This is a genomic window from Aeromonas salmonicida subsp. salmonicida (genome assembly GCF_001643305.1).
GTDB lineage: Bacteria > Pseudomonadota > Gammaproteobacteria > Enterobacterales > Aeromonadaceae > Aeromonas > Aeromonas salmonicida.
The window spans coordinates 57,672-114,948 of record NZ_LSGW01000044.1 but is presented as its reverse complement, the minus strand read 5'-3'; the positions used below and the strand labels follow the sequence as shown (position 1 = coordinate 114,948).

Below are 57,277 nucleotides of genomic sequence, written 5' to 3'. Positions count from 1 at the left end.
GCGACCACGGTTGTTCAGCGAGATACGTCGTACTTCGCCATCCGCTTCACCGGACACCAGGACTTCCAGTGTGGTGGTCAGGCGGTCGTGATGATGAATGAACTGTGCCCGATCCTCTGCAAAAACAACTTCCCCCTTGTGGTCGGAATTGCCCAGCGGGTGTGCACAAGGAGACCAGGTCTCACCACTGTGGACATCGTGCAAAAAGAGGAAAGAACCCCAGTGGTCCCGAGTGGCGTCCTCATACCAGCGGGTGATGGCAATGTTGCCCCAACGGCTATAGCCTGCCCCCGCACTGGTGAGCATGACGTTGTAGCGACCGTTGGAGAGCAGGTGGGTCACGGGGGCACCCAGGGTCGATGAGGACAAGCGGCGTACTGATCGCACGTCCTGTATGGTTCTGATCCGCGATGCCTTTATCTCGGCGGCGCGGGGTCTGACAATGGGCATGTCCTGCGGGATCCGCTCTTGCAGCAGTAGTTCACAAGCCTGAATGATGGGCTCTTCATGGAATCTGGCGCGCATCAGCCCCTGATGCAGGGCATTGGCGAGGGCGACGATGGTCATCCCCTGATGATGGGCCATGAAGTTGTGCACTATGGCCACATCCTGGTTATCGGGCAAACGGGACGGGGTAAAGTCCAGCGCCTCGTAAAAGCCGTAACGCCCACCGCCACCCATGGCAGCCAGCCGTTGATAGTTTTTCAAGGCAGCGCCCGGGTTGACCATGGCGGCCAAACCTGTGGCATAGGGTGCTATCACCCGGTTTTCGGCCAGTCCGCGCTTGAGGGCCAGCTGGGGAATGCCGAAGTTGGAGTATTGATAGGTGAACTCCATGTCCCGGGCGTTGAACGCCGACTCCGATATGCCCCATGGAATGCCCAGCGAGTGGCCATAGCTTATCTGCAAGTCGACGATCAGGCGGTTGGTACACTCCAGCTGAGAGCCGATAGGAGCCCGCATGACAAGGGAGGGCATCAGATACTCGAACATGGAGCCGGACCAGGAGATCAGGGCCGCGGCCTGACCCAGCGGGGTAGCAGAGCGACCCAGCTTGAACCAGTGCTTGGTCACGACATCGCCTTTGGCGATGGCGAACAGGCTGGCAAGCCTTGCCTCCGAGGCGAGCAGATCATAACAACTGTTGTCGAGCCGGTTGTCGGAGAGGGAATACCCGATGGAGAGCAGCTGGCGCTCCGGATCCAGCAAGAATGCGAAGTCCATTCCCATGGCCAGGGTGCGTGCGCGTTCGGCCAGTGCCTGCAGCCGTGGCGCAAGCGTATCGGGGAGGCTGGCGTTATCCTGGCGATGTTCGGCCACCGTCTGCCTGAGCGCCTCTGACCAGAAGATGACCTCGGCCCCCTCTTTGGGATACGCTTGCAGATCAATACGGTGGGCTGTCTCGACGCCTTGCTGCGCAAGCCGTTCGAGCTCAGCTAGCTGGCTTGTTACGGGCTGCTCGCCATAGAGCTGGCTGCAGATTGCTTTCAGGCAGGCCGTGAGCGCGTTCACCGGCTCGCTGTTTTTCACCGGGTAGGCTTGCAGGGCCTGAAGCATCAGCAGATAGGTGTCTTGCAAGCCGCTGCGTATCGAGGTGTTGTCGGCGGCTTGTTGCCAGTTTTCGCAGGTGCTCGCGACCACCAGCAGATGGCCAGCAAGATTGCCACTGTCAACGGAAGAGACATAGGCCGGCTCCAGGGTGAGCAGGCGCCGGGTATCATACCAGTTGAAGAAGTGGCCCTTGAAGCGCGGCAAGTGTTGCATCACCTCCAGGGTGGCTTCCAGCCGTTTGATGACGGCCTCGCGCCCGGCCCAGCCAAAGTCATTGGCAGCCAGGGTCGAGAGCAAATAGAGCCCCATGTTGGTGGGCGAGGTTCGATGGGCAATGACCTCTGTCGGAACCTCCTGAAAGTTGTCAGGTGGCAGCTGGTTGTCGAGATCGGTCACAAAGGTCTCGAAATAGCGCCATGTCTTGCGGGCAATCAGCCGCAGCTCTACCGCTTCCCTGGCACTGCAGGTCATCTGTTTGCTCAGATAACGGGGCCGGCTGGTCCAGTACGCCACCAGGGGGGCCAGCAGCCAGAGGGTGCCAAAAGGCAGTACCAGCGGCCAGGCGGTGGGGGCACTGAACAGCGTCATGGCGCACACTCCCATTCCCAGAACCGCACCGCTCATCATCATTTGGTAAAAGCCCAGGCAGGCCAGTCGCGGTGCGCCCGAGGTTTGAGCCGTGGTGGTCCACTCCAGCAGGTGGCGATGTGACAGGGATAACCGGAACAGAGTACGGACTATGGCATCTGTCATGCGCCAGGTCTGGTCGGCCAGAAAGGTGAGGCTGAGCAGGGTTTGCATGACGGCACGCTGCAGGCTATTGCCAATCCTGCCCACATAATGGCGCCATAAAATATCCTGTTTGCGGGGGAGTATGGTGAAGATGAGGGGCAAAAATATCGGAAGAGCAAGACAGGCAAGCAGCATCAGATCCGCCGCCACCGCCGTGCCCAACGGCAGTTGCCAGGATGCGAGAAAAGCCAGCAGGGCACTCGGTGCCAGCAGTGAACGGCAGAGGTTATCAAACATTTTCCAACGCCCTACCAGGGGCAGTGAATGCTGGCCATGTTTGCGCTGACAGATCCAGGCGAGCAGTTGCCAGTCGCCGCGTGTCCAGCGATGCTGCCGTTTGGCACTGACGTCATACCGCGATGGAAACTCTTCGACAACTTCAATATCTGAGGCCAACCCTGCGCGGGCAAAGATGCCCTCAAACAGGTCGTGGCTCAGGTGACTATTTTCCGGCACCCGCCCTTCCAGCGCGGCGGTAAAAGCATCGACGTCGTAGATGCCCTTGCCGGTGAAAGAGCCCTCCCCGAACAGATCCTGATAGATGTCCGAAACGGTGGCTGCATAGGGATCCATGCCGCCAGGCCCTGAGTAGAGCCGTTGGTAATAAGAGCCATCCTGACCCAGTGGAAGAGAAGGTGTGACGCGGGGCTGGAGAATGCCATAGCCATGGGTGACGCGCTGCTGCTTGGCATCAAAATGCGCGCAGTTGAGGGGATGCGCCATCTTGGCAATCAGGCGACTTGCGGTATCCCGCGGCAATCGGGTATCTGCATCCAGCGTGATGACATAGCGCACATTTTGGGGGACGGCAGGGGGCTGACCATCGATCACCATAAAACTGGTGTCCGTTGCCCCTCGCAGCAAACGGTTCAGCTCATAGAGCTTGCCACGCTTGCGCTCCCAGCCCATCCAGCACTCCTCGCCCGGGTTGAACTGGCGGTGGCGATGGAGCAGCAGGAAGCGATCCCCTGACGGCCCGGGGCCATATTTGCCGTTCAAGCGGGCGATGGCCTGACTGGCTTCGCTCAGCAGGGCCGCATCTTCGGGCATGTGTTCCTGGGCGGCATCCATCCCGTCGGAGAGCAGGGCAAAGCTGAGATCGCCACTGATCCCTGACAGGTGATGGATCTCCAGCTGCTCGACTTGTGCCAGCAGATCGGAGTGAGAGGTCAGCAGGGTGGGGATGACCACCATGGTGCGCAGGGATGAGGGAATGCCGTGAGTGAGATCCATGGCCGGCAGAGGCATGGGCACCAGATAAAAGCTGATGAGATAGTTGACCAGCGAGATGGCTGCCGCCTTGACCGGCAAGAAGGCAAACAGGATGAAGAGCGGCATCCAGAGGGACCATGGCTCACCGGGCTGTGCGAGCTGCTGGTAGGTGAATGTCAGCAAAAGCAGCGTCAGCAGGGTAATGATGCCGACATAGCCGCCGATCCCGAGTCGGGAATGAAACCGGTGAAGTCGAAGGCGTAAGGGGGGGCGAAAACCCAGATCGGTTTCCAGGGCGAGTCGGCCCTCGGCCATCAGGTGATAACCGGGATCCTGCACCCTGAGTTTCATGTCGTCTGGCAGGGTGTCGACATCTTGTCGGGTCGCCGACAGGACCCGCGCCGTGACATCCAGCTCATCGTGGGGGGAAGAGCGGGCCAGCAGCTCGATTGCCCGGCGATAGAGATTGCGGGTGGGAAAGTCCATCTCGGCGAAGTGGGTACTGGCTCGTAACTGCTGATCCACCAGACTCATCTTTTCAAATTGCTCGCTCCAATCGATGTTCGAGATGAATCGCATGCTGGTGATGATGTTGCGAATGGTGACGTTGGAGGCCCCCTGCCGCTGCTGTGCATGCTGGACCACTTCATCGATGGACCCCCCCTGCAGCGTCAGGCGCGCTTCCAGCCAGCCGAGTGCCGGTGTGATATCGGGATCCTGGTCACGCAGCTGTTTGACGAGTTGAGCGGCAAAAATCTCGGACAGTGGGCCTGTGGCACGGGAGGCAATGTCTTCGTTCAGCGCAGACAAGGCGCACCCTGAGGCGAGCAGGCGCGAGCAAAGGAGATCTGCATCGGCTCTGGCCTGGCGGGCCAGCGTGATCTGCTCAACCAGACGCCGCAAGTTTTCAATGAGCACGATCCTGAGGGTGATGGGGACAGCCCATAACTCACCAATGGTCAGCGGTTGCACACGCTGATAGGCCAGGATGAAACGGCTCAAGATCTCGGGGTCGAAGTGGCTGTCGTTGTGTGCAATGAAAGCCCAGGCGATGCCAAAGACTCTGGGATAACCGGCAAAGGGGCCTTCGGCCAGCTTTGGCAACTGACGGTAGTAGCTGGTGGGCAGGCTGCTGCGGATCTCGTAGATCTGGGCTTCGACCAGGTGATAGTTGTCGAGGAACCACTCGGCCGCATGGGTCAGATCGTGCCCCAGTTCGAGTTCAGCCGCATTTGCCTGATGGGCTGATGACAAGACGGCCTCGTTTTCTTTCAGGCGCAGATGCAATGATTGCACCGCCGCCGGTCTGGCGGTGACTGACTGGGCTTCTGCCAGCGTCATGGCGTGGGATTCCAGCCGCTCTATGCCGAACAACTCTTCACGAACGGGCTCCTTGTCCTGCCAAGGGTCATTGGTTGGCTTGAAGCCAAATAACCTAGCGCACCAACCATTCATGGATATCTCCCTGCTTGTTGTTACCGGACCCGGGTCCGCGTTCGTGGAACATCAATCCATCGTTGGATATGGGTAATGTCTCTCTGTTGTCGGCGGCTCGGTTGGAGCCATCGACATGCATGACTGATGAAGGGGCTAGCCTTGCCTGTCGCGCGACAGCAGACAGGCAAGGGCCCAGGTGTTGGGTAGCTAATGAACTGTTCAATGGAAGAACGGGGAAAGGTGAGTCCTGGCGGTTCTTCAAAGGCAGGTATAAATGACCTGCCGCCGGGTCTGACAGCCGTGGTGAACAAGCACCTTGTTTCACGTGAGTGCAGTCGCTGCACTGACACTATGGGGGCGCGGGGGAGTGCCGTCTGTTCGCTAACGTACGTGTTCGGGTGAGTCTTTCTGGCAAGGTTGTACCATCCAGCCGCAGGGAATGAGCGATTCGCTTGGGTTCAATTGCAAGGCGCCACCAGGCTGTCACTGACAGCGTGGTGGTCTATTGGTGGAACGCAGATGAAGGTGTGCGGGGGCTGGCGCTATGCCGATGCGATGTCGGTGTGTCTATCATGCCGGCTCGGGATCAGCCCTATCAGGTGCTGCAGGCTCTTTTGACGGGGATGGCGGCGGGTGGCGAGGCTGATGCGGGTGGTGAGCGGTTCATCGGCGATGGGGTGATAGCTGACGCCGTGGGGATGCAGCTCGCTCACAGATCGCGGGATGATGGCAACCCCGAAACCGGCCTGCACCATGCCGACGGTGGAGATCACCTGCGGGCTCTGGCTGCCGAGACGGGGACTGAAACCGGCCCGCTGGCAGCGTTGGGTGATGGCATCGTGCAGGCCCGGCCCCAGTTCGCGCGGGAACAGGATGAAGGGATCCTGCGCCAGGGCCTCGATGGCGATGGCGCCCGTGCTTGCCAGCGGGTGGTGCGGGGGGAGGGCGATCAGCATCTCCTCCTCATCGATGAGATGGTGAGTCAGCGCCGAGCTGCTGCTGCACGGCAGGCGCAGTATGGCGGCATCCAGCTCCTCGCTCATCAGGTCGCGCACCAGATTGGGCATGCTGTTCTCGATGGGATGCAGGCTCACCTCTGGCCAGGCCTGGCGAAAGTCGTGGATGAGCCGCAGCACGCTCGGGTGCAGCACAGTGGAGCCGGCAAAGCCCAGGCGCAGGGAGCCAAGCTGACCGCGGGCGATGCGCTGGGCCTTCTGCATGGCCTGCTCGGTTTGCGACAGTATGCCTTTGGCATCCTGATAGAGGCTCAGCCCCGCCTCGGTCAGCTCCACACTGCGGGTCAGCCGGTGAAACAGTGGCGTGCCCACCTCCTGTTCAAATTTGCGGATCTGCTGGCTGAGGGGCGGCTGGGCCATGCCCAGCGTCTCGGCCGCCTTGGTAAAGCTCTGCTTCTCTGCCACGGCTACCAGGTAGCGCAGGTAACGAAATTCCATATCTGGTACGTCTCGAAGCTGATGGGTTTGGATATTGGTATCAAAGTGTGATCTTGGTCACTATTGAATCCTGATTTGCCAACCTAACAGGATTGGAGGTTAAATCCAAATGGAAACCCATACACAGTGTGACTGTGCCATCGAGATCAGCCAGCAGTTTGCTCGCTGGCAAGCCCGTCAGGGTGGTGGCGAGGTCTATCAGAGCTCCTTGATGAGCGCCCTGCTGGCCGGCGTCTATGAGGGCGAGACCACCATGGCCGATCTGCTGCGCCACGGCGACTTTGGTCTTGGCACCTTCAACCGCCTCGACGGCGAGCTGATTGCGTTCGAGCGCCAGATCCATCAACTCAAGGCCGATGGCTCGGCCCGTCCGGCCCAGGCCGGGCAGAAAACCCCGTTTGCGGTGATGACTCACTTTCGACCCTGTCTGGAGCGCCGCTTCGATCACCCCCTCAGCCGCGACGAGATCCATCAGTGGATCGATCAGCTGGTAGGCACCGACAACGTCTTCGTCGCTTTTCGCCTCGATGGTCTGTTTGAGCAGGCGCAGGTACGCACAGTGCCCTGCCAGACTCCGCCCTACAAGCCCATGCTGGAGGCCATAGAGGCACAGCCTTTGTTCTCGTTCAGCCAGCGGCGCGGCACCCTGGTGGGCTTTCGCTGCCCGCCCTTCGTGCAGGGGATCAATGTGGCCGGCTATCACGAACATTTCATCACCGAAGATCGCAAGGGCGGTGGTCACATCCTCGATTACGCCATGGGCCACGGCCAGCTGCAGTTGTCTGTGGTTCAGCATCTCAACATAGAGCTGCCGCGCAACCCTGCCTTTCAACAGGCTGACCTCAATCCCGCCGATCTGGACCGCGCCATCCGCGCCGCCGAAGGCTAAGCCCTTCGCTTACAAGGAGTTATTCTCATGGAAAATCAACACTGGGGCTGTGGGGCCGAACTGGTCGTACGCCATCTGGAGGCGCAGGGCGTCAAGCAGGTATTCGGTATTCCGGGGGCCAAGATCGACCGGGTATTTGATGCCCTGGAAGATTCCCCCATCGACACCATAGTGGTGCGTCACGAGGCGAACGCCGCCTTCATGGCCGCCGCCGTGGGCCGTCTGACCGGCAAGGCCGGGGTGGCGCTGGTGACCTCGGGCCCTGGTTGCGCCAACCTGATCACAGGCCTCGCGACCGCCACCTCGGAAGGGGATGCCATGGTAGCGCTGGGGGGCGCGGTGCGACGTGCCGATGGCCTCAAGCTCACTCACCAGAGCCTGGACACCGTCAGCCTGTGCCGTCCCGTCACCAAGTTCAGCGCCCAGGTGGGAACCGGATCCGCTCTTTCAGAGGTGATGGCCAATGCCTTTCGGTCCGCCGAACTGGGTCGTCCCGGCGCGGCCTTCGTCAGCCTGCCCATGGACATCATCAACGAGCCGACCGATGGCGCCATCCTGGTGCCCAGAGCCATACCCGAACCGGGCGCCGCCGATGAGGCAGGCATAGACAGGGCGCTGAGCCTGCTGGCGCAGGCCCGCAAGCCGGTGGTGCTGCTCGGCCTGTTGGCCAGCCGGCCCGAGAATTCCCTCGCGGTGCGCGCTTTTCTCGACAAAAGCCGGTTGCCGGTGACGGGCACCTATCAGGCGGCTGGCGTGGTGGATACCCACCATTTCGATGACTTCGCCGGTCGGGTCGGGCTGTTCAACAACCAGCCGGGGGACAGGTTGCTGCAGGATGCGGATCTGGTGATCTGCATAGGTTACAGCCCCATCGAATATGACCCTGTTCTGTGGAATGGCACGGGTGAGCGGCAATTGCTGCACATTGATGCCCTGCCGGCGGAGATCGACAGCAGCTACTGCCCGGCGGTTGAGCTGGTGGGCTCCATCAGTGCCAATCTGTATTGCTTGACCAAGATGCTGCACAAGCCGCTGGCACGGGACCCCGCTATCGCGGCCTACGGGCCCAGCGTCACCAGCTGACCCAGCATGCCCAGCATCTGGGGGGCATGCCCATCCATCCGCTGCGCATCGTCAAGGAGCTGCAGGACATCATAGGGCAGGACATGACACTGTGCGTGGACATGGGCAGCTTCCACATCTGGATTGCCCGCTACCTCTACAGCTTCCGGGCGCGTCAGGTGCTTATCTCCAACGGTCAGCAGACAATGGGGGTAGCGCTGCCCTGGGCCATAGGTGCCGCCATGGTGCGGCCGGGGGAGAAGATCATCTCTGTCTCCGGCGATGGCAGCTTCATGCAGTCGAGCATGGAGCTGGAGACGGCGGTGCGGCTCAAATCCAACATAGTGCACATCATCTGGGTCGATAACGGCTACAACATGGTGGCGATGCAGGAGGAGAAAAAGTACCGCCGCAGCTCGGGGGTGAGCTTCGGGCCCATCAACTTCAAGGCCTATGCCGAGTCCTTCGGGGCGGCCGGTTTTGCGGTCACCAGTGCCGAAGACTTGCGGCCGACCCTGCGCGCCGCCATGGCGGTCGTTGGGCCTGCCGTAGTGGCCATACCGGTGGATTACAGTGACAACCATCTGCTGATGGAGCAGCTCAGGCCAGAGTTGTTGAGCTAGCGATCAAGGGGGCAGCCCGAGTTGCGCCCGGCCAATAGCAGAGCGCCCCTTGCCAATCGGCAAGGGGCGCTCTGTTGTGACCAGGAGTGATCCCCGATGGCCAAACCCGTTATGGCGTGATCGAGGGGGGGAGCACCATGGGGCCGGCGACCGTGAGGGCAGTGTCGTCCCCGCGCAGCACCCGCACGATTTCGAGGGCAAATTCGATGGCAGAGCCCGGCCCCTGGCTGGTGATCAGGCGATGAGCATCATCCGTCACGACCCGCGCCGTGCTGAGCTGGCTGGTGGGCAGTTGGGCCTGCAAGCCCGGGTGGCAGGTCACGCTGGCATCTCCCAGCAGATCATGATGCTGCAGTACCACCACGGGGGCGGCGCACATAGCCGCCCGCCAGCGGCCGAGCGCCGCCTGTTCCCTGAGCAGATCGATGGCGAGCGGCGTATCGCGGATTGCCTCGCTGCCGGGCAAGCCGCCCGGCACGACGATGGCTTCGAAGTCACGGCTGGTCAGCTCGTCGATATGATAGTCAGCGACCAGCTGTACCCCGCGGGAGGCGCGGATCTGGCGCAGACCCGCCGGACAGCAGGAGGCCAGCAGCACCTCGATGCGGGCGCGCACCAGGGTGTCGACGATGGCGACGGTTTCGATCTCTTCAGACCCCGGTGCTACCAATACCAGTACTGTCATGCTGCGCTCCTTGGTTACCGGCCACCTCGCCGGGCTCAGCTCTTCTCTTTGATGGCCTGATAGAGGCCCTGATTGACCGGCACCGCTATGCCGTGTTTGGCAGCGCAGGCCAGCAGGAAGCCGGTGATGGCCTCGATCTCTGTCTCGCGCCCCTGCTCCATATCCTGATGCATGGAGGAGTAGTTGTCGGCGGTCAACTCGACCACCGTCATGGCGCGGCGCAGCAGCTCATCGCTGCTGGTGGGCTGGCCTTCGGCCTGCATGACGTCGGCCACTTCCACGCAGATCTGTTGCAGGGCATCGGCGAAGCGAGGGCCGGCCAGCTCGCCATTTTTGAGCTTATAGAGCGCCGTCAGTGGATTGATGGCGCAGTTGATGGCGAGTTTTTGCCACTGGCGAGCCAGGATCTGCTCATCCCAACCGGCCTGACCGAGGGCGGCGGTGAGATCCTCTGCCAGGGAGGCATGAGCCCTGGCCGCTTCATTGACCGGGCCGAGCCAGGTCTCGCCCTTGCCGGTGTGGCGGAACACGAAGTGACCGCTCTGCATGGCGCCGTGGCTGGTGACGCCCGCAATGACAGGATTATGCGGAAACAGCTGCACCACCTGCTCGGCAATGCCCATGCCATTGTGCAGCAGCACTATGGGCACACCCGCCGCCAGCTTGCCTGCCAAGGGGGTCAAGGCCGACACGACTTGACCTGCCTTGGTCATCACCAGCAGGCGCTTGATCTGACCGGGCTGCTCGACGAAGCCGCGCTCGATGGCGATCAGCTGGGTCTGGCCTTCCAGCGAGGTGAAGTCGATCCCGGGGTGCAGGGTCGAACGGTGGCGATCGCGCAGCAAGACGCGGGTCGATTGGCCGCTTTGAGTCAGCAGGGAGGCGAAAACGCCACCCAGGGCGCCGCAGCCCAGCAGTGACCATTGGGGGGAGGAGGGCAGTCGGGAACTCTGTAATCCGCTTGGCATGGAGAGACTCAATCAAGGTAGGGTTGCATTCCGATCAACCATTTACCGGGGATAAGTGAAATGTCGCTTGGCGGACACTAACGGGTCTCGCCATTCCTGTGCGCAGGGGATTCTAGCAGAGCAACCCCATCGAAATCAGCAAATTTGCCGGTTTTCTGGTAGATTTGCGCCCTTATAGCGCAACATGAGGAGCCCTGACATGCCGTCATTCGATATTGTCTCTGAAGTCAAAATGAACGAGGTGTTGAACGCCGTCGATAACGCCAATCGTGAACTGGCGACCCGTTTCGATTTTCGTGGTGTTGAAGCCAGCTTCGAGCTGAACAAGGAAGAAGTAAAGCTGGAGGCCGATGCCGACTTCCAGCTCAAGCAGATGGTCGAGATCCTGCGCGCAGCCCTGCTCAAGCGCAACATCGAGAACAGCTCAATGGACGTGGGTGACAGCGTTCACTCAGGCAAGCGTTTCCACCTGAACGTCAAGTTCAAGCAGGGGATCGAGAAAGAGATCGCCAAGAAGCTGGTGAAGTTGATCAAGGATTCCAAGATCAAGGTGCAGGTCGCCATTCAGGGTGATGAAGTGCGGGTCACCGGCAAGAAGCGTGACGATCTGCAGGAAGCCATGGCGCTGGTACGTGGTGCCGAGCTGGGTCAGCCGATGCAGTTCCAGAATTTCCGCGATTGATGACGGGCGGGGAGGGTTCGGCCCTCTCCCTTGTTCGATTGCACATAGTGCGATAGCAAAAGGCTCGATGACAGAGCCATAAAAAAACCGGAGCAGCTGCTCCGGTTTTTTGTGTCCACATTACCCGTTCGATTAGAACTTGTAGGTAACGGAGAAGTAGTGGCCGAAACCAGTAGATTTGGTCAGGTCACTGTTGTTGAGGCCATAGATTTCGTTGAAGTATTTCAGACCGTAACCAACAGCGTAACGGTCGGAGTGCCAGTAGATACCGTGGAAAGTACCCAGTCCATTGGATGAATAGAAATCATCACCATGGGTATCGCGGTCAAACAGATAATCCAGATAACCTTGGTAAGATACGAAGCTACCGTTGGAGAAGGTGTAGAAAGGTTTGAACCAGTTCATGGAGAACTGATAACCGTTCCAGTCACCATCTTCAGCTGCGAAACCACTTTCGGTTGCATGGCGAGCATACAGGTTCATGCCAACTTTACCGAACCAAGGCACCTGTACATCAGTACCCAGACCGATCATGTTCTCCATCATGGAGTCATCAACGTTGTTCAGGGTAGCAATGTAGAGCTCTTGTACTGGACCGAAGGAGAGATCTTTACCGGTCAGGGCATCCAGAGAGAGACGCGGAGCGAACTTCATAAAAATATTACCCTTGTCATGCTTATCGCTGTGACGAGAGTTGAAAATATCGAATACGTCAACATAACCATAGAGATCAAACATACCAGAACGACCACCAAACTCCATTTCCAGATAGGTATCGTTGTAGTTACCATCTTCGGTGAAAGTTGGACGTTGGTCGATGGTATGCATGACGTTGAACTGCATCCACTTGTAATCATTTTTGTGGATGTCACCGCTGTAGTCAGCAGCGAAGGCCGGAGTAGCGGCAGCAGCCAGCAGACCGGCAGCGATCAGAGTCTTGGTAAATTTGGCCATTTTATTGGTCTCTTGTGCGTTAGTTGAGGTTTTCCGTAGCCTGCCCACAAGGAGCGGGAGGGATTCTAGCCAAATAAGTTCATCGGAGAAACAAGCACCGGGGAACTTTATTCGGAAGTGTGAATCTAATCACCCCCAATTTCACGCAAACGCTTGCTATTTGTCCGCTTCCGAGAGCAATGTCCTTCCTCGTCTGGCAACCATGACGATCAGGATCAAGACGGGAATGCCGAGCAGGCTGGTGCCGATAAAGAAGGTGCTGTAGCCAAACTGTTCGACGAAGTGGCCGGAAAAACCTGCCAGCAGCTTGGGCATCAGCAGCATGACGGAGCTGAACAGGGCGTATTGGGTGGCGGAGAAGGCCACGTTGGTCAGGCTCGACAAATAGGTCACGAAGGCGGCAGTTGCTATGCCGGCGCTCAGGTTGTCGACCGAGATGATCAGGGTCAGCAGCTGCAGGTTGTGACCCACTTCGTTGAGCAGGGCAAACAACAGGTTGGTGCTGGCGGTGAGCAGGGCGCCGAGGAACAGGATCCGCAAGGTACCAAAGCGCATTACCAATATGCCCCCTAGGGCCGCACCCACCAGCGTCATGATGACGCCGTACACCTTGGTGATGGTGGCCACTTCTGTCTTGCTGAACTGCATGTCCACGTAGAAGCTGTTGGACATCACGCCCATCACCACGTCCGAGATGCGATAGCAGGCGATGAGCCCGAGGATCAGCATGGCCGATCCACCATAACGGCGGAAGAAATCGGCAAACGGACACCAGATGGCCTCATAGATCCAGGCACCGACCCCGGCCAGCGAGGTTGGCCAGCCATGGGAGAGCAGCAGCGCCTTGCGCGCCTCCTGCTGTTCGTTCTGACCGGCGAGATCGATATCCGGCTCATGGCAGATCAGTGTGGTGATGACGCCAAGAGACATGAGTCCCGCCATCAGCAGATAGGTGAGTCGCCAGCCGTTGTAGTCATAGCCGGTGTTGCTGCCAAGCCAGGCTGCCAGCGCCAGTGCCCCCGCACCCGCCATGATCATCGCCAGTCGATAACCTGTCATATAGGAGGCGGCCATGGCTGCCTGTAGCCGCTCCGGCGCCGACTCGATGCGATAGGCGTCGATGACGATGTCCTGAGTGGCGGAGGCGAACGCCACCAACAGGGCGAACAGGGCCAGTTGGGCCAGTTGGGTCTTGGGATCGCAGAAGGCCATGCTCACCAGTGACGCGGCAATCAGTATCTGGGAGAGCAGCATCCAGCTGCGACGTCGCCCCAGCCAGTGGGAGAGCAGTGGCAGGGGCAGTCGATCGACCAGCGGTGACCACAGCCACTTGAAGCCATAAGCCAGTGCTACCCAGCTCATGTAACCTATGTCGGTCAGGCTGACATCGGCCTCGCGCAGCCAGAACGACAGGGTGCCAAACACCAGCAGCAGCGGCAGACCGGAAGAGAAGCCCATGGCAAACAGGATGAGGACCCGAGACTCAAGATAGACGGCGAGCGAGTCTCGCCAGCTCGGTGTGCGGACAGTGTTCAAATACCTGACTCCTCTGGGAAAATTGCGCCATTTTGTCAGGTTCGGGGGGGATAGCCAAGGCAAGCCGAGCAGAGCGGACCAGGATTCAGGGGCGGGAACCCATGCAGTGGCGGGGGCAGGGGCCTTCCATGGTCAGATAATTGGCACACGCCATCAGCTGCATGCGCAGCCAGACATCGGCGATGATCTGCTGCTCATCCCACTGATGCAGGCTATGCAGCAGGAACCAGAAGACACCCTCCTGATCGGTGGCGGCTTGGGTGTTATAGGGATCGTGGGGCAAATCTTGCCAGTGGGAGAGGAGCTGCCAGCTCAAGTCTTCCAACTGCTGATAAGGGATTTCTCGTGCCAGAAAGTGACGAACCGCCCGAGCCAGCGGGACTGCGTGTTGGGTTAAGTACTGGTGGTAGATCACCGGAACCTCCTTCTCCTCGGGTGGGCCATGCCCCGGGAAACGGGGCAGGGCCAGAGTATAGAAAGGTGCGCCGGTGACCCGGGCAAAGACGCAGCGGAATGTGATCCGGCTCGCGTTATTTCTCCGCCAGCAACACCACCTTCTTCAGGATGATGGGGCTGGTGGGTACGTCGTTGGCGCGCAGAATGGAGCTGTAACCCGTCTGCACCTGGGCCAGCTTGTCCAGCACCTCCATACCCTGCACGACCTGGCCGAATACGGTATAACCGGCGCCTGCATTGGCGTTGAGGTTATTGTTGTCGGTCAGGTTGAAGTAGAACTGGCGAGTGGCGCTGTCCACGGCCTGGGTGCGGGCCATGGCGATGCTGCCGCGTTTGTTGGGCAGGCCGCCCTTGGACTCGTTGACCACGGGATCGAAGGTCGGCAGTTGCTGGAACTGCTGGTTGTAGCCGCCCCCCTGCACCACGAAATCCTGGATCACCCGGTGGAACAGGCTGCCGTCATAACTGCCGTCCGCCACGTAGCGCAGGAAGTTCTTCACCGTCTGCGGCGCCTGTTTGGATGCCAGCTCCACCACTATATTGCCGTGGTTGGTCTCCATCCTGACCTTGGGGCCGGCAAACGCCAGCGGGGCGATCAGCATGGCCAGTAACCAGAGTTTCTTCATTGTTTAGCTCTCCTTTCTCAGCTCGGCTGACCTTTGAGGTAACCACGCAGAGCGTCATCCGCCATGATCTGTTGCAGCAGGCTGCCCAATTGCTGGTTCAGGATGGATTCCAGTTCGGCCATGCTCGGCTCCCCCGGACCTTCCTTGCTGGAAGACATGTTGAACTGCTTGGTCAGCTTGCTGCCCTGGAAGTCGGCAATCACCTGCAGGCTGACGCGGGACTTGGTGACATAGGTGAAGGTCTTCTCTTCCACCGTGACGGCGGCGCTGGAGATGGCCAGGGTCAGGTTGGTGGTACCGCTGTTGCCCACTTCCAGTCCCTGACTGCGCAGCCCTTCGGCCAGTTTTTCGGCCAGCAGGTTGTTGAGCGGCTGTTCGCTGTTGACCAGCACGGCTGCCTTCTCTTTCTTCTTGATGGAGAAGACGTAGGCGGCTTCACGTTTGTCGACCCCTTCCAGGGTGATGCGGTTGCCCGAGTAGTACTGCTGATTGGAAGGAATCACCTGCGGGTTGAGCAGAGCGGTTTCCGGCCAGTGAGTCGCACAACCACCCAGCATCAGGGCGGCCAGCAGCAAGAGTGACTTTTTCATCATGGGTTTCCTTTAGCTTTCTGTTTAGCGTTTGATGGCTTTCAAAATAACGAATTTGCTGTTCGACGCAACGACTTGTGCATTGGCAAACAGGCGCTTGAGTTTGTTGTGATAATCCAGGTGACGGTTGCCTACTATCCAGAGTTCGCCCCCCTGGGGCAACACCCGGTGAGCATCGCTGAACATCTGCCAGGCGATATGATCGGTGATCGCCTGCAACTGATGGAAGGGCGGGTTGCAGAGGATCCGATCCGCCGCTCCTACTGCCACGTCATCGAGACAGTTGTTGACCATGAAGCGGGCACGGGGCAGGGCATCCGGCAGATTGTGTTCGACGTTGAGCCGCGCCGAGGCGACCGCCATATGGGATTCGTCGATGAAGGTCACCTCCACCTCGGGATCCTTCGCCAGCAGTGCCAGCCCCAGCACACCGTTGCCGCAACCGAGATCGATCACCTTGCGCGCACTGTGGACAGGCAAATTGTCCAGCATGAAGCGGGCACCTATATCCAGGCTGGTGCGGGAAAACACGTTGGCATGGTTGTGGATGAGCATGCCGGTGCCCTCCAGCGGCCAGACCGTCGGATAGGGGTTGGCCAGTTCCGGCTGCATCGCTTGCGGCTCACAATGGATCAGGCGCGCCTTCTTCCAGGCCAGCGAGGTGCGGGTTGGCCCCAGGTATTTTTCAAACAATGCCAGGGTCGAGCTGTGAATGTCCTTGGCCTTGCCGGCGGCAATGACACGAGTAGCCGGTGTGACCACCGCACGCAATGCCAGCAGTTGCTGTTCCAGCAGCGCCTGATACTTGGATACCTTGATTACTACCAGTGCCGGGGCCAAGGGCAGTGGCGCGAGCGCATCCTGCAATCTGATGGCGTGAGGATCCAGTTCGTTCTCTGCGAGGTTGGCAAGGGTCGCCCGCTCGCTGATATAGGAGTCGCTGACACAGACAGGGGCGTGAGGATGCAGGAACGCCGCCAGTGCGCCGAAGCCGTCATTCATGATGATGACGGGGCCGGCTTGTTCGAGTGGCGTCTCAGCCAAGGTATTGATCAGATACTCGTCTGCCGCATCCCAGGCTTGCAACGGATCCTGGCTCTGGCGTGGGTAGCGATACAGGGTCAGACGACAATGAGCCGTGTCGAGAAGGGTTTGCATAAGCGAGAGTCCAACGTGATTCATAAAACAGGCGCCGACGGGGCGCAAAGTGGCGCTATTCTAGCGGGGGCGGAGAATTTCACCAGTCCGGCAGCTGTGTGGGCGGGGCAAATTTGCGACCATTTTCCCACGCGGGGCAATTTCGTCATACCGCCAACTCTGGCTACAATGGCCGGACATCTATTTTGGGAGTGATGCTCGTGACCATGCAACAACAGATCGAGGCCAAGCTGGCCGCTGCCTTGTCCCCCACTCATCTGGAGGTCGTCAACGAAAGCTATATGCACAGGGTGGCACCGGGTTCCGAGAGCCACTTCAAGGTGGTGGTGGTGAGCCCGCATTTCGACGGTCACCGGTTGCTGGCCCGTCATCGTCAGGTCAATGCCGTGCTGGCCGACGAGCTGGCTGGCGCCATTCATGCACTGGCGTTGCATACCTATACGGAGCAGGAGTGGTTGCAAAGAGAACAGGCACCAAAGACGCCGAGCTGTGTCAGCAAAAATGGGCTGACCTAACATTATTGATCAATCAGTTACTTAATCCGCGACCAGTTAACAATTAACAAACGTTTTTGGGCTGCGTCTTGTGTCCGGAAGCTGGGCGCTATTCCCCTGCCCAGATATCAAATTTTCTAATCCATTTTTGAACATAAAAACCATTACCCATTTTGGGGTATTAATGGCTAACTCAACGCAGAGCCTGAGGTTTAGCGAAAAAAACGGTGCGATTAAATTTCGATGATTTTGTGATAGAGCGGGGATTTTCCCCATTTTGCATAGAAGCTGACTTGCCATAAGTGCTAAACTCAAGCGCTTTTGAATGACCCTGTATGTTGCTGATTTGTTTGTCGCTTCGACATTATCCTGCAACATGAACGGGCTCATTCAACAACTCGTCGTGATGTATTTCTCGGCGCTAACCAACCTGTCTTCCCTTAACGGTAGTGCAAGTGAGTATGATTACAATTAAAAGAGGACTGGACATCCCCGTGCTGGGTGCTCCGGAGCAAGTAATCTACGATGGCCCGGCCATCACCCGTGTTGCTACACTCGGCGAAGAGTTCGTGGGGATGCGTCCTACTATGCTTGTCAAAGTAGGTGATCGCGTCATTAAAGGTCAGGAGCTCTTCGAAGATAAGAAGAACCCTGGCGTTAAATTCACGGCCCCTGCCACCGGTGTGGTTTCAGAGATCAACCGGGGTGCCAAGCGCATTCTGCAATCCGTTGTCATCGATATCGATGGGTCCGACGAGCAGGTGACCTTTGAACACTTTGCGTCTGCCGAGCTGGCACAGCTCGCGCGCAGCAAGGTGCAGGAGATCCTGGTCGCATCAGGGCAATGGACTGCGTTGCGTACTCGCCCGTTCAGCAAGGTGCCGGCCGTGGAGTCTTCTCCCCGTGCCATTTTCGTCACCGCCATGGACACCAACCCGCTGGCTGCCAATGCCGAGCTCATCATCAAGGAACAGTCACAGGCTTTCCTCGATGGTCTGGCCGTATTGACGCGCCTGACTGATGGCGCCGTCTACGTCTGTAAAGGCGAGGCCAGCCTGCCGCACGCTTCTCTGGCGCAAGTCAAAGAAGAAGTGTTCGTCGGTCCGCATCCTGCCGGTCTGCCAGGCACCCATATCCATTTCCTGGATCCGGTCAGTGCCAAGAAGGTGCAGTGGTACATCAACTATCAGGATGTCATCGCGTACGGCAAGCTGTTCACCACTGGTCAGATCTTCACCGATAAGGTGATCGCCCTGGCTGGCCCGAACGTATTGAAGCCTCGCCTGCTGCGTACCCGTATGGGTGCCTGTATCAGCCAGTTGACCAACAACGAGCTGCGGGCGGATGAAAACCGCGTCATCTCCGGTTCCCTGCTCAGTGGTGCCAAGGTTGAAGGGGTCCATGACTACCTGGGTCGTTACCACAATCAGGTGAGCGTGCTGAGTGAAGGCCGTGAGAAAGAGTTTCTGGGATGGGTCAACCCCAGCGCCAGCAAGTTCTCCATCACCCGTACCACCCTCTCGCATTTGGTGAAGCGCAAGCTCATCAACTTCACTACCACCACCAACGGTAGTGATCGCTCCATGGTGCCTATCGGCAACTATGAGCGTGTGATGCCGCTCGACATCCTGCCGACCCTGCTGTTGCGGGATCTGGTCTCCGGTGACATCGACAACGCGCAAGCGCTCGGTTGTCTGGAGCTGGATGAGGAAGATTTGGCGCTCTGTACCTTCGTCTGCCCCGGCAAGACAGAGTACGGCCCGATCTTGCGTGAGTGCCTGACCAAGATAGAACTGGAAGGTTAAGCGATGAGTTTCAAGCAACTTCTTGAAAATATGGAACATCACTTCGAGCCGGGTGGCAAGTACGCCAAGTACTATGCCCTGTTCGAGGCGGCGTATACCCTGTTTTATACCCCCGGGTCCGTGACCCGCAACGCTGCCCACGTCCGTGATGCGATCGATCTGAAGCGCATGATGATCATGGTGTGGCTGGCCGTGTTCCCGGCCATGTTCTGGGGCATGTTCAACGTCGGCAATCAGGCGATCGCCGCTATTGCCCATCTGGGTACCGTTGCCGGTGCTGATACCTGGCAATATGCGCTGGCGCAATTGCTGGGTGCCTCGCTGGATCCAGCGGTTGCCGGTATAGGCAGCAAGATGCTGATCGGTGCAACCCACTTCCTGCCAATTTACCTGACCGTGTTCCTGGTCGGTGGTTTCTGGGAAGTGCTGTTTGCCATGGTGCGCAAGCACGAGATCAACGAAGGCTTCTTCGTGACCTCCATCCTGTTTGCGCTGATCGTGCCGCCCGCGCTGCCCCTATGGCAAGCCGCGCTGGGCATCACCTTCGGTGTGGTACTGGCCAAGGAAGTGTTCGGTGGTACCGGCAAGAACTTCCTGAACCCGGCCCTGGCGGGTCGTGCGTTCCTGTTCTTCGCCTACCCGGGCCAGATCTCCGGTGATGCTGTCTGGGTTGCCGTTGATGGCTACTCGGGCGCGACCGCGCTGAGCCAGTGGGCCCAGGGCGGCCAGATGGCGCTGATCAACGGTGCAACCGGCCAGACCATCAGCTGGATGGATGCTTTCCTTGGTAACCTGCCGGGTTCCATCGGTGAAGTATCCACCCTGATGATCCTTATCGGTGCAGCCATGATCGTCTACATGCGGATCGCCTCCTGGCGCATCATCGCAGGCGTGATGATCGGCATGGTCGCCACTTCCCTGCTGTTCAACGTCATCGGTTCCGATACCAACCCCATGTTCAACATGCCGTGGCACTGGCATCTGGTGCTGGGCGGCTTCGCCTTTGGTATGGCCTTCATGGCGACCGATCCGGTCTCCGCTGCCTTTACCAACAAGGGCAAGTGGTGGTATGGCGCCCTGATCGGCGTCATGGTTGTGCTGATACGTGTCGTGAACCCGGCGTTCCCGGAAGGCATGATGTTGGCCATTCTATTTGCCAACCTGTTTGCCCCCTTGTTTGACCATTTCGTGGCGCAGGCGAACATCAAGCGGAGGATCGCTCGTGGCGTTTAATAAAGACTCTACTGTCGGCACCCTCACCATAGTGACCGGTCTGTGTCTGGTGTGTTCCATCGTGGTCTCAGTGGTTGCTGTGGGTCTGCGTCCGGCTCAGATGGAAAACAAGGCGCTGGACAAGCAAAGCAATATTCTGTCCGTTGCCGGTGTCGATGTCAGCTCGGTGGCCAAGCGTGATCTGGCCCAACTGTACGGTGACAAGATTGAAGCGCGTCTGGTTGACCTGACTACCGGTGAATTCGTTGACGGCGATGCCGACAACTTCGACACCAAGCTGGCAGCAAAAGATCCGGCCAAGAACATTCGTCTGGCACCTGCCGACGACAAGGCTGGTTTGCGTCAAATCTCCAGACTGATCCCGGTGTTCTTCGCCAAGGATGCCGAAGGCAAGGTCGACAACATTATCCTGCCGATTTACGGCCAGGGTCTGTGGTCTACCATGTATGCCTTCGTTGCCGTGGCGGCTGATGGGGAAACCATCAAGGGCATTACCTACTATGACCACGGTGAAACCCCGGGTCTGGGCGGCGAGATCGAGAACCCGGCCTGGCAAGGCCTGTTCAAGGACAAGAAGCTGTTCGATCAGGACGGCATGCCAGCCTTGCGAGTCATCAAGGGCCATGCCCCTGAAGGTTCCGTGCATGAGATCGACGGCCTGTCTGGCGCGACTCTGACCGGTAACGGTGTACAGCACACGTTCGACTTCTGGATGGGACCCAAGGGCTTTGGTCCTTTCCTGGCCAAGATTCGTGCAGGAGAAATCAACAATGGCTGACAAGAGCGAAATGAAGAAGTTGCTGTTGACGCCTGTGCTCGGCAACAACCCCATCGCCTTGCAGGTGCTGGGTGTCTGTTCCGCGCTGGCCGTTACCAGCCAGATGAAGACGGCATTCGTGATGACGCTGGCCGTGACCGCGGTGACCGCCTTCTCCAACCTGTTCATCTCCCTGATCCGCAACCAGATCCCGAACAGCGTACGGATCATCGCCCAGATGGCGGTGATTGCCTCGCTGGTTATCGTAGTTGACCAGGTGCTCAAGGCATATGCCTATGAGATCTCCAAGCAACTGTCGGTGTTCGTGGGCCTCATCATCACCAACTGCATCGTGATGGGTCGTGCCGAAGCCTATGCCATGAAGAGCGCCCCGCTGCCCTCCTTCTTGGATGGTATCGGCAACGGTCTGGGCTACGGCGCCGTGCTGCTGACCGTAGCCACAGTGCGTGAAATCCTGGGCTCCGGCACTTGGTTCGGTATCGAGCTGCTGCCGCTGGTGAACAATGGTGGCTGGTATGTGCCTAACGGCCTGCTGCTGCTGCCGCCGAGTGCGTTCTTCATCATTGGTCTGATCATCTGGGGCGTTCGCACCAGGGATCCCAAGCAGGTGGAGGCGAAGGATTAAGGTATGGAACACTATCTGAGTCTGTTGATTCGTTCGATTTTCATCGAAAACCTGGCCCTCTCCTTCTTCCTGGGGATGTGTACCTTCCTGGCTGTGTCCAAGAAGGTCAAGACCGCCATGGGTCTGGGGATTGCTGTTATCGTGGTTCAGACCGTTGCCGTTCCGGCCAACAACCTGATCTACAACTACGTCCTCAAGGATGGCGTGCTGGTCTCCGGCCTGGATCTGAGCTTCCTGAGCTTCATCACCTTTATCGGTGTGATTGCAGCCCTGGTGCAGATCCTGGAAATGGCGCTGGACAAGTACTTCCCTGCGCTTTACAACGCGCTCGGTATCTTCCTGCCGCTCATCACAGTGAACTGCGCCATCTTCGGTGGCGTCTCCTTCATGGTGCAGCGTGACTACAACTTCGTGGAGTCTGTGGTCTATGGCGTGGGTTCGGGTGCTGGCTGGATGCTTGCCATCGTGGCGATGGCGGGGATCCGCGAGAAGATGAAGTACTCCGACGTGCCGCAAGGTCTGCGTGGACTGGGCATCACCTTCATCACCGCGGGACTCATGGCGCTGGGCTTTATGTCCTTCTCTGGTATTTCCCTGTAATCGGAAAAGGAATAATAGATGGAAATTATTCTGGGTGTGGTCATGTTCACCGTGATCCTGCTGGCTTTGGTGGCAGTCATTCTGTTCGCCAAGTCCAAGCTGGTGACCGCAGGTGACGTGACAATCAGCATCAACGGCGACCCGGCCAAGGCTGTCACCAGCCCGGCGGGTGGCAAGCTGCTCGGCGTTCTGGCCGGCAGTGGCATCTTCGTCTCCTCCGCCTGTGGTGGCGGTGGCTCCTGTGGTCAGTGCAAGGTGCGTGTAAAAGCTGGCGGCGGTGATATTCTGCCGACCGAGCTGGATCACATCAGCAAGGGTGAAGCCCGTCATGGGGAGCGTCTGGCCTGTCAGGTCACAGTGCGTTCCGACATGGATATCGAGCTGCCGGAAGAGATCTTCGGGGTGAAGAAGTGGGACTGTACTGTTATCTCCAACGATAACAAGGCCACCTTCATCAAGGAGCTCAAGCTGCAGATCCCCGATGGCGAGAGCGTCCCGTTCCGCGCCGGTGGTTATATCCAGATCGAAGCCCCTGCTCACCATGTGCAGTACAAGAACTTCGATATTCCCGAGGAGTATCGCGGGGATTGGGATCGCTTCAAGATCTTCGAACTGGAGTCCAAGGTCAACGAGCCGATCATTCGTGCTTATTCCATGGCCAACTATCCGGAAGAGTTCGGCATCATAATGCTGAACGTGCGGATCGCGACCCCGCCACCCAGCAACTGGACTGCGCCTCCCGGCCAGATGTCCTCCTATATCTTCAGCCTCAAGGCTGGCGACAAGGTGACCATCTCGGGTCCGTTTGGTGAGTTCTTCGCCAAAGACACCAATGCTGAAATGGTGTTCGTCGGTGGTGGGGCGGGTATGGCGCCGATGCGCTCCCATATTTTCGACCAGCTGCGTCGTCTGAAGACCCATCGCAAGATGAGCTTCTGGTACGGTGCCCGTTCCAAGCGCGAGATGTTCTATGTCGAAGACTTCGACATGCTGGCGGCCGAGAATGACAACTTCCAGTGGCACGTCGCCCTGTCTGATCCGCAACCGGAAGACAACTGGGATGGCTACACCGGCTTCATCCACAACGTCTTGTTCGAGAACTATCTCAAGAACCACGAGGCGCCGGAAGATTGCGAGTTCTACATGTGTGGACCTCCCGTCATGAATGCTGCCGTCATCAACATGCTGAAAAACCTCGGTGTTGAAGACGAAAACATCCTGCTGGATGACTTTGGTGGTTAATCAATGCACAGTGTTGTAAAGACCTGGCTAGCCTTAGGGCTAGCCTTTTTCTTGACGGGGTGCGGTCAGGAAACGGTCCAATCCAAGCCGGAGATCCACATCACCGGCAGCACCATGGGTACCTACTATTCCATCAAGGTGGCGGATAACGTCATCACGGATCCGGCCAAATTCCAGGCCGAGGTCGACGTCCTGCTGGAGCGGGTCAACGACCAGATGTCGACCTATCGTCCCGATTCCGAGTTGTCCCGTTTCAACCAGCACAGAAGCTCGACCCCTGTGGTGGTCTCTCGCGATACCGCCCGGGTGGTGACTGAATCCCTGCATCTGGGCCGTGAGAGCCGGGGGGCGCTTGACGTTACCGTTGGCCCCTTGGTCAATCTGTGGGGCTTCGGACCGGATGCGCGTCCGACCAGGATCCCGTCCGAGGAGCTGATCACCCAGACCCGTCAGAAGACAGGTCTGGGCAATTTGCATGTGATCACCTCCGCTGATGCCGATACGTTGCAAAAAGATATTCCGGACCTCTACGTGGATCTCTCCGCCATTGCCAAGGGCTTTGGGGTGGACAAGGTGGCCGAGTATCTGGAGTCCATGGGGTCTCGCAACTATCTGGTGGAGATCGGTGGCGAGCTGCGGATCAATGGCGTCAACGGCAAGGGGCACCCCTGGCGTGTGGCCATCGAGAAGCCGACCGCCAATGCCGGCTCGGTGCAGGAAGTGATAGTGCCGGGGGACAACGGGGTTGCCACTTCAGGCGAGTACCGCAATTACTACGAAATGGATGGCCAGCGTTTCTCCCACACTATCGATCCCATGACGGGCAAACCTATCCAGCATCGCATGGTGTCGGTGACCGTCATTCACCCTTCCTGCATGACCGCAGACGGGTTGGCGACCGTGTTCATGGTGCTCGGGCCCGAGAAGAGCCTGGCGTATGCCAAGGAGCGCGGACTGGCGATCTTCGTGATCACCAAGACGGCCGATGGTTTTGACGAAGCCTATTCAGATGCGTTCAAACAGTACCTGGTTAGAAAGTAAGGGGCACCAGCATGCAGATTTTTCTGATCACCTTCGGGGTATTTCTGGTCGTTGTAGTGGCCATGGCCATAGGTTATATCTTCCAGAAGAAGACCATTTCCGGCTCCTGTGGCGGACTGGGCACTATAGGTATCGAAAAGGAGTGCGATTGCCCGGAACCCTGTGACAACCGCAAGAAGAAGATGGCCAAGGAAGAGGCCCGTCGCAAGATGCTGACCGATAACCGGATCATCTGAGCGGGCTAGGGTTTTCGAGTTGTACTCGGGCCAAGGCTGAATGGCAGGCGGGCTGGCCTTGGGGTCAGCCCGCCTTTTCTTTGGCGGGAGGGGGATTCAGTAGTCGTATTGATGACAGGCTTTCTTTTTGAACTCGGCCTTCCAGCGCGCCAGTTCCTCCCGTGTTCCCAGCTCATCCCCTTGTTTGATGGCCTTCTCCAGTGTCTCGATGCGATCATGCAGCCAGCTGCATTCGGCGGTCGGGTGGTCCTTGGTACCGCCAAGCTGCGGCAGCAGACAGAGTCCCAGTCCTACTCCCAGCCAAAGTGCTCTCATTCCCTTCCTCCTTGTCATTTGTTGTGAGTGGTGTCTTAAGAGTCTATGCCTGTTCGGTGTTTCATGCCGATGGCAGAAACGGGCGCGCTGGGTTAGCATGGGTGAGTTAACTGTTTATTCGTACAGTGGTATGCGCAAAATCATTCACATCGACATGGACTGCTTTTATGCGGCGGTAGAGATGCGGGACAACCCGGCTCTGCGGGACGTACCGTTGGCGATAGGGGGCTCCTCCGATCGGCGGGGGGTAATCTCGACCTGCAACTATGTGGCGCGCCGTTTCGGGGTGCGCTCCGCCATGCCGAGTGGCCTGGCCAAGAAGCTCTGCCCGCCGTTCGTACTCATACCGGGACGAATGGCGGTCTACAAGGAGACCTCCCGTCAGCTGCGCGCCATCTTCCTGCGTTACACCGAGCTGGTGGAGCCGCTTTCGCTGGACGAAGCCTACCTCGATGTCACCGACAGTAATTGCTGTGGTGGCAGTGCCACCCTGATGGCGGCCGAGATCCGCCAGGCCATAGTGACCGAACTGGGGTTGACCGCTTCGGCCGGGGTGGCACCGAACAAATTTCTGGCCAAACTCGCGTCGGAGCAGCGCAAACCCGACGGCCTGTTCGTGATCCGGCCAGAGGAAGTGGATGAGTTCGTGCGCCAGCTGCCGTTGGCCAAGTTGCCGGGGATCGGACGCAAGACGGCCGAGCGGCTGGAGTCCCTGGGACTCTATTCGTGTGAGGATGCAAGAGTGCTCAGCAGTGATGAGCTGATCGCCCGGTTTGGCAAGTTGGGGGAGATGCTGACTGGCCGGATCTGGGGCCGTGATGATCAGCCGGTGCAGGCGCAGCGGATCCGTAAAACCATTGGCGTGGAGACCACGCTGGCCAGCGATGTGCTGGATGAAGCCGCCTGCTGGCAGGTACTGAGCCAGCTTATTCCCGAGCTGGAGCGTCGTTTTGCCGCTGGCTATGCCAGGGAGCAGTTGATGGGGCAGGGGATCAAGCTCAAGTTCGCCGATTTTCAGCAGACCACCGTCTATCGCCGTGGCGGCTATCAGCCCGAGCTGTTTCACGATCTGCTCCATGAGGGGCTGCTGCGGGCGCAGGGTAAACCCATTCGACTGCTCGGGCTGGTTGTGGGCCTGCCTCGTGACGGGGAAGTTAACCAGCTGAGCCTGGATTTTGCTTGATTAGGTTAAGTTTTTGTATCCAAAACCGATACACTGATCACATCTGTATGAGCTAGGAATGGTGGCATGAGTTCTCTTTCTGTTCAGGGGCGGATCACCCTGATCGCCGGTTGTTGTTTATTGGCCAGTGCTGGTGCCCTGGTTGCCTCTTCTCTTTATAGCGCCGCCCGGATGCAGGATCAGGTGCTGACCTCCACCACTGAGGAGGCGCAACGCTCGGCCGAAAACTGGATGAAGGCGATGGGATCCGAGCAGGCGGCCAAGGTTACCAGCTATCTGGATGAGGCCTATTTTCGTACCACTCTGCTGGCTCAGAGCATATTGTTCCAGCGCAAGAATGCGGCCGACAACTTTGGCTCTTCCGAGGCGCTGCGTGGTGCCGTCAATCAGCAACTGCACGATGCGGCGGCGGCTTCCGCCAACCTGCTTGGTGTCTATGCGGTGTTCGAGCCCGATCAGCTGGATGGGGAGGACAGCAACTACCACGGTTCCAGCGAGCTGGGTGCCAATGACAAGGGGCGCTTCTCCACTTACTGGGCCCGGGTCGACGGCAAGATAGAAGCTGAGGTGCAAGACGAATCCGTGCTGGCGGACGAGAGCCCCACGGCAGCAGGTGGCGTCGAGAACGACTGGTATCGTTGCAGCATTCGCAGCAAGGCGCTCTGCCTGCTCGAGCCCTACCTCGATGATGTGGGGTCGCAGAAGGTACTGATGACCTCGGTGACAGTCCCTCTGCTGGAGCAGGAGACCTTGCTCGGCATGGTCGGGGTCGATATCTCGCTGGCGACCCTGCAAAGTCTGGTCAAGGAGATGGATCAGGCGCTGTACGACGGACAGGGCAAGGTATTGCTGGTCAGTCACGAAGGGCGAGCCGCCGGGGTGGATGGGTTTGACGTCACTCTGGGCAGCCCGTTGGGGCAGCAATATCAGGCACTGGCTGGCGATCTGAAAGGCTGGATCGGCCAGGGGCAGACAATGACACGCTGGAGTCCTGACGGGACTCTGCTGCAAACCTTCGTGCCGGTCAGCATGCGCGGCACCGAGCACAAATGGGGCATCTATATCGAGCTTCCCCGCACCGTTGTGCTGGCCTCGGCCCGCCAGCTGCAAGATGAACTCTCCAACCAGGCCAATGGCAGCGTGGTCACTCAACTGGTGATTGGCGGCGTGATTTCGGTAGTTGCCTTGCTCTGCATCTGGTTGATGGCTCGTCAGATAGTCGCCCCCATTCGCGCCGTGGTGGCTCGCCTCAAGGACATAGCCACGGGGGAGGGAGACCTGACCCAGCGGATTGACCTGCATCGCGATGACGAGATTGGCGAGTTGGCCAAGTGGTTCAACAGCTTCCTCAACAAGTTGCAATCCACCATCAGTCAGGTGATCGATACCGTTGCGGGCACCCGCGCCAGTGCGGAGCAGGCGGCTCAGGTTGCCGAGCGCACCAGTGCCGGCATGCAGGCCCAGTACCAGGAGGTGGATCTGGTGGCGACTGCATTCGAGGAGCTCAGTGCCACTGCCTTGCAGGTGGCGGGCAACGCCAACTCGGCGGTGGCGGCGGCCAACCAGGCAGATACCTCGGCGCAGGAGGGCAAGTATGTGGTGGCCGATACCCAGGAGGCCATGCGCAAGTTGATGGCGGTGATCAGCGATGCCAAACCTGTGGTGGAGCGACTCGCCGCCAACAGCGACAACATCAACGACATACTGGTGGTGATCCAGGGGATCGCCGAGCAGACCAACCTGCTGGCGCTGAACGCCGCCATCGAGGCGGCGCGGGCCGGTGAACAGGGCCGTGGCTTCGCCGTGGTGGCTGACGAGGTGCGCAATCTGGCGGGGCGTACCCAGAATGCCATCGTCGAGATCCAGACTCTCATAGGGCAGCTTCAGTCCGGTACCGAGGCCGTGGTCAAGGCGATCATGACGGGTCACAGCCAGGCGGATGTGACGCTGACAAAAGTGGATCTGTCGGTCAGCGTGCTGGAGCAGATCATCCATGCGGTGGCGACCATTCATCAGATGAACGAGCAGATTGCCAGGGCGGCGCAGGAGCAGAGCGGGGTGGCGGACGAGATCAATCGCAACGTCAGCAACATTCGCGATGTGAGCCATACCATACGGGCCGAGGCGGCGACCTCCGCCGAAAATGGGCGCGAGTTGTCGGCGCTGGCGGACAAACAGCAGCAGCTGGTGGGGCAGTTCAAGGTATAGGATAAGAAAAAAGGCGCCATCCAACCGGAGGCGCCAAACACATTCAGATGACAGACTGGGTTAAATCGGTCCGATTTAAGCCCCTCTTCCCGCAGAGGAAGAAACACAACACCACAATCGCAGACCACTGACTCACAAAAATCACATGTAAACCAACATGGAAGAGAAAAAGTGAGCCATATGACAACGGATTGCGAAGCGAATTATGTTTATTCACTGGTCGACCCGCAACCGACAAATTATAATGCGGCCCATTAGAAAAACTCATCGTCGGCTGGTCTCATGTCTCGTCGTTTACCCCCGCTCAATGCCCTGAAAGCATTCGAAGCCGCGGCTCGTCACTTAAGCTTCACCCGGGCAGCGGAAGAGCTGTTTGTGACCCAGGCTGCCATCAGTCACCAGATCAAGGCGTTGGAAGAGTATCTCGGCATCAAGCTGTTTCGCCGCAAGAACCGCTCCTTGCTGTTGACTGAAGAGGGGCAGGGTTACTTCCTCGATATCAAAGACATCTTCACCTCTATCTCGGAGGCGACCGACAAGCTGCTGGCCCGCAGTGCCAAGGGGGCGCTCACCGTCAGCTTGCAGCCAAGTTTTGCCATCCAGTGGCTGGTGCCCAGACTGGTGAAGTTCAGTGAACGTCATCCGGACATAGACGTACGGATCAAGGCGGTGGACATGGACGAGGGGTCGCTGACCGACGATGTGGACGTGGCCATCTACTACGGCCGTGGCAACTGGCCTGGACTGCGTGCCGACAAGCTGCACACCGAGTACCTGATCCCTGTCTGCTCGCCGCTCTTGCTGACCGGCCCCAAGCCGCTGCGCACCCCGGATGATCTGATCCGCCACACCCTGTTGCACGATACCTCCCGCCGTGACTGGAAAGCCTGGTTTCGCCAGCTCGACATCGATGCACCCAACGTCAATCAGGGGCCCATCTTCAGTCACTCCACCATGGTGATCCAGGCGGCGATCCACGGTCAGGGGGTGGCGCTTGGTCACAGTGTGCTGGCTCAGCCAGAAATCGAAGCGGGGCGCCTTATCTGCCCGTTCGAGCAGGTGCTGGTGAGCAAGAATGCGTTCTACCTGGTATGCCAGGAGCAGCAGTCCGATCAGGGCAAGATAGTGGCCTTCCGCGACTGGATGCTGGAGCTGGTGGAGCAGGAAGAGGCTCGTCGCAGGGCACGGCTCGCCGATGCCTGATGTGATGAGAGAGGGGGCGAGTGATGCCCCCGTTCGCATTCTGCTGGCCCATGGCGCCGGGGCCTGCATGGAACACACCTTTCTTTGCGAGCTGTCACGCCTGCTGGCGGGGCCCGATATCGAGGTAGTGCGTTTCAACTTTCCCTACATGACCAAGCGGGCCCAGGATGGCAAGCGCAGGCCGCCGGACAGGCAGCCGGTATTGCTCGACCATTGGCGCCAGATGGCGCAGCTGTTCGCTCACCCAAGGCTGTTCCTGGCGGGCAAGTCCATGGGGGGACGCATGGCGGCAGAGCTGTATGGCGAAGGTGGGGACGAGATGAATGCTGCAGGATTGCTCATTCTCGGGTATCCTTTCCACCCTCCGGCCAAGCCCGACCGCTGGCGGGGCGAGGTGCTCAAGCAGATCAAGACGCCAACCCTGCTGTTGCAAGGGGAGCGCGACACCTTCGGTACGCGCGCCGAACTGGCAGATTTTCCCTTCTCACCCCACGTATCGGTCCACTGGCTGACCGATGGTGACCATGGCTTCAAACCGCGAAAAGCCAGCGGCGTGAGCGAGCAGGAGAACCTGCAGCAGGCGGCTGATCATATCAGGTGCTTCATCGCGGCGACGCTGGCACAGGGCTGACGGTCGCGAGGGAGAGAACGAGGAGGGTAAGAATGCAGATCCATCGACATTGGCTGGTACTGGCGGGTTTTTTTGGCCTGACGGCGACCATGCTGGGGGCTTATGGCGCCCACGGTCTGGCGGCGAGCGGTATTACGGCTTCGCAGCTGGCGGCGTTCAACACCGCCGTGCACTATCAGTTTTTTCACGCATTGGCCCTGCTGGTGCTGGGTTGGTGCGGTGTGCGCAGCAAGGTAATCACCTTCGCTGGCACCGCATTTTTGCTGGGGATCCTTGGATTCTGCGGCAGTATTTACGCCATGGTGCTGCTTGGCAGCAAGGGGCTGGGGCTCATTACCCCGGCCGGTGGCCTCTGTTTTATGTTGGGATGGGCGGCTCTGATATGGGCTGGCTGTCGTCTTGGAGGAAAAAATGAATAATCTGCTGCTTTATTGCCGCCCCGGTTTTGAGAAAGAGGCGGCGGCAGAGATCACCGAGCGTGCCAGTAACATGCAGTGCTACGGTTTCGCCCGGGTCAAGGACGACAGCGGTTATGTGATATTCGAGTTGTATGACGAGGAGCAGGCCGATCTGCTGGCGCGCAAGTTGCCATTCAGAGAGCTTATCTTCATCCGTCAGATGCTGGTGGTGACCCACGAGCTGAAGGATCTGGATGTGGCTGATCGGATCTCGCCCATCATAGAAGCGACCAGTGAATACACCATCTGTGGCGATCTGCGAGTTGAAACCGCCGATACCAACGAAGCGAAAGAGCTGTCGGCCTTCTGCCGCAAGTTCACAGTGCCGCTTCGTCAGGCCCTGCGCAGCAAGGAGCTGCTGACCAAGAAAGAGACGCCGCACCGTCCGGTGTTCCACGCCTTCTTCATGGCCAACGATCACCTGTTGCTGGGGTATTCCTACTCGTTCAACAACTCCGAATTCCACATGGGTATTCCCCGTCTGCGCTGCCCGCCGGATGCACCGAGCCGATCCAGCCTCAAGCTGGAAGAGGCCTTCTATGTGTTCGTACCGCGGGAAGAGTGGGACCTGCGCCTCACCTCCGGCATGAAAGCGGTCGATCTGGGCGCCTGTCCGGGTGGCTGGACCCATCAGCTGGTGCGTCGCGGCATGATGGTGACAGCGGTGGATAACGGCACCATGGCCCAGTCCCTGATGGATACCGGTCAGGTGAAGCACCTGCGTGATGATGGTTTTGTGTGGCGCCCCAGCAAGAAGAATATCTACTGGCTGGTGTGCGACATGGTGGAGAAGCCGGCGCGGGTTGTTCACATGATCGCCGACTGGTTCCGCGAGAACGACTGTCAGGAGGCCATGTTCAACCTCAAGCTGCCGATGAAGAAGCGTTACGCCGAAGCGGTACACAACATAGAGGTGTTACGCGGCCTGCTCAAGGAGGTAGACAACGCCTTCGTCATTCAGGCCAAGCAGCTCTATCACGATCGCGAAGAGATCACGGTACACGTCTACAACAAGTACTGGGTCTCCAAGCTGGAAGCCAAGGAGTGACATCCGGCCCCTTGCCGTTAGCAGAAAAAAGACCGATGGCAGCGATGCCATCGGTCTTTTGCTATCTGCGCCATGCAGCCAGTGTCAGAAGCGGTAGTCGAGACGCAGGGATGACTCGTCATCCGTGACTTTGAGCTCTATCTGCAGGGGAATGCTCTTGTCGACCGGATTGAACTGCAACTTGACCCCATCCCCTCTGAGTTTGATGGCCGTATTCATGCCAGCTGCCTTGAATTTGATCCTGGGTTTGTGGTGTTCGAAGGAGAGGCTTACGCTCTTCTCCGCCGTCAAATTCAGCTTCTGGTATGCGGTAACCTGCTGGTTGCCGTCGCTGTCCGTCATGATGTCTACCCCGAAGGAGAGCGGTTTGGGCGCCTTGAGCAGATCATTGGTATCCAGACTGGAACGCCATACCTGACTGGCGGGCTGCGACTGGGCTGCCGGAAGCTGTTTCCAGGCATTTTCGACCGGTCTGTCTACTGCCATGACGCTGCTGCTGATAAGCAACAGGGGAAAAATAGCGCGCATAATGGATCTCCTTATCCCTTATGCATTGAACATAGTAGCCAATTGACTAGGCGGGTAGCGTGCCGCGAGATAAAACAAGGGGAGCCTGAGCTCCCCTTTTGAATCAATGAATTAAGATGAATTACAAACGGTCTATGATGGATTGGGTGAACTCGCTGGTAGAGGCGGTCCCCCCGAGATCCCGGGTCACGCGATCACCGGATTCGATGGTGGCGCGCACAGCCTCACGGATGCGCTCAGCCTTGTCCTGCATGCCCAGGTATTCCAGCATCTGGATGGCGGCGAGGATCACCGAGGTCGGGTTGGCGATGTTCTTGCCTGCGATATCCGGCGCCGAGCCATGCACAGCTTCGAAGATGGCGGCTCCATCGCCGATGTTGGCACCAGGTGCCATGCCCAGACCGCCCACCAGACCGGCGCACAGATCCGAGAGGATGTCGCCAAACAGGTTGGTGGTGACCATGACATCGAACCGCTCCGGGTACATCACCAGGTTCATGCAGGCGGCATCGACAATCATCTCTTCGCTCTGGATATCCGGGTAGCGAGCGGCGACATCGCGGGCCACTTCCAGAAACAGGCCAGAGGTGGACTTGAGAATGTTGGCCTTGTGGATGATGGTCACTTTCTTGCGTCCTTCCTGGCGGGCCAGTTCGAAGGCAAACTTGACGATGCGTTCTGCCCCGTCGCGGGTAACGATGCTCATCGCCTCGGCGCTATTGTTGTCATCGCTGCGCTTCTGGCCGGCGCCCGAGTACATCCCTTCGGTGTTCTCGCGCACTGTGATGATATCGATGTTCTCGTAACGACTCTTGGTACCCTTGAAGGAGATGACGGGGCGGACGTTGGCGTAGAGGTTGAATTTTTTGCGCAGGGAGACGTTGATGGAGGTGAAGCCGCCGCCAACCGGGGTGGTGAGCGGGCCTTTCAGGCTGACCTTGTTCTTCTCGATCAGATCCAGGGTTGCCTGGGGCAGCAGCTCGCCGTGCTTCTCCAGCGCGACCAGACCGGCATCCGCATACTCGTATTCGAAGTCACAACCGGCGTGGGTCAGGATCTGGATGGCTGATTCGATGATGCTGGGGCCAATGCCGTCGCCCGGGATGACGGTAATCTTTCTTTTTGACATGAGAGGTATCCACTTCTAGGGAACAGAGGGGGAGGATTCGGCCGTTTTATACCATTTATACAACTAACCCTCCATGTTTCTTTACATTCTATCTGTTTTTGTCAACAGCAAGGGTGAGTCCCGTCATGATTGGCAGGATTGCTGGTCAATGGGGGAAGCCGGTGTCATGCCTCGCTCTCGGGTGCTGGGGGATAGCGTATTTCCCGCAAGTTGAAACCCAGGGGAATATCACGCTGCAGCCGGACCAGACGCTGGGCCAGCAGGGCATCGTCCTGATACTGGCGCAGCTTGAGCAAGGGCTTGCTGGCCTCCTCCTGTTGACAGGCCGCGAGCAGCGCCGACAGGCTGCCATATTGCTGCAGCAATTGGGTCGCCGTCTTGGGGCCTATGCCGGGCACCCCCTTGATATTGGATCCGCTGATGCCGGTCAGGGCCCAGAAATCCACCAGCTGGGCCGGGACCACGCCATATTGTTGCTCGACGAAGGCGGCATCCAACCAGCGTTTGTTGAAATAGTCCCTGATCTGGATCTGCGGGCAGATGAGCTGACAGAACCCCTTGTCGGTAGAGATGATGGTGGCCCTTGCCCCGTGCTGGGCGATGCCGCTGGCCAGGGTGGCGATGAGATCGTCCGCCTCATCGGTCTGGGAGAGCAAAGCGTCTACGCCACACTCCCAGAAGGCATCCTGCAGCGTGTTCAGACCTTCACGCAGCTCCACCGGCATGGGGGTTCGCCCCTCCTTGTAGGCCGGGTAGACCTCTTTGCGCCAGCTGTGTATCTCTCCGTCGAATACCGCTATGACATGGGTCGGCTCGCTGCCCGTCAGCAGCTTGCGGCAGGTATTGATGAGATTGGCACGGGTGGCGATGAGCGCCTGGGCCGGGGTCAGCGCCTGCTGGGCTTGCACCGCGTGCAGACGGCGGATGAGGTTGAGGGCATCGATGATAAGCAGGTGTGGCATGGGGGACTCTTGGCAGTCAGGACGCGCCATTGTAACAACTGGCAGCCTTGATGACAGTGTTCAGGTGGTGCCAGAGCGTCAGATGCTCATACAGATGGCAAAAGGAAGGGGCGCTGCTGCGCCCCTTGTGCCATGTTGTCGCTGGTCACCGGCGACTAACAGCCTTTAACGAACAATCTCGTAACAGGGGACGTATTGGGTGCCAGGCAGCTTCATGCGCTGTTGTTTGACGAAGCTCTCCAGCAGCTTGTCCATCAGGTGCATCAGCTCCTTGTCGCCGTGCAGCTTGAAGGGGCCCTTCTTCTCGATGGCGCGGATGCCCCCTTCCTTCACGTTACCGGCGACGATGCCGGAGAAGGCACGGCGCAGGTTCGCCGCCAGCAGCTGGGGCGGCTGGTTGCGGTGCAGATCCAGGCTGGCCATGTTGGCGTGATCCGGCTCGAATGGCAGCTGGAACTCGGGCTCGATCTTGAGGGACCAGTTGAAGGAGTAGGCATCGCCGACCGATTTGCGATATTCGCGAATTTTCGGCATCGCTTCCTTCATCACCCGTGCCACTTCCGGCGCATCGCCAACGATGATCCGGTAGAGGCTGGTAGCGGGTTCGCCCAGGGTAGCCTTGACGAAGTCATCGATGGCGCGGAAGTAATCGGCGCTCTCTTTCGGACCGGTCAGGATAATCGGCATGGGTTGGCGCTCGTTGGCCGGATGCATCATGATGCCGAGCAGATAGAGCAGCTCTTCGGCCGTGCCGACCCCGCCTGGGAATATGATGATGCCGTGGCCCAGACGCACGAAAGCCTCCAGCCGTTTCTCGATATCCGGCAGTATCACCAGCTCGTTGACGATGGGGTTGGGCGGCTCGGCGGCAATGATGGAGGGTTCGGTCAGACCTATGTAGCGGCCATTGCGTACCCGCTGCTTGGCGTGGCCGACGGCGCCCCCCTTCATGGGCCCCTCCATGGCACCCGGACCGCAACCGGTGCAGATGTTGAGCTCGCGCAATCCCAGCTCGCTGCCGACCTCGCGGGTGTACTGGTATTCAATGGGGTTGATGGAGTGGCCGCCCCAGCAGACCACCAGATTGGGATCCGCCCCCGGCAGGATCGCCTTGGCGTTGCGCAGTATGGCGAACACCACGTTGGTGATATGGGTGGAGCTGGTCAGGTTGACCAGTCGGTTCGACTCCAGCTGGGTCGACACATAGAGGATGTCGCGCAGCACGGAGAAGAGGTGCTCCTGAATGCCACGGATGATCTCGCCATCCACAAAGGCATGCTCGGGGGCATTGAACAGTTCGAGCTTGACCCCGCGCTCGCGCCGGATCACATGGATATCAAAGGATTTGAAACGCTCCAGTATCTCTTTGGAGCTGTCGGTATGGCTACCTGAGTTGAGCACCGCCAGCGAGCAGTTGCGAAACAGTTGATAGATATCGCTGGAAGCAGTCTGTTTGAGGCGATCCACCTCGAGTTGTGACAGCAAGTCCATGCTGCCCACAGGATTGATGTGCGTAATCATAAGTTCCCCTTTCACTCGCTTGTTATCGTTGTGCTTTTCCCTGGGGAGAAAACAGGATGCCATGTGGCATCCCTTGAATTTGATAGTAGATGTAAGCGGTAGGGCAGGGGAATAGGGGAGAAGTGCGTTTGCTGCTTTTTTAGCCGCCACTCAGCCTGGATTCAGGCCAGATTGACCTGATCCCGACCCGAGTGCTTGGAGCTGTAGAGCGCCTTGTCGGCTCGCTCGAACGCATCCGTGGTGTGATCCCCTTCCCGAAACAGGGTGGCACCGATGGAGATGGTGATCTCGACCCTGGCATCCCGAAAGCGGAACGGAATGCTCTTGATGGTCTGGCGCAGTGTCTCCAGCGGCTTCTGGTATTTGTCCGGGTTGATGTTCGGCAGCAGCACCACGAACTCCTCACCGCCAAAGCGGGCGATGAAGTCGGTATCGCGCAGGGCGCCCTGCAATGCCTTGGCCACGACCTTCAACGCCTTGTCACCGGCCATGTGGCCATAGTTGTCATTGATGTTCTTGAAGTGATCAATGTCTATGATGGCCAGACAGAGCGGAGTGTTGTAGCGCAGCCAGCGCTTGTATTCGAGTTCGAGCCGCTCGTCCAGCGCCGCCCGGTTATGCACCTGGGTCAGGCTGTCGAGGAACAATTTGTGTTTCTGGATGGTGAGCCGCTTCTTGTACTCGGCGGTCTCCTCCTTCATCAGCCGCAGCTTGGCCTCCATGGTGGAGAGGCGGGTGAGCAGGTGGCGCTCACGGGCCGCCATGGCCTCCCTGTCCTGCAAAAGCATGTTGATGGCACCCATATGGCCCGAGATGGCACCCTTGAGCTCGTCGAAGGTGTCGTGGCTGGCCAAGGTATGGTCGAGGGCCCGTAGCTCCTTGTCGATGGCCTGACGGGTATCCTGAGTGGCGCTTTGCAGGGCGCGCCCTTCGTCGAGGGATTCGGTGAAGCTGAAATGCACCGCAGAGAGGCTCTCGTTGAGGGTGCTCAGGAAAGCCTGGGAGGATTTTCGCTCCTCGCGGGTGCCCTCAATGATGAGCTCTATCACCTGCAGGCAGATCTCCGCCAGCAGCGGCGGCGTGATGCCATTGAGCAACTGGCGGCGGATATCCGCCAGACTCTCGCCAACGGCGCCGGCAAAATCCAGCTCTGTGATGAGCCGTTGCAACTCGTCGGCGATATGGGCGTGAGCCTTGGCGTCAAACGGGATCACAGGCTCAGGGGACGAGAGCTCTGTGATGGCCATGGCCTGCACGCTGGCGGCGGGAGCCGGGGTTAGCAGGGGCTGGGTCGGCAGCAGCTGGATCTTGATGGCCTGCTGGTAAAACTCCAGCAGGCGGATCACTTTCTTTTGATGGTCGCCGATGCCATAGCCATCCGGGCTTGCCAGAAACTCCTTGAGGGACTTGCGGGTATCCTCCGGGAAGCCCTTGATGGATTTGAGCTGTTTGGTGCCAAGGTCGATGGCAGCCTTGGTCAGGCTGATGGACTCTTCAAGCGCATTGCCATGTTGCTGCAACAGCTTTTCGATGACGGCGAGGTCGGCATCCAGCGAGGAGAGCGGGGGATTGCCGTCGAGTTTTTGCTTGAGCTTGGCGAGCTTGTTGTCCAGCTCCCTGTCATGGCCACGACAGGCTTGCATCAATTTACTGATGAACTGGATACTGCGGGCTCGCTCTGCATCGGAAAAAGTGACTATACCGTCTAGCTCCAGCTGCTTTTGCTGAAGGGATTCCCTGAGTCTGGCCAATTGTCCTGCTACGGCAGCGATATCATTCATTATTCAGGTCGCCCTGTTGTCATTATCGTTTTTGTGTTGGATAGCAACGGCGGTCGAACCCAGTTCCAGATCCAGTTGATTATCTATAGGGTTATTGGTTATCCGGTGCTTTCGTCCGTGAAAGTCGAAGCCAATTAACCCATTGCTTTTCATGAGAAGAATTTACTTTTACCAGTCCCTTGTCAATTGCCATCAAGCAGCATTGCCACACATCCCCATTAAAAAATGCGGCCTGTTGGCAATCGATGGCGGCAAGTTCCAGCCAGACGCTTTGCTGATATTTTTCGCTGAGCTGAATGGCTCCGGCCAGTGCCAGATAGCAGAGGTCGAACAGGCCGTTGTGATCGAGGGCGGTCGCCGCCTTGGGCAGGAAGGGGTGGCTGACGATGCCGAGGCTGATATGGCGATCCAGCGAGTGCTGGCAGGGGAAAGCGGCAAAGGCCGCGAGCAGATCCTGAGCCAGCTTGTGCAGGTCCTCCACGTGGCGCTGGGGCACCACGTAGAGCAGATGGCCTTCGCGTAAATCATAGATGCGGCCATCCTGCGGTGTCAGCTCCTTGATATAGGCGCCGAAAGCCTGCTCTATCTCGCGGCTCACCTGATAGCCGTGCTGCTCCAGGCAGTTCACTAGGAAGGGCACCCGAAACAGCAGGTAATGCAACTTGTCGTCAAATTCGCTGGTGGGCCGTTCGCTCAGATACCAGCGTTCTGATTTTTGCTGGCGTCTTGCCATCTCCCGCGGCCAGCGGCTCATCAGCCGCTGCCAGTTGGCAAGGCCGGTGCGTGGCTCGATCAAGATGGCCTCACCCAGTTGTTTGCCCTGCAGGCGTGCGACCCTGAGCTTGAGCCAGAGGGTGAAAAACAGATAGATGAACAGGGTCAGCAGCAGGCCAGTGATCACGCTCGACCAGAGGTAGCGATCCTGCTGATGCTGGCTGATATCCAGTTGTTGTTCCAGCTCCTTGATCTGCTGTTCCCGCTCCACCTGGACATAGTTGTCGCGGATCGCCTCCTGCTCCAGATCGACCTGCTGCTGGCGTACCTGCTCGCTGCGCTGGTGGAAATTCTTGTAGCTGTCCAGCGCCTGCTTGAGGTAGCCCTTCTGCTCGTAGGCCACCGAGAGCAGACGGAAGATCTCGAACTGGCGCTGGGCGTCGCCAATCTGGTTGGCCAGCGCCAGCGCATTTTCCAGCTGAAGGATGGCGATGCCCGCCTCCTTCTGCTTGAGGTGCAGCTCACCCAGCAACAGCAGGGTGTCGATCAGCGGCTCCTTGTCGTCCCCCAGTTCGTGGGACTGGCGGGCCGCCGTGAGGTAGTTGCGGGCCAGGGTCAGATTGCCGGTCTGCAGATAGGTTTTGCCTATCTCGTACTTGAGATTGGCGATGCGGGTGCGGTTATTGCCCTCGTCCAGCAGATCCAGCGCATTGAAGAAGTAGACCAGCGCCATGTTCATCTCGCCCTGATCCCGGTTGAGGCGGGCCAGCACGATCAGTGCATCGCTGAGCAGGGAGGGGTTGCCGAGGGCATGGAAGTAGTTGGCGGCCTCATTGGCATATTGCAGTGCCTTCTGTGGTTCCTGCTCCGCCTGATAGAGGTTCACTATCTGGTTCGACAGCAGACCGAGGAAGAGGGGATCCTGCAGTCCTCTCGCCTGTTGCTGGGCATCTATGTAGTCACCAAGAGAGAGCTGGGGCTGCTGGAGGGCATGGTAGAGATCGCCGCTCACAGCGCTGACCCAGGCGCTGGCCAGCGGGTTCTTGGCCTGATCTGCCCAGCGCCGTGCCTCTGCCAGCTGGCGTTTGGCCTCGTCAAACTGGTGCGCCTCTATGCTGGCGTTGGTGCGCAGCAAGCGGCTGTATACCTGCAACTGGCTCTCTTTGAGGCTGGGGGTGCTGAGCAGGGTCTCGAGTTGGCCGAGCAGAGTGGCGCTGGCGCCATGGGAGTGCTCCTGCAGATTCTGGCTGCGGATCTTCAGATAGAGGCCGTGGGCCTGCAACTCCAGCTGCTGCTCTTTGGTGGCCATGGCAATGCCTTGATCAAGCGCCTTCTGGGCCGCCTGGAACTGGCCAAGTTGCAGCAGGCATTCCCCCTTGAGCAGGTGGGCGCCTGTGGCCTGGGCTGCTGTGCCATAGCTTAGCAATGGCTCGCGATAGCCATACTCCTGGCGATTGCTGATGATTTGCTTGGGATTATTGGCTGTGCGTGTCAGGAAGGCAGAGGTGATCTGGACACATCTGGCAGGATCGGTCAGTACCAGGGTTTGGGCCTGCTGCAGATCGATAGACAATTGCTCCTTGGCCAGATCCAGATCAGGAGCCGACAGGGAGGACATCATCATTGCCAGAAAAAACAGTTGATTCATTGGATTAAGGACAGCACAGGGGTGTGGGCATGTTATCCAAGCCCCCCCCTGCACGTCCAGAGTTTACTGACAGATACGATATCCAGGGGCCTTCTCTGTCAGCCAGGACCCCAACTTTACTGCCGGATCAGCCGCAGGTTGGTGGGGGGAAGCTCCCAGTCGCTGCGAAACGGGTTGATATCCAGCCCGCCACGGCGAGTGTAGCGGGCATACACTGTCAGTTGGCTCGGGTGGCAGAGGAGCTTGAGATCGGTAAAGATGCGCTCGATGCACTGTTCATGAAATTCGTTGTGCTGGCGAAACGAGATGAGGTAGCGCAGCAGTTTTTCCCGATCCAGCCGTGGGCCGCGATAGTGGATCACCACTGAGCCCCAGTCGGGCTGGCTGGTGACCAGGCAGTTGGACTTGAGCAGGTGACTGTGCAGCGTCTCTTCCACCTCGTCGTTGCCCGCGGCCCCTTGCAGCAGATTGGCATCGAATTCATAGCAATCAACCTCTATATCCTGCTCATCGATGCACTCACCCGGCAGGGCGGCAATGTGGTGCGGAGCTTGTGCCAGGGGGAACAGCGTCACGCTCACTTCGCTGCCGGCGCAGGCACTCAGATCCTTGACCAGCATGGCTTGTACCGCCTCCAGCGAGTCGCAACGGGTCTGGTTGAAGGAGTTGAGATAGAGCTTGAACGACTTGGATTCGATGAGGTTGGCGCTCACTGCGGGCACGGACACCTCACCCACAGCCACCATGGGTTTACCCCTGGCGTTGAGCCAGGAGAGCTCGTACAGAGTCCAGACGTCGCAACCCTGGAAAGGCAACTCGCCGGTCAGGCCGAGGTCGTCGCGATTGAGGCTGCGCGGCACAGGTTGCAGCAGGGCAGGGCTGTACTGACTGATGTAGGCAGATTGCTGACCCAGGCTCAGCCCTTGCAAGGCGCTGGCACCGGCGTATTTCTCTTGTTTGCTCATTGTGTTTATGGATCCGGATGTTGAATGGGCCATTGCGCTGCAGCGTCAGGGGCGCTTACCCCTACTGGATATTGCAGTGGAGCGCCACCGGATGGTGACGTCTCATGCTTCACCTTGTCTGCTTGTGGGTTTGATGGTGCAATAGCGGACTTTGGCAGCAATTGTGGGGAATTTCGATGTCGGATCAAGTCTTGTCTGCCCTGGAACACTTTTTTTTGCGCTGGCAGCGTGATGGTGAGGCAAGGCGGGGATTGCCCCTGTGTGAGTGGGAAGCTGACTGGCGCTCCCCTTGCGAGCTGGATGAGCCCAGAGAGGGGCGGGTCGCCTGGCGCCCTCACCAGCGCCAGCAAGCGGCCGATTTTGCGGCCATGGCCAATGCGCTGGAGCTGGTGCTGCATCCTGCGGCCCAGGCGCTGTTTGGTCACTGGTTTAGTCGCCCCATCCCCTGTTCCTACAAGGGGCTGCGCCTTGAGATCATCCTGCCGTGGAACGAGGCGGATCTGAACCTGCTCAGGGAAAACCTCATCGGTCATCTGCTGATGCTGCGCAAGTTAAAGCGCACGCCATCGCTGTTCATTGCCACCACCCGCAACGAGATGACCCTGGTGTCGCTGGACAACGAGAGCGGTCAGGTATGGCTGGAGTGGCTCGATTCAGGTCGACGTCTCACCTTGGCCCCCTCGCTGCCAGCTTTCCTTGAGCGGCTGGAAACCCTGCCCCATTGATCCTGTCTCTGTGAGACGAGAAGGGCCTTGCCATCCGGCAAGGCCCTTCTGCTATCTGGACACAAGGTAGTGCCATCTCAAGGGAGGAGGCTCAATCCTTGAAGTCCCAGGAGAGGTTGGAGATCAGCCGGCAGGGATCGCACTTGAAGTCGAAGATATCGTGCAGCGGCGCTGTCAGTGCCCACTCACCGCCACAGCCCGGACAGGGGCGGTTTCTCTCTTCGGCTACGCTCAGCCCGCCGACCCGGTAGAGGTAGTAGTAAGTGGGAATGCCGCTCAGGGCCTCCAGCCGCTTGACCAGATCGCTGCCGCGCCGATGGAGGCGGCTGCCCACTTCGCCTATCTCGTGCAGTGCCGCGTGTTCGGCGATGGAGCCGTTCATCTGCAGCTGATCGCACGCCTCCCAATCCTCCTGCCACTTGATAATTTGCTTGTGATCGCCGTTGGCGACAGCAGGCAGCCGGTAGAGCGGTATGGGCGCGAAGTGGTCACCGCAGCGCAGCGGCGAGCAGGTGTGCAGGAAACTGGTGTAGAGCAGCATCCAGCTCGGCCGCTCGTCTGTGTGGCCGCAAGGGTCTGTACTGTCGGAGAGCAAATCCATCCCTTGCAGCTGGAGCTTGGGTGCGAGCAGACCCGCCTGATTGAGCTGCTGTTCAGCCAGCTTGACCTGTTCACTCTGGTTGTCCGGATGCAGGCTGTCCTGTTCGGGGCAGACCACCCGGCTGATGAACTGCCCTTCATGCATGCTGGTGGGAAACTCCCGTCCCAGGATCTGGCCCTGATAGCGCAGCATGTCCAGGTAGTTGACGATGGCCCGTTCGGCCTCACCGAGGGAGGTATCGCGATAGCACTCAAAGCAGAGTTCGAGAATATACATGGGGGCTCAGTCTGGTTGGCGTTGGAGCAGCAGGGTGGTCAGGCGATCGACTTTCTGCTCGAGTCGGTTGAGCTGCTCGCTCAACTGTTGCAGGTTGACAGTATCGGCCTGCGTGCCGGTATCGGCAGCGGCTGGCGTGCTCGCCGGGGCCGGTTCTGTGGGTTGGGGCTGCTGCTTCCACTGGCTCAGCACCTTGAGCAATTCGGCCATGGGAACGGGCTGACTGAGGCGAGCCTTGACCATGGCAGTGGAGGGAGTGATCCCCTTGGCGGCCAGTTCGTTGGCGATGCGGATGATCTCTTGGGCGGACATGGGGGCTCCTGCGCAGTAGGGCTGTGATACGGGCTTGACGGGGCACAGAGCTTAACCAAACCGCTCTCCTCTGGAAAGCGGGTGGTAAAAGAAGGGATCAGTCGGTCTGGCGCAGCAGCACATCCAGCTGGTCTATGGTTTCCGACCAGTCCGAGTCATTCCAGAGGGCATCGCGCAGGAAGCCAGCCTGGGATGGGGTCCAGAAGCTGGCTTCGGGCAGCAGGGTCTGATTGTCCAGTTTGTGTTCGTGGATGAAGCGGTGCAGGCTCAGCTCGTCATTGGGCAGGCCCAGCTGGGCGAACAGGGCAGGCAGGTCGTGGGTCAACAATTCCATCTTGATCTCTCCCGGGGGACATCCCTGAACATTATAGGTTGTGATCCGCCGCGTCTTGTTTACTGGGATGGCATGCGTCCGGGGGGATAGGGCCGCTCTGGCCTCGTATCTGGCTACCGGGGGCCTTATTGGGCGGGGATGCGATGGGGCGGCAGGTCGACGCCGACTATATGCAGTCCCTGCATGCGCAACTGTCCCTGATAATGGCTCTCGCCATCGCTGGAAAATTCAAACTCGTAATAGGTCAAGAGTCGCAGCGGCCTGTGTGCCAGCGCGCGGTGGCTGCGTGCCAGAGACAGCAGTTGCAGATCGTGATGCTGGCAGTAGCGGCGCATGTATTGCCAGGCGAGCTCCGCTTGGCGGCGCTGATGCCAGAAGGCGCCCCCGACTAGGATAAGCAGCAAGATACCGAGCATTTCACCCATCAAGGGCTCCTTGTGTGATCTGGAGTTGTCTTTGCCAGGCGGCAGCCCACCTGGCCGTTATTCCATTAACCGTTACGCCGAGGCAAACAGACGTCCGATAGCCTGACCGAGTGCATTGCTGCGCTCAGGATCACGCAATCTTGCCAGCATATCATTGCGCAGGGCCGGCAGGGTCACCAGTTCGGCAAACACCTGATTGAAGAACTGGGTCGGCTGCAGCGCCAACTGTTCCAGGAACAGGCTGAGCAGGCTTGGCTCTTTGAGGTCGGGCCAGAGGCGCCCTGCGATGGCGAGCAACAAGGCCGGGCTTGGCTGGGTTTGCAGCAGGGTCAGCAGCTTGTTGGTGCGCATCGCATTGCCGTTGCAGGAAGCCTGCGCCCGACACAGGTAGGCCAGGGTTTCGGCATTGGGCTCGGCAGTTTCCTGTTCCTTGCCGATCCGCTCGAACAGGGCACCTTGCACGGCCGGCGGCAGCGGGACATTTTCCAGGCTCTGACACAGGGCGTAGAGCGGGGCCTGGGGCAGCTTCGGCAGGGCCTTGCACACCAGCGCCAGATTGCGTTCGTCCTGCAGCCGCTCCGCCATGTCGGCAAAACCTTGCAGTCCCAACGCCTGCCAGCCCTCGTCACCCGGCGCAGCCAGATAGTGGCACAGGCCCTCATAGTAGGCGGAAGGAGCCTGTTCCAGCTGTCGAGCCAGCTTGGCATGCAGGCTGGCCATCTTGGCTTCGGCAGGACGGAAAGTATAGGGATTGTCGGCCAGTCGCTGGGCCTTCTCTTCATCCAGATCGCCGGTCAGCTTGTAGCCGAGGGTCTCGACCACTTGATCCATAAAGAGCTTGGGGCCGCTGCCGATGAGCAGGCCACGCTCATCGAGTGCAAACTTGAGAAACCAGAGATAGTGTCGGGATTCTGCCGGCTGGAAGAAATGAACGCCGAGCCAGGCATGCTGCTGCAGTGGCCAGGGATAGGGCTCTTGTTGCTGCTCTATGCGTTCGAAGGCGTCGCTCGCCAGCGGTCGCACCTGGCGACCCATGTCAAACAGTTGAAACTGGGTATCGGCCTGGGTCAGAAACTCGGTCAGCGTATTGATGGTAGACATGATGTGATCCGGCTAAGAGTGATGCGGGCCGATTATAAAGCGGTTGTATCAGATAGCCAGTGGGGGCTCCAAGGCCACCTTGTCACGAGCTGAAAAAGACGCATCAGGGGCGCTGCGGGTCAATTTGTATCAAGCGGTTGTATCAGATAGCCAGTGGGGGGCACCAAGGCCATCCTGTTACGAGCTGAAAAAGACGCATCAGGGCGCTGCTGGTCAATCTGTATCAAGTTGGCGGTACCAAGACCGCCTTGTGACAAGCTGAGAAAGGCGCAGCAGGGATGCAGCGGGTCAATCTGTATAAAGCGATTGCATCAGATAGCCAGTGGGGGACGCTGAGTCTTGCTTGCCAATGGAACATGGCAGAGGGGGAGGGGGACGGTGTATAGTAGCGCCCTTTTTTGAGGAACCCGGCCAGCCGTTATCTGCCATGCAGAGGAGCGTCAGGCCGGTATCGCAGTAAGAGGAAGAGAACGATATGAATCAATATCTGCTGGTAGCCGGCCTGCTGGGTGAACTCACTGCCGAGTTGCAGCGCCTGGGGCGCTGGCAAGACGAGCATCCTGGCAAGGAGGCTCTTGCGAGCGAGCTGCCGTTCTGTGTCGATACCCTGAGCTTCGATCAGTGGCTGCAATTCGTGCTGATCCCGCGCATGGAGCAACTTGTCATGCTGCAAGCCCCCTTGCCTACCAGCGTCTCCCTCTATCCCATGGCGAGCGAAGTTTACAAGAACGAGCTGGCCGAGATGGCGAGCCTGCTGCGTCTCATCGGTCGCTTCGATCTGCTGCTGACCGGTAAAGTGGTGGAAAAATGAGTTTGACCTTGCGCTTTCAGAGAAAAACGCAGCCGGGTGACGACGTGGTGATGCAATGAAACTGACTCTGCTCTATCAGGATGATTGGTTGGTAGCGGTCAACAAACCCTCCGGTCTGCTGGTGCACCGCAGCTGGCTCGACAAGGCCGAGACCCGGTTCGCCATGCAGATGACCCGGGATCTGATCGGGGGGCGTCATGTCTACCCCGTGCATCGCCTCGATCGCCCCACCTCGGGCGTGCTGCTGTTTGCTCTGGATCCTGCCGTTGCCCGTATCCTGACAGAGGCCTTTGCCGCCCGGCAGGTACACAAGGAGTATCTGGCGCTGGTGCGGGGCTGGGCCCCGGAGCAGGGAGTGATCGACTACCCCCTCAAGGAGCAGCTGGACAAGATCGCCGATGCCATGAGCAATCCTGATCGCCCGGCCCAGGAGGCGGTAACGGCATTTCGTTGCCTGCATCAGGTCGAACTGCCTCATGCGGTTTCCAAGAAGCACCCCACCAGTCGCTATAGTCTGGTCAAGTTGTTCCCGAAAACCGGTCGCAAGCATCAGTTGCGCCGCCATATGGAACATCTTTTCCACCCAATAGTGGGCGATACCACTCATGGTGATGGTCGCCACAATCGCTTCTTTCGTGAACACTTCGGCTGCGAACGCCTGCTGCTGGTAGCTCGTACTCTCAGCTTCGAGCACCCGATCCTCAAGGTCCCGATGCGGATCCAGGCGCCGCTGGGCCTTGATCTATTGCAGCTGTTCGCCGAGCTGGGCTGGCCTGGCAGTGAAAGTGACTACTGATCATCCCCTCTATTCCTTCACCTTGACAGGGTGTTGCCTTTGACGGCGCTGTGGCATGCTGTGAAGCCATACTCGTCAAAGGAATCCGTTATGGCTCAGATAGATCTTGTAGTGGGAACCGTCTATGGCTCAGCCATGCTGGTGGCCGAGACGCTGGCTGAACATCTGCAGCAAGTCGGACATGTATGTCAGATTTTCGATGAGGCCGTGCTGGAAGACATAGATGCCTCCCGCTTCCTGCTGCTGATCACCGCCACCACTGGGCAGGGCGATATTCCGCCCAACCTGCAACCCTTGGCCGCCGCTCTGGCGGATCGGGCTCCCTATATGAAAGGCTGGCGTTATGCCCTTATCGCCATGGGCGACAGCAGCTACGAACACTTTTGCGGTGCCGGTCGTCAGCTCGACGGTTTGTTGCAGGAGCTGGGAGCGAGTGCACTATTACCCCGCCTCGAGATAGATGCCACCGTCGATGATGAACCGGAAAAGGTGGCATTGGCCTGGCTCACCGGCTGGGAAAATAAACTCTAGGGCCATTCCCTCGTCATTTTTTATTCATCCCCGATGGGGTCGACCACGGGGATGTTTATTTCTGCATTTCATGCCTGTCAGTTGAGTCTATTTCCCACTATTCCTCCGATTATTTTCCTGTCCCCCAGTCATGTATTTGAGCATTTATTCCACTCATAGCCGACATGCAGGGAAATTAAAAGTTCCGCATTGAAAGCGATTTCAGTCATGTTTTTGTCATTGAATTGACATTTTTCATCTTAATACTCGAAGCAAATTAATTGCTGATAGCGTTTTCAAGATTTTGTTTTGGCGATTTTTTATGTTTTAAGGGTGATTTATTGCTAATGATTGGTCTTTAATCTTCATTGAACCCCCTTGGTAGTGGTGGTGGGCGATTTGTCGCCATTTTGTGAATCAGCTCATGTTTGTCTCGAAATTGGCTACCTATAATCCATCCCGGTTATCACCGAAACGTTTTTCTTGGTGATAAGAACTTGAATATCAGGATCACACTCATCTCAGCGGGAATAAGGAAAATGAAAATGAAAGCAAAGTGGCTCCCGATCGCTGCAGCAGTAACCGCAGCCCTGGCTTCCCAAGCCGCCTTCGCCGTTGATTTCCACGGCTACTTCCGTTCAGGTGTCGGTGTTTCTACCGATGGCAGCATGCAGACTGGTTTGTCTGATAATGCTAAGCAAAAGGTTGGACGTTTGGGTAATGAGGCTGACACCTATGGTGAAATCCAATTAGGTTCCGAGGTTTTCAACAAAGATGGTAAGACTTTCTATGTTGATTCCATGGTGGCAATGACCTCCAATGGCTCCAATGATTGGGAGTCTACAGAATCCAAATTCCAGTGTACCTCAGCTAATGGTACTGCATTGGATGGGTGTGAAAATAAGGAAGACGCTACCTTTGCGTTACGTCAATTTAATGTGCAAGCCAAGGGACTGCTTGGTTTCGCTCCTGAAGCTACCCTCTGGGCCGGTAAGCGTTACTACCAACGCCATGACGTCCACATATCAGACTTTTACTACTGGAACATCTCTGGTGCTGGCGCCGGTATTGAAGGCATCCAAGCTGGTCCTGGCAAGGTGTCTTTCGCTTGGGTTCGCAATGATCGTAGCGGTACCAACGATGGATGGACTTACAATGACGAAATGAACGTCAATACTCTGGACCTGCGCTATGCAGGTATTCCTTTGTGGCAAGATGGTTCACTTGAAGTCGGAGTAGATTACGCCATTGCGAACCCATCTGACGCTCAAAAAGATTCAGCTAATGCACAATACAAGAATGCAAAAGATGGTGTAATGCTCACCGCCGAGCTGACTCAAGGCATTTTGGGTGGTTTCAACAAGACCGTGCTGCAGTATGGTACTGAAGGTTACTCCAAGACGTTTGCTTTCTGGGGTGATGGTTCCTGGTACGGCGCTGAAGCCAAGGATGGGGCAGACGGTTTCCGTATCATCAACCATGGTGTGATCCCGATGGGGAACTCTTGGGAAATGGGCCACCAGCTGGTCTACGGTGTAGGCAACGATATGTGGGATACCAACGACAAGTGGGAAACCATGTCTGTTGTAGCTCGCCCGATGTACAAGTGGGATGATTTCAACAAGACCATCTTCGAAGGTGGCTACTTCAAGGACAAGAACAAGTCCACCAACGGTACTTCTGAAGAAGATGCAGGTTACAAGCTGACTCTGGCACAGGCTTGGTCTGCCGGTTCCAGCTTCTGGGCACGTCCTGAAATTCGTGTGTTTGCTTCCTATCTTGCTCAAGACAAGAAAGAGATGAAAGGTAACGCATTCAATAACGGTACTGCCGACGATACTTGGAACTTCGGTGTTCAAGCGGAAGCTTGGTGGTAAGCACCTCTTTCAGTTAAGTTAGTCACTGCCCCCGTATGGGGGCAGTTTTGTTTCGCCGGGTAACGGCAACCGGGTTATGGAGATAAGAAGAATGAAATTGGTAAAGATGTCTATCGCAGCCGTGGTTACTGCGCTGTTGGCCGGTTGTTCCGGTAGCATGGTGGTCCCCATGCAGGATCACGCATCCATTCTGAGCAATGCCGAACAGGCCAAGCAGGCACTCTCACAGGCGACCAGTTGCTGCAATGCTTTCAACGACTTCAATTATGTGGCCTTGCCGGAAGGCGATACCCTGCTGGCCCTCGACGGCAAGCAACCCAGTTTTCAGTTTGACGAGGGGATGAGCTACTTTGCGGCTTATCGCCTGCCAGCCAACACAGGCAACCTGGCCATCAAGGTCGCATCTCAGGTAAGCAAGACGGTACTGGTGCCGCAAGTGATTATGCTGGATGCCCAGTTCAAGGTGACACGGGTTCTGGGTGAGTCAGTGTTCAGCTACCAGCCAGCCCACCTGCTGAATAACGATCGGATTGAAGGCAATATCTTTGTCGATCGCAGCATGCCGGGCAACCCGGCTGCCGAAACCTATATGATTGTCTATGCCCCGGCCAGCGAGCTGGCGGGCAGTACCACCATATTGCACCCGGCGAAAGCCTTCGCCCGTGCCAACCAAACGGTTGAGCCAGCAGTGCCGGATCCCGTGATCCCGCATTCACCATGGGGGCTGGTACAGATCGAGGTGGTCGATATGGCCAAGGGGCAGGGCCTTGAGGCTGTGTTCAAACCCGAGTACGCAGACAAGGTTGCGATGAGCCAGACCGCGCCAGCAACTGCCGCAGTGGCTGCCAGTGCGGTGACGGCAACTGCGGTTGCTGCCAAACCCGTGCCCGCCATGTTGACCGAGACCGAAGCCTTCTATCAGTCCCAGATTGAGAAAGCGGTGAAAGCCGGTGATATCGACAAGGCCATGCAACTGGTCAGTGAGGCCGAGCGTGTCGGTTCAACCAAGGCTAAATCCATTTTTATTGATGCGGTCAAACGTTCGCAAAAAGGCTAGAATATTTTCTAGCCTTTAAATTGTAATATTTATTTGAGGCCTCCCTTGTTGGAGGCCTTTTTAATCGGTAGACTAAAATAGAAAAACAGCAAATGGTTACATTGAGTTACAATGTGTTTCTTTGTGTATTGATTTGATTGGTTAAAATACAATGCGAAACAGCACTTTTCATATTTGTGGCATACAATGAAAGTGCCGAAATATATTCATGATTAATCTGTAATCCCCCCCCGAAATTATCTTGTGATCTCCCCTCCAAAATTTTTATTCCCTTGTGCCTGATGGAAGAAATTTCCGATCTGCTGGGTTATATTCAGCGGGTCAAAATAAACAACCCCAATCGAATTCACGCCAATGAAAGATGATGCTGGTGATCGTCTATCAATTGGACTGAACCGTTTACGGGAAGACAATCCATTCAGGAGAATACACACATGATGAAAAATGCGTTTTCTAATCTGCAAAAGGTTGGTAAATCGCTGATGTTGCCCGTCTCCGTATTGCCAGTCGCAGGTATCCTGCTTGGTGTCGGTGCTGCAAACTTCAGTTGGTTGCCAGAAATTGTTTCCCATTTGATGGAACAGGCCGGTGGCTCGGTATTTGGCCAGATGGCCCTGTTGTTCGCGGTGGGTGTTGCCCTAGGCTTTACCAATAACGACGGTGTATCCGGTCTGTCAGCCATCGTTGGCTACGGCATCATGACCGCCACCCTGTCAGTCATGGCGCCAGTGATGGGTGTTGACAAGATCGACACGGGTGTTCTGGGCGGTATCCTCGCCGGTGGTGTCGCCGCCTGGGCGTTCAACCGTTTCTACAAGATCCAGCTGCCTGAGTACCTGGGCTTCTTCGCTGGCAAACGTGCTGTGCCCATCATCACAGGTTTCGTTTCCATCGGTCTGGGTGTGATCCTGTCCGTGATTTGGCCGCCAGTTGGCTCTGCCATCGGTGCCTTCTCTGACTGGGCTGCCAACCAGAACCCGGTACTGGCCTTCGGTATCTACGGTGTGGTTGAGCGCTCCCTGATCCCGTTTGGTCTGCACCACATCTGGAACGTGCCTTTCTTCTATCAGGCGGGTACCTGTGTCAACGGTGCCGGTGAAACTGTCCACGGTATCATGACCTGCTTCCTGACTGCTGATGACGCTTCCCGCGCTGCCGGTAACGGCTTCGGTCAGCTGGCTGGTGGTTACCTGTTCAAGATGTTCGGTCTGCCTGCTGCTGCGTTTGCCATTGCCCACGCTGCCAAGCCGGAAAACCGCGCCAAGATTGTTGGTATCATGGCCTCCGCTGCCCTGACCTCTTTCCTGACCGGTATCACCGAACCGATTGAATTCTCCTTCCTGTTCATCGCACCTGTACTGTACGCCATCCACGCCGTACTGGCTGGTCTGGCTTATGTGCTGACCAACATGCTGGGCGTTGTACATGGCCATACCTTCTCCAACGGCTTCATCGACTTCGTGGTTCAATCACCCCGTGCCGACAACATGCTGCTGCTGGTAGGCCTGGGTCTGGTTTACGCTGGTATCTACTACGTGGTCTTCAGCTTCGTTATCCGTGCCATGAACCTGAAAACCCCGGGTCGTGAAGACGAGACAGCTGAAGAGACTGTCAGCCAAAGCAAGGACGGCATGTCTGAAGCTCTGGTGACTGCCTTCGGTGGTAAAGAGAACATTGCCTCTCTGGATGCCTGCATCACCCGCCTGCGTGTTGGCGTGAAAGATGTGGCCAAGGTTGACCAGGCGGGTCTGAAGAAACTGGGTGCTGCCGGTGTGGTAGTCTCTGGCTCCGGCGTTCAAGCCATCTTCGGTACCAAGTCAGACAACCTGAAAACCGACATGGATATCTGGATGAAGAGCAACTAATCCTGTTGCCTGGATTTCAGAGTTCCGAAAAGGGAGGCGCAAGCCTCCCTTTTTGCTGGCCGCTCTTTGATCTGGTAAAGAGCCTGGATAAGGAATATTCAGGCATCTTGGCTTGCTGTATCGAAAAGTGCTTCAAGGGAGCAGTGCGCAGGCGTGAGGTGCCAACACCTGATATCAGCGTCATGAGCCAGTGGTGTGACATGCATTCAAGCCAAATAACAAGGGCGCCAGATGGGCGCCCTTGTTGTTGCTGGTGCTGGCTTACAGTTTTTCCAGATCCCGCTCTATTTCGCTGATCTTGTTCTGCACCACTTTTTCCAAGTGGCGCAGGTCACGCAGTATCTTCTGTTTGATATCCGGGTCTGCCTGGATATGTACGCCCTGAGTCAGGTTGTCCAGCTCATCCACCACGTACTTGAGATTGGCGTTGATCTCGGTGACATCCTTGTACTCATGAGTACCCGAGTCGACCAGCATGGTCTTGCGCTGGCGAGGGTATTTGAATTTGACACTCTTGGCGAAGAACTCGCCCTTCTGCTTCTTGAAGTAGATCTTGAGGATGTCGTGATTGGCTTCCTGGCGCAGGGTATAGCTGTCCACTGAGGTGGGTTCCTGGATCCCCAGGCTCTTCAGATTCTCGTACATCGGGCTTCCTCGGTTTGAAACGATCCTGACCAATCTATCTTAACCGAGTCGATGTGGCTTGCCTGTGACAGGGGCGCCAAAATCAAAAGGGCGCCATCAGGCGCCCTTGTTCTCAATGGTGAGAGGCATTACTCGTCAATGGAACGCAGCAGGGCATTGATGCCGACCTTTGCACGGGTCTTGGCATCTACTTTCTTGACGATGACGGCGGCGTAGAGACTGTACTTGCCACACTTGGAGGGCAGGGAGCCAGAAACGACCACTGAACCCGCCGGCACGCGGCCGTAGTGAATTTCGCCGGTTTCGCGATCATAGATGCGGGTGGACTGGCCGATGAAGACGCCCATGGAGATGACGGAACCTTCCTCGACGATAACCCCTTCAACCACTTCGGAGCGGGCACCGATGAAGCAGTTGTCTTCGATGATGGTCGGGTTGGCCTGCAACGGCTCCAGCACGCCGCCAATGCCGACGCCGCCTGAGAGGTGCACGTTCTTGCCGATTTGGGCGCAGGAGCCCACAGTGGCCCAGGTATCGACCATGGTGCCTTCATCGACGAAGGCGCCTATGTTGACGTAGGAAGGCATCAGCACAGTATTGGGGGCGATGAAGGAGCCTTTGCGAGCCGTCGCAGGCGGCACCACACGCACACCCGCTTCCTTGAACTGCTCGGCGGTGTAGTCGGAGAACTTGAGAGGAACCTTGTCGTAGTACTGGGCATCGTCGCCCTTGATGATGCCGTTGTCATTGATGCGGAAGTAGAGCAGCACCGCCTTCTTCAACCACTGGTGTACCACCCACTCGCCGGCAATCTTCTCGGCGACACGGGCCTTGCCGGCGTCCAGCAGGTCTATGGTCTGCAGGATGGCGGACTTGGTGGCGGCATCGACGGAGCCGGGAGTGATGGAATCACGGCGCTCGAAGGCCGCTTCGATGATCTGTTGCAACTCGGTCATGACAGGTTTCCTTTAAAAAATTCGGTTTGTTGTATCACACTTTTCCAATTGTTTTTAAGGGCTCAAGCCGATTTCTTCAGGAGAATGGCGATTTATTATACTCAGGTGGCCCAACCACTTGTTCTATTTGAAGAATCAGGATGAGGAAAGGCGCCTTGTGAGGCCTGTCAACGGCTCGCCGTCAGGGGCTTCATCCGCCGATTCCTGCGGGTTGAGCTGGCTCACCAGTCGATCCTCCAGCGCCAGCTGTTCGGCCTGGTTCAGCGGCTCCCCCGCCAGTGTGGTGAGGCTGAAAAAGTCCTCCACTCGCTCGCCTATGGTGGTGATTTTGGCCGCGTGCAGGGAGAGGCCACACTGCTGGAACACGGCGCCGATACGAGCCAGCAGGCCAGGGGTATCCAGTGCCGTCAGTTCCAGCAGGGTGTGACGGGTTTCGCCCTTGTGGGGCAGAAACACCACCCGGGTCGGTACGCTGAACTGACGGTGGCGCCGGGACAGCGGCTTGTTGCGCAGCACCAGCTTGCCCGGTTCCTGCAGTGCTTTCTCCAGCGCCTTTCTGATGGTGGCGGTGCGGTTGGGGCTGATGGGCTCGCCGCTGGGCTCCAGCACCACGAAGGTATCCAGCACATAGTCGCTGCGGGAATTCATGATCTGGGCATCATGGATGTTGAGGTTTTTCTGATCCAGTGCTGAGGCCACGGTGGCAAACAGATTCGGTGTGTCGCGGCAGTAGATAAAGACCTCGCTGCCACCCCGGGTCGGGTGCTTGCCGATGATCACCAGCGGTGCCGGATTGTCGCCGTGCTCGATGATCTTGCGGCAATGCCAGGCGATCTGCTCAGGGGTATGGCGCAGGAAGTAGTCGGCCTTGAAGTCGCTCCACAGCTGGTTGATGGCCTCTTCCGGCACGTCCCGCTGGGCCAGAATTTGCTTGGCCTGGCGCTGGTTCTCACAAATACGCAGTCGCATGTCGGGCGGGTTTTCCAGCCCTTGGCGCAGGGCTTTCTGGGTGGCGAAATAGAGTTCGCGCAGCAGGGTGCCTTTCCAGTCGTTCCAGAGGGTGTCGTTGGTGGCGCAGATATCGGCCACCGTCAGGCAATAGATAAGGTCGAGGTGCTGCTCGTCGCGCACCTTCTGGGCGAAGTCGGTGACCACGTCCGGGTCATAGATGTCGCGGCGCTGGGCGGTGACCGACATCAGCAGATGGTGGCGCACCAGCCAGGCCACCAGTCGGCTCTCGTAGCGATCCAGGCCATGTAGTTGGCAGAACTCCAGTGCGTCCACGGCGCCTAGCTCTGAGTGATCCCCGCGGCGCCCCTTGGCGATGTCGTGGAACAGGGCCGCTATGCTGAGCAGTTCCGGCTTGCGCAGCCGGGTAAACACCTCGTGGCAGAGCGGGTGGGTCTGGCGGCTGGCCGGATTGGGAAACTGGTGAATGTTCTTGAGCAGCCGGTGGGTGTGCTCATCGACCGTATAGGCGTGGAACATGTCGAACTGCATCTGGCCGACGATGAGGTTCCACTGGGGCAGGTAGGCCGCCAGTATGCCGTATTTGTGCATCAGGGTGAGGGGCTGGCCGATGCCGTTGGGGTGGCGCAGCAGCGCCATGAACAGGCGGCGGCAATCGGGCAAATCCTGCAGCCAGCAATTGAGTTTGCGCCTCGCCTCGCGCAGCTGGCGCAAGGTGGCGGAGTGAATGCCGGCAATCTCGGGATGCTGGGCTATCTGGTAGAAGAGCCGCAGTATGGCAGCGGGCTCACGGCCAAACAGCTCTGAGTCCACCGCATCGATGAGGCGGCCACGCAGCTGGAATTCGTCGCAGAGGCGGCGCACGTCCATGGCGGTGTTGCCGAGGATCGCCTCGTCAAACAGCTGCAGCAGCATCTCGTTGAGCTCGGAGACTCGCCGCACCGTCTGGTAGAAGCGCTTCATCATCTGCTCGACCGGGCTGTTGCCTTCCCCCTCGAACCCCAACATCTGGGCCACGGTACGCTGGCGGTCGAACAGCAGCCGGTTGTCACCCTTGTTGATGGCCATGTGCAGGGCGAAGCGCACCTTCCACAGGAAGTTCTGACAATCGAGCAGTTCACGGTACTCAGCCCGGTTGAGAAAGCCGTGGCTGGTCATCTCGAACAAGGTGGTGGCGCCGAAGTGGCGGCGGGCGACCCAGGCCAGGGTCTGAATGTCTCTCAGTCCGCCAGGGTTGCTCTTGAGGTCGGGCTCCAGCTTGTAGGCAGTGCCAAGAAATTGCTGGTGGCGCAGGGCCTGCTCTTCGCGCTTGGCCTGAAAGAACTGCTCGCTTGGCCAGAAGCGCTCGGGACGCGTGGCCAGGGTGAGCTGCTCGAAACCGGCTTTGCGGCCTGTGATGAAACGGGCCTCTATGAGGTTGGTGGCGACCGTGATGTCGGCGCGGCCCTGCTCGATGCATTCGGCCACGTTGCGTACTGCCTGACCCACCTCCAGCTTGAGATCCCACAGCAGGGTAATGAACTCACCGATGCGCAGTCCCAGTACCTCGTCCAGCTCATCCCCTTCATAGAGGATGAGCAGGTCGATGTCGGAGTGGGGATGCAACTCGCCACGGCCATAGCCGCCGACGGCTATCAGGCTGAGATCTGTCTTGTCGAAGCCAAACTTCTGCCACAGTCGGGTCAGCAGCACATCCATGTATTCGGAACGGGTCGCAACCAGCTCTATGATGTTGTCGCCGGCATCGAAACGGGCGTGCAACCAGCCGAGAAAGCGGCCCAGATACTCTTTGCAGTTCTCGCGGGTGAGCTGATCGTCGGGTAACAGATGGGGGAAAGCAGGCTGGCATCCATGGCATCTCACGCTCTTGTCGCACGCATACACAGCGGCTGATAAAAACAAACCCCGGTGCCTTCTCGCTTCGGCGCCGGGGTTTTTGATGTTAACCGTGTTTGATATAGCGGTCGATAGTGTCATCGGGGCGCAGGGTAAGCACCTCGCAGCCATCGTCGGTTACCAGCAGTGTGTGTTCCCACTGGGCGGAATCGCCGCCATCCTTGGTGGTCACTGTCCAGCCATCTTTCGGGTTGATGCGGCAGTGATATTTCTTGCTGTTGACCATGGGCTCTATGGTGAAGCACATGCCCGGTTTGAGCTCCTGCTTGCCGCCATTGCGGTAGTGCAGGATTTGCGGCTCCTCGTGGAATTCGCTGCCGATGCCGTGACCACAGTAGTCACGCACCACGGAGAAACCGGCCTTTTCGACGATGGGCTGGATCAGGGCGCCTATCTCTGTGATGCACATGCCGGGGCGCACCTGCTTGATGGCAGCGTAGAGGCTCTCCTGGGCGACCTTGCACAGCTGGCGACGCAGCGGTGTGGTCTCACCCACGATGAACATGGCGGAGGTATCGCCGTGGTAGCCATCCTTGATGACTGTGATGTCCAGGTTGATGATGTCCCCTTCGCGCAATTTCTTGTGGTTGGGGATGCCATGGCAAATCACGTCGTTCACCGAGGTGCAGATGGACTTGGGGAAGCCGTGATAGTTGAGCGGAGCCGGAATAGCCTGCTGCACGTCGACAATATAGTCGTGGCACAGGGTGTTCAGCTCATCTGTGGTGACGCCTGCCTTGACGTGGGGGGCTATCATGATCAGCACATCGGCGGCCAACTGGCCGGCAACGCGCATCTTTTCAATCTCTTCCGGTGTCTTGATTTTAATGGACATGGGATCTCTCTTGGGGCCTGACTGCGCATCCTGTCGATGCCCAACAATCAGGTAATGAAAAATAGATGCGTTTGCAATCAGGCCAAAATTTTATCCCCAACCCCCGTTTACTTCCAGTGTGATTGTCATCACAACGTCAAATCCTCTGGTCAGCATTGCGCGCAGGGATCCATTTTTAGCACTGTGGTCGGTGGTGTCCTGAGCAAAGGTATGGTATAAAGCGCGCCGGAATGGGGAACTTGCGTCCACATTTCATCACCCTT

At 58.2% G+C, this 57,277-nt stretch carries 51 protein-coding genes and 2 pseudogenes (1 of these 53 running past the window's edge); 25 read left to right on the top strand and 28 right to left on the bottom strand.

Going from position 1 to position 57,277, the window contains the following annotated elements; all coding sequences use genetic code 11:
• Nucleotides 1–5,010 carry the 5' portion of a GH36-type glycosyl hydrolase domain-containing protein gene (locus AXW79_RS04040; protein ID WP_011899008.1) on the bottom strand. The gene continues 3,501 nt to the left of window position 1, outside the view, so only the first 5,010 of its 8,511 coding nucleotides appear in the window; its start codon is at nt 5,008–5,010; its stop codon lies beyond the left edge, outside the window.
• A 524-nt stretch (nt 5,011–5,534) separates the two neighbouring features.
• Complete coding sequence (locus AXW79_RS04035) at nt 5,535–6,446, bottom strand: LysR family transcriptional regulator (RefSeq protein WP_005311951.1); 912 nt, start codon at nt 6,444–6,446, stop codon at nt 5,535–5,537.
• A gap of 109 nt (nt 6,447–6,555) precedes the next feature.
• On the opposite strand from AXW79_RS04035, the gene budA reads away from it, so the two are divergent.
• Nucleotides 6,556–7,335 (top strand): acetolactate decarboxylase, encoded by a 780-nt coding sequence (budA, locus tag AXW79_RS04030; RefSeq protein ID WP_005311953.1) that lies wholly within the window; start codon nt 6,556–6,558, stop codon nt 7,333–7,335.
• Nucleotides 7,336–7,362: 27 nt separating this feature from the next.
• Nucleotides 7,363–9,020 (top strand): annotated as a pseudogene (gene alsS / locus AXW79_RS04025) (acetolactate synthase AlsS).
• A 109-nt stretch (nt 9,021–9,129) separates the two neighbouring features.
• Here alsS and AXW79_RS04020 read toward each other — a convergent pair.
• Both AXW79_RS04020 and AXW79_RS04015 read right to left on the bottom strand, forming a co-directional pair.
• Nucleotides 9,130–9,705 (bottom strand): DJ-1 family glyoxalase III, encoded by a 576-nt coding sequence (locus tag AXW79_RS04020; protein ID WP_005311955.1) that lies wholly within the window; start codon nt 9,703–9,705, stop codon nt 9,130–9,132.
• A gap of 35 nt (nt 9,706–9,740) precedes the next feature.
• Nucleotides 9,741–10,673: a ketopantoate reductase family protein gene (locus AXW79_RS04015; RefSeq protein ID WP_005311957.1), complete on the bottom strand. Its 933-nt coding sequence runs from the start codon at nt 10,671–10,673 to the stop codon at nt 9,741–9,743.
• A 199-nt stretch (nt 10,674–10,872) separates the two neighbouring features.
• On the opposite strand from AXW79_RS04015, the gene AXW79_RS04010 reads away from it, so the two are divergent.
• Nucleotides 10,873–11,355 (top strand): YajQ family cyclic di-GMP-binding protein, encoded by a 483-nt coding sequence (locus AXW79_RS04010; RefSeq protein ID WP_005311958.1) that lies wholly within the window; start codon nt 10,873–10,875, stop codon nt 11,353–11,355.
• 132 nt (nt 11,356–11,487) lie between these two features.
• Here AXW79_RS04010 and AXW79_RS04005 read toward each other — a convergent pair whose 3' ends face one another.
• The 6 genes from AXW79_RS04005 to AXW79_RS03980 all read right to left on the bottom strand — a co-directional run bounded on the left by AXW79_RS04005 (nt 11,488) and on the right by AXW79_RS03980 (nt 16,675).
• Nucleotides 11,488–12,309, bottom strand: coding sequence for a nucleoside-specific channel-forming Tsx family protein (locus AXW79_RS04005; protein ID WP_005311960.1), 822 nt, complete (start codon nt 12,307–12,309; stop codon nt 11,488–11,490).
• A 156-nt stretch (nt 12,310–12,465) separates the two neighbouring features.
• Entirely contained in the window at nt 12,466–13,845 is a 1,380-nt protein-coding gene (locus AXW79_RS04000) for an AmpG family muropeptide MFS transporter (RefSeq protein WP_005311962.1), read from the bottom strand.
• A gap of 85 nt (nt 13,846–13,930) precedes the next feature.
• A complete protein-coding gene (locus tag AXW79_RS03995; RefSeq protein ID WP_005311963.1) occupies nt 13,931–14,260 on the bottom strand; it encodes a hypothetical protein in 330 nt (109 codons plus the stop codon).
• A 115-nt stretch (nt 14,261–14,375) separates the two neighbouring features.
• Entirely contained in the window at nt 14,376–14,927 is a 552-nt protein-coding gene (locus AXW79_RS03990) for a peptidylprolyl isomerase (RefSeq protein ID WP_005311965.1), read from the bottom strand.
• Between the two features lie 17 nt (nt 14,928–14,944).
• Nucleotides 14,945–15,517, bottom strand: a complete 573-nt coding sequence (locus AXW79_RS03985) for a YajG family lipoprotein (RefSeq protein WP_005311967.1) — start codon at nt 15,515–15,517, stop codon at nt 14,945–14,947.
• A gap of 24 nt (nt 15,518–15,541) precedes the next feature.
• Nucleotides 15,542–16,675 (bottom strand): methyltransferase, encoded by a 1,134-nt coding sequence (locus AXW79_RS03980; RefSeq protein ID WP_042467131.1) that lies wholly within the window; start codon nt 16,673–16,675, stop codon nt 15,542–15,544.
• 194 nt (nt 16,676–16,869) lie between these two features.
• On the opposite strand from AXW79_RS03980, the gene AXW79_RS03975 reads away from it, so the two are divergent.
• Entirely contained in the window at nt 16,870–17,190 is a 321-nt protein-coding gene (locus tag AXW79_RS03975) for a BolA family protein (RefSeq protein ID WP_005311975.1), read from the top strand.
• Between the two features lie 36 nt (nt 17,191–17,226).
• On the opposite strand, the gene AXW79_RS22740 is transcribed toward AXW79_RS03975, so the two are convergent.
• Complete coding sequence (locus AXW79_RS22740; RefSeq protein ID WP_043143638.1) at nt 17,227–17,547, bottom strand: hypothetical protein; 321 nt, start codon at nt 17,545–17,547, stop codon at nt 17,227–17,229.
• 83 nt (nt 17,548–17,630) lie between these two features.
• On the opposite strand from AXW79_RS22740, the gene AXW79_RS22735 reads away from it, so the two are divergent.
• From AXW79_RS22735 to nqrM, 8 genes are read left to right on the top strand one after another with little or no spacing between them, the layout of a single operon-like run.
• Nucleotides 17,631–18,974 carry a Na(+)-translocating NADH-quinone reductase subunit A gene (locus tag AXW79_RS22735; RefSeq protein WP_011899003.1) on the top strand — a complete coding sequence of 448 codons (1,344 nt, stop codon included), beginning with the start codon at nt 17,631–17,633 and terminating at the stop codon, nt 18,972–18,974.
• Nucleotides 18,975–18,977: 3 nt separating this feature from the next.
• Nucleotides 18,978–20,207: an NADH:ubiquinone reductase (Na(+)-transporting) subunit B gene (locus AXW79_RS22730; RefSeq protein ID WP_005311979.1), complete on the top strand. Its 1,230-nt coding sequence runs from the start codon at nt 18,978–18,980 to the stop codon at nt 20,205–20,207.
• Nucleotides 20,197–20,985: a Na(+)-translocating NADH-quinone reductase subunit C gene (locus AXW79_RS03960; protein WP_005311981.1), complete on the top strand. Its 789-nt coding sequence runs from the start codon at nt 20,197–20,199 to the stop codon at nt 20,983–20,985. The genes AXW79_RS22730 and AXW79_RS03960 overlap by 11 nt, the downstream gene beginning before the upstream one ends.
• A complete protein-coding gene (locus AXW79_RS03955; RefSeq protein ID WP_005311984.1) occupies nt 20,978–21,610 on the top strand; it encodes an NADH:ubiquinone reductase (Na(+)-transporting) subunit D in 633 nt (210 codons plus the stop codon). Before AXW79_RS03960 ends, AXW79_RS03955 begins: the two co-directional genes overlap by 8 nt.
• Nucleotides 21,611–21,613: 3 nt before the next feature.
• Nucleotides 21,614–22,210: an NADH:ubiquinone reductase (Na(+)-transporting) subunit E gene (gene nqrE, locus AXW79_RS03950; RefSeq protein ID WP_005311986.1), complete on the top strand. Its 597-nt coding sequence runs from the start codon at nt 21,614–21,616 to the stop codon at nt 22,208–22,210.
• Between the two features lie 18 nt (nt 22,211–22,228).
• Nucleotides 22,229–23,452 (top strand): NADH:ubiquinone reductase (Na(+)-transporting) subunit F, encoded by a 1,224-nt coding sequence (nqrF, locus tag AXW79_RS03945; RefSeq protein ID WP_005311988.1) that lies wholly within the window; start codon nt 22,229–22,231, stop codon nt 23,450–23,452.
• A gap of 3 nt (nt 23,453–23,455) precedes the next feature.
• A complete protein-coding gene (locus tag AXW79_RS03940; RefSeq protein ID WP_011899001.1) occupies nt 23,456–24,493 on the top strand; it encodes an FAD:protein FMN transferase ApbE in 1,038 nt (345 codons plus the stop codon).
• Nucleotides 24,494–24,504: 11 nt separating this feature from the next.
• Nucleotides 24,505–24,729: a (Na+)-NQR maturation NqrM gene (nqrM, locus tag AXW79_RS03935; protein ID WP_005311992.1), complete on the top strand. Its 225-nt coding sequence runs from the start codon at nt 24,505–24,507 to the stop codon at nt 24,727–24,729.
• A 96-nt stretch (nt 24,730–24,825) separates the two neighbouring features.
• Here the strand turns inward: nqrM and AXW79_RS03930 are convergent, their stop codons facing one another.
• Entirely contained in the window at nt 24,826–25,044 is a 219-nt protein-coding gene (locus AXW79_RS03930) for a hypothetical protein (RefSeq protein WP_005311994.1), read from the bottom strand.
• 130 nt (nt 25,045–25,174) lie between these two features.
• Here AXW79_RS03930 and dinB point away from each other — a divergent pair, with 130 nt between their 5' ends.
• The 6 genes from dinB (at nt 25,175) to rlmM (ending at nt 31,775) form a co-directional block, all read left to right on the top strand.
• Nucleotides 25,175–26,227: a DNA polymerase IV gene (gene dinB, locus AXW79_RS03925; protein ID WP_005311996.1), complete on the top strand. Its 1,053-nt coding sequence runs from the start codon at nt 25,175–25,177 to the stop codon at nt 26,225–26,227.
• A 66-nt stretch (nt 26,228–26,293) separates the two neighbouring features.
• Entirely contained in the window at nt 26,294–28,435 is a 2,142-nt protein-coding gene (locus AXW79_RS03920) for a methyl-accepting chemotaxis protein (protein ID WP_011898999.1), read from the top strand.
• Between the two features lie 282 nt (nt 28,436–28,717).
• Nucleotides 28,718–29,638 (top strand): transcriptional regulator GcvA, encoded by a 921-nt coding sequence (locus AXW79_RS03915; protein WP_005312000.1) that lies wholly within the window; start codon nt 28,718–28,720, stop codon nt 29,636–29,638.
• Nucleotides 29,631–30,269, top strand: a complete 639-nt coding sequence (locus AXW79_RS03910; RefSeq protein ID WP_005312002.1) for an alpha/beta family hydrolase — start codon at nt 29,631–29,633, stop codon at nt 30,267–30,269. The genes AXW79_RS03915 and AXW79_RS03910 overlap by 8 nt, the downstream gene beginning before the upstream one ends.
• A gap of 32 nt (nt 30,270–30,301) precedes the next feature.
• Complete coding sequence (locus AXW79_RS03905) at nt 30,302–30,688, top strand: DUF423 domain-containing protein (RefSeq protein WP_005312004.1); 387 nt, start codon at nt 30,302–30,304, stop codon at nt 30,686–30,688.
• Nucleotides 30,681–31,775: a 23S rRNA (cytidine(2498)-2'-O)-methyltransferase RlmM gene (gene rlmM, locus AXW79_RS03900; protein ID WP_005312006.1), complete on the top strand. Its 1,095-nt coding sequence runs from the start codon at nt 30,681–30,683 to the stop codon at nt 31,773–31,775. The genes AXW79_RS03905 and rlmM overlap by 8 nt, the downstream gene beginning before the upstream one ends.
• A gap of 84 nt (nt 31,776–31,859) precedes the next feature.
• Here rlmM and AXW79_RS03895 read toward each other — a convergent pair whose 3' ends face one another.
• The 7 genes from AXW79_RS03895 to queF all read right to left on the bottom strand — a co-directional run bounded on the left by AXW79_RS03895 (nt 31,860) and on the right by queF (nt 41,023).
• On the bottom strand, nt 31,860–32,303 hold the full coding sequence (locus tag AXW79_RS03895) for a hypothetical protein (protein WP_005312007.1): 444 nt from the start codon (nt 32,301–32,303) through the stop codon (nt 31,860–31,862).
• Nucleotides 32,304–32,424: 121 nt separating this feature from the next.
• Entirely contained in the window at nt 32,425–33,432 is a 1,008-nt protein-coding gene (locus tag AXW79_RS03890; RefSeq protein WP_005312009.1) for an isocitrate dehydrogenase, read from the bottom strand.
• 164 nt (nt 33,433–33,596) lie between these two features.
• Nucleotides 33,597–34,394 carry a flap endonuclease Xni gene (gene xni, locus AXW79_RS03885; protein ID WP_005312011.1) on the bottom strand — a complete coding sequence of 266 codons (798 nt, stop codon included), beginning with the start codon at nt 34,392–34,394 and terminating at the stop codon, nt 33,597–33,599.
• A gap of 165 nt (nt 34,395–34,559) precedes the next feature.
• Nucleotides 34,560–35,915: a nucleotide 5'-monophosphate nucleosidase PpnN gene (ppnN, locus tag AXW79_RS03880; protein ID WP_005312013.1), complete on the bottom strand. Its 1,356-nt coding sequence runs from the start codon at nt 35,913–35,915 to the stop codon at nt 34,560–34,562.
• Nucleotides 35,916–36,076: 161 nt separating this feature from the next.
• Nucleotides 36,077–37,696, bottom strand: a complete 1,620-nt coding sequence (locus AXW79_RS03875; protein ID WP_005312015.1) for a GGDEF domain-containing protein — start codon at nt 37,694–37,696, stop codon at nt 36,077–36,079.
• A 91-nt stretch (nt 37,697–37,787) separates the two neighbouring features.
• Entirely contained in the window at nt 37,788–40,058 is a 2,271-nt protein-coding gene (locus AXW79_RS03870) for a hypothetical protein (RefSeq protein ID WP_011898997.1), read from the bottom strand.
• A gap of 116 nt (nt 40,059–40,174) precedes the next feature.
• A complete protein-coding gene (gene queF, locus AXW79_RS03865) occupies nt 40,175–41,023 on the bottom strand; it encodes an NADPH-dependent 7-cyano-7-deazaguanine reductase QueF (protein ID WP_005312019.1) in 849 nt (282 codons plus the stop codon).
• 176 nt (nt 41,024–41,199) lie between these two features.
• Between queF and syd the strand changes: the two genes are divergently transcribed.
• Entirely contained in the window at nt 41,200–41,748 is a 549-nt protein-coding gene (gene syd, locus AXW79_RS03860; protein ID WP_005312021.1) for a SecY-interacting protein, read from the top strand.
• A gap of 91 nt (nt 41,749–41,839) precedes the next feature.
• Here the strand turns inward: syd and AXW79_RS03855 are convergent, their stop codons facing one another.
• From AXW79_RS03855 to AXW79_RS03835, 5 genes are all read right to left on the bottom strand, one after another.
• Nucleotides 41,840–42,625, bottom strand: a complete 786-nt coding sequence (locus tag AXW79_RS03855) for a Zn-ribbon-containing protein (protein WP_005312023.1) — start codon at nt 42,623–42,625, stop codon at nt 41,840–41,842.
• Nucleotides 42,626–42,631: 6 nt separating this feature from the next.
• Entirely contained in the window at nt 42,632–42,937 is a 306-nt protein-coding gene (locus AXW79_RS03850) for a hypothetical protein (RefSeq protein ID WP_005312025.1), read from the bottom strand.
• 97 nt (nt 42,938–43,034) lie between these two features.
• Nucleotides 43,035–43,271, bottom strand: coding sequence for a DUF2789 domain-containing protein (locus AXW79_RS03845; protein ID WP_005312027.1), 237 nt, complete (start codon nt 43,269–43,271; stop codon nt 43,035–43,037).
• Between the two features lie 125 nt (nt 43,272–43,396).
• On the bottom strand, nt 43,397–43,696 hold the full coding sequence (locus AXW79_RS03840) for a DUF3301 domain-containing protein (RefSeq protein WP_005312029.1): 300 nt from the start codon (nt 43,694–43,696) through the stop codon (nt 43,397–43,399).
• Between the two features lie 72 nt (nt 43,697–43,768).
• Nucleotides 43,769–44,797, bottom strand: coding sequence for a DUF3549 family protein (locus AXW79_RS03835; protein ID WP_005312031.1), 1,029 nt, complete (start codon nt 44,795–44,797; stop codon nt 43,769–43,771).
• 475 nt (nt 44,798–45,272) lie between these two features.
• Here AXW79_RS03835 and AXW79_RS03830 point away from each other — a divergent pair, with 475 nt between their 5' ends.
• From AXW79_RS03830 to ptsG, 6 genes are all read left to right on the top strand, one after another.
• Nucleotides 45,273–45,608, top strand: a complete 336-nt coding sequence (locus AXW79_RS03830) for a YqcC family protein (RefSeq protein WP_005312033.1) — start codon at nt 45,273–45,275, stop codon at nt 45,606–45,608.
• 55 nt (nt 45,609–45,663) lie between these two features.
• On the top strand, nt 45,664–46,404 hold the full coding sequence (truC, locus tag AXW79_RS03825; RefSeq protein ID WP_005312035.1) for a tRNA pseudouridine(65) synthase TruC: 741 nt from the start codon (nt 45,664–45,666) through the stop codon (nt 46,402–46,404).
• 90 nt (nt 46,405–46,494) lie between these two features.
• Nucleotides 46,495–46,935, top strand: coding sequence for a flavodoxin (locus AXW79_RS03820; RefSeq protein WP_005312037.1), 441 nt, complete (start codon nt 46,495–46,497; stop codon nt 46,933–46,935).
• A 524-nt stretch (nt 46,936–47,459) separates the two neighbouring features.
• Nucleotides 47,460–48,791 (top strand): maltoporin, encoded by a 1,332-nt coding sequence (locus tag AXW79_RS03815; RefSeq protein WP_005312039.1) that lies wholly within the window; start codon nt 47,460–47,462, stop codon nt 48,789–48,791.
• A gap of 91 nt (nt 48,792–48,882) precedes the next feature.
• Entirely contained in the window at nt 48,883–49,848 is a 966-nt protein-coding gene (locus AXW79_RS03810; RefSeq protein ID WP_011898995.1) for a MalM family protein, read from the top strand.
• A gap of 434 nt (nt 49,849–50,282) precedes the next feature.
• On the top strand, nt 50,283–51,713 hold the full coding sequence (ptsG, locus tag AXW79_RS03805) for a PTS glucose transporter subunit IIBC (protein WP_005312062.1): 1,431 nt from the start codon (nt 50,283–50,285) through the stop codon (nt 51,711–51,713).
• A 261-nt stretch (nt 51,714–51,974) separates the two neighbouring features.
• Here the strand turns inward: ptsG and AXW79_RS03800 are convergent, their stop codons facing one another.
• From AXW79_RS03800 to map, 4 genes and pseudogenes are all read right to left on the bottom strand, one after another.
• Entirely contained in the window at nt 51,975–52,358 is a 384-nt protein-coding gene (locus AXW79_RS03800) for a DUF3461 family protein (protein WP_005312064.1), read from the bottom strand.
• A 128-nt stretch (nt 52,359–52,486) separates the two neighbouring features.
• Nucleotides 52,487–53,314, bottom strand: a complete 828-nt coding sequence (dapD, locus tag AXW79_RS03795) for a 2,3,4,5-tetrahydropyridine-2,6-dicarboxylate N-succinyltransferase (RefSeq protein ID WP_005312067.1) — start codon at nt 53,312–53,314, stop codon at nt 52,487–52,489.
• A gap of 135 nt (nt 53,315–53,449) precedes the next feature.
• Nucleotides 53,450–56,136: pseudogene (gene glnD, locus AXW79_RS03790) on the bottom strand (bifunctional uridylyltransferase/uridylyl-removing protein GlnD).
• Nucleotides 56,137–56,225: 89 nt separating this feature from the next.
• A complete protein-coding gene (gene map, locus AXW79_RS03785) occupies nt 56,226–57,014 on the bottom strand; it encodes a type I methionyl aminopeptidase (protein ID WP_005312070.1) in 789 nt (262 codons plus the stop codon).
• Between the last annotated feature and the right edge of the window lie 263 nt (nt 57,015–57,277).

Bases quoted from the DNA above. Each gene is read 5' to 3' on its own strand.
- AXW79_RS04035 (WP_005311951.1), bottom strand. From the start codon at position 6,446: ATGGAATTTCGTTACCTGCGCTACCTGGTAGCCGTGGCAGAGAAGCAG.
- budA (WP_005311953.1), top strand. From the start codon at position 6,556: ATGGAAACCCATACACAGTGTGACTGTGCCATCGAGATCAGCCAGCAG.
- AXW79_RS04020 (WP_005311955.1), bottom strand. From the start codon at position 9,705: ATGACAGTACTGGTATTGGTAGCACCGGGGTCTGAAGAGATCGAAACC.
- AXW79_RS04015 (WP_005311957.1), bottom strand. From the start codon at position 10,673: ATGCCAAGCGGATTACAGAGTTCCCGACTGCCCTCCTCCCCCCAATGG.
- AXW79_RS04010 (WP_005311958.1), top strand. From the start codon at position 10,873: ATGCCGTCATTCGATATTGTCTCTGAAGTCAAAATGAACGAGGTGTTG.
- AXW79_RS04005 (WP_005311960.1), bottom strand. From the start codon at position 12,309: ATGGCCAAATTTACCAAGACTCTGATCGCTGCCGGTCTGCTGGCTGCT.
- AXW79_RS03990 (WP_005311965.1), bottom strand. From the start codon at position 14,927: ATGAAGAAACTCTGGTTACTGGCCATGCTGATCGCCCCGCTGGCGTTT.
- AXW79_RS03985 (WP_005311967.1), bottom strand. From the start codon at position 15,517: ATGAAAAAGTCACTCTTGCTGCTGGCCGCCCTGATGCTGGGTGGTTGT.
- AXW79_RS03980 (WP_042467131.1), bottom strand. From the start codon at position 16,675: ATGCAAACCCTTCTCGACACGGCTCATTGTCGTCTGACCCTGTATCGC.
- AXW79_RS03975 (WP_005311975.1), top strand. From the start codon at position 16,870: ATGCTCGTGACCATGCAACAACAGATCGAGGCCAAGCTGGCCGCTGCC.
- AXW79_RS22740 (WP_043143638.1), bottom strand. From the start codon at position 17,547: ATGTTGCAGGATAATGTCGAAGCGACAAACAAATCAGCAACATACAGG.
- AXW79_RS22735 (WP_011899003.1), top strand. From the start codon at position 17,631: ATGATTACAATTAAAAGAGGACTGGACATCCCCGTGCTGGGTGCTCCG.
- AXW79_RS22730 (WP_005311979.1), top strand. From the start codon at position 18,978: ATGAGTTTCAAGCAACTTCTTGAAAATATGGAACATCACTTCGAGCCG.
- AXW79_RS03955 (WP_005311984.1), top strand. From the start codon at position 20,978: ATGGCTGACAAGAGCGAAATGAAGAAGTTGCTGTTGACGCCTGTGCTC.
- nqrE (WP_005311986.1), top strand. From the start codon at position 21,614: ATGGAACACTATCTGAGTCTGTTGATTCGTTCGATTTTCATCGAAAAC.
- nqrF (WP_005311988.1), top strand. From the start codon at position 22,229: ATGGAAATTATTCTGGGTGTGGTCATGTTCACCGTGATCCTGCTGGCT.
- AXW79_RS03940 (WP_011899001.1), top strand. From the start codon at position 23,456: ATGCACAGTGTTGTAAAGACCTGGCTAGCCTTAGGGCTAGCCTTTTTC.
- nqrM (WP_005311992.1), top strand. From the start codon at position 24,505: ATGCAGATTTTTCTGATCACCTTCGGGGTATTTCTGGTCGTTGTAGTG.
- AXW79_RS03930 (WP_005311994.1), bottom strand. From the start codon at position 25,044: ATGAGAGCACTTTGGCTGGGAGTAGGACTGGGACTCTGTCTGCTGCCG.
- dinB (WP_005311996.1), top strand. From the start codon at position 25,175: ATGCGCAAAATCATTCACATCGACATGGACTGCTTTTATGCGGCGGTA.
- AXW79_RS03920 (WP_011898999.1), top strand. From the start codon at position 26,294: ATGAGTTCTCTTTCTGTTCAGGGGCGGATCACCCTGATCGCCGGTTGT.
- AXW79_RS03915 (WP_005312000.1), top strand. From the start codon at position 28,718: ATGTCTCGTCGTTTACCCCCGCTCAATGCCCTGAAAGCATTCGAAGCC.
- AXW79_RS03910 (WP_005312002.1), top strand. From the start codon at position 29,631: ATGCCTGATGTGATGAGAGAGGGGGCGAGTGATGCCCCCGTTCGCATT.
- AXW79_RS03905 (WP_005312004.1), top strand. From the start codon at position 30,302: ATGCAGATCCATCGACATTGGCTGGTACTGGCGGGTTTTTTTGGCCTG.
- rlmM (WP_005312006.1), top strand. From the start codon at position 30,681: ATGAATAATCTGCTGCTTTATTGCCGCCCCGGTTTTGAGAAAGAGGCG.
- AXW79_RS03895 (WP_005312007.1), bottom strand. From the start codon at position 32,303: ATGCGCGCTATTTTTCCCCTGTTGCTTATCAGCAGCAGCGTCATGGCA.
- AXW79_RS03890 (WP_005312009.1), bottom strand. From the start codon at position 33,432: ATGTCAAAAAGAAAGATTACCGTCATCCCGGGCGACGGCATTGGCCCC.
- xni (WP_005312011.1), bottom strand. From the start codon at position 34,394: ATGCCACACCTGCTTATCATCGATGCCCTCAACCTCATCCGCCGTCTG.
- ppnN (WP_005312013.1), bottom strand. From the start codon at position 35,915: ATGATTACGCACATCAATCCTGTGGGCAGCATGGACTTGCTGTCACAA.
- AXW79_RS03875 (WP_005312015.1), bottom strand. From the start codon at position 37,696: ATGAATGATATCGCTGCCGTAGCAGGACAATTGGCCAGACTCAGGGAA.
- AXW79_RS03870 (WP_011898997.1), bottom strand. From the start codon at position 40,058: ATGAATCAACTGTTTTTTCTGGCAATGATGATGTCCTCCCTGTCGGCT.
- queF (WP_005312019.1), bottom strand. From the start codon at position 41,023: ATGAGCAAACAAGAGAAATACGCCGGTGCCAGCGCCTTGCAAGGGCTG.
- syd (WP_005312021.1), top strand. From the start codon at position 41,200: ATGTCGGATCAAGTCTTGTCTGCCCTGGAACACTTTTTTTTGCGCTGG.
- AXW79_RS03855 (WP_005312023.1), bottom strand. From the start codon at position 42,625: ATGTATATTCTCGAACTCTGCTTTGAGTGCTATCGCGATACCTCCCTC.
- AXW79_RS03850 (WP_005312025.1), bottom strand. From the start codon at position 42,937: ATGTCCGCCCAAGAGATCATCCGCATCGCCAACGAACTGGCCGCCAAG.
- AXW79_RS03845 (WP_005312027.1), bottom strand. From the start codon at position 43,271: ATGGAATTGTTGACCCACGACCTGCCTGCCCTGTTCGCCCAGCTGGGC.
- AXW79_RS03840 (WP_005312029.1), bottom strand. From the start codon at position 43,696: ATGGGTGAAATGCTCGGTATCTTGCTGCTTATCCTAGTCGGGGGCGCC.
- AXW79_RS03835 (WP_005312031.1), bottom strand. From the start codon at position 44,797: ATGTCTACCATCAATACGCTGACCGAGTTTCTGACCCAGGCCGATACC.
- AXW79_RS03830 (WP_005312033.1), top strand. From the start codon at position 45,273: ATGAATCAATATCTGCTGGTAGCCGGCCTGCTGGGTGAACTCACTGCC.
- truC (WP_005312035.1), top strand. From the start codon at position 45,664: ATGAAACTGACTCTGCTCTATCAGGATGATTGGTTGGTAGCGGTCAAC.
- AXW79_RS03820 (WP_005312037.1), top strand. From the start codon at position 46,495: ATGGCTCAGATAGATCTTGTAGTGGGAACCGTCTATGGCTCAGCCATG.
- AXW79_RS03815 (WP_005312039.1), top strand. From the start codon at position 47,460: ATGAAAGCAAAGTGGCTCCCGATCGCTGCAGCAGTAACCGCAGCCCTG.
- AXW79_RS03810 (WP_011898995.1), top strand. From the start codon at position 48,883: ATGAAATTGGTAAAGATGTCTATCGCAGCCGTGGTTACTGCGCTGTTG.
- ptsG (WP_005312062.1), top strand. From the start codon at position 50,283: ATGATGAAAAATGCGTTTTCTAATCTGCAAAAGGTTGGTAAATCGCTG.
- AXW79_RS03800 (WP_005312064.1), bottom strand. From the start codon at position 52,358: ATGTACGAGAATCTGAAGAGCCTGGGGATCCAGGAACCCACCTCAGTG.
- dapD (WP_005312067.1), bottom strand. From the start codon at position 53,314: ATGACCGAGTTGCAACAGATCATCGAAGCGGCCTTCGAGCGCCGTGAT.
- map (WP_005312070.1), bottom strand. From the start codon at position 57,014: ATGTCCATTAAAATCAAGACACCGGAAGAGATTGAAAAGATGCGCGTT.